The sequence below is a fragment of the Maribacter corallii genome, assembly GCF_047345415.1.
Taxonomy (GTDB): Bacteria; Bacteroidota; Bacteroidia; order Flavobacteriales; family Flavobacteriaceae; genus Maribacter_C.
Window position 1 is genome coordinate 517,882 of the sequence record NZ_JBLFEP010000002.1, and the last position, 57,671, is coordinate 575,552.

Here is a 57,671-nt window from a genome sequence, read left to right on the forward strand (position 1 = left end):
TACAGCGGCCATGAAAAGTGAGATTGAAAACGTAAAGGGTATGTATTTCGTTCAAGAGGAAGAGTACTTTAAACCCGAAAAATTGGCACCTTATATTTTATTCGAAAAAGGTCAAACATACAATGCGGAAATCGCGCGCTTGACCAGTAATCGATTATCGGCATTGGGGAGTTACAAATACGTAAATATCCGTTTTAATGAAAATGACACAACAGCACTTGATGGTAGCGGTTCCTTGAATGCGGATATTTTTCTTTCTCCGTTGACCAAAAGGTCAATTCGAACAGAACTACAGGCCGTAACAAAATCAAATGGTTTCGCAGGGCCGGGAATCGCAGTAACCTACAGTAATCGAAATCTTTTCAAGAGCGGCGAAACACTTAGTATCACAGGAAATTTTGCTTATGAGGCACAACTCGCTGGTGGAAAAGATTCTGGACTGAACAGTATCGCAGGCGGTTTAAAAGCCGATTTGATTATTCCGAGATTAGTGCCTTTTTCGCCCAGTCGTTTCAAATATGCCGTGCCCAAGACAAAAATCAGTTTAGGAGGTGATATTTTGAATAGAAGTAAACTGTATACGCTCACATCTTTCAATACATCTTTCGGATATACGTGGAACGCGAACCGTTTTGTATTCCATGAACTGAATCCGATAAGTGTGACCTATGTTAACTTATCAAATACAACTGAGGAATTTGATGCCATTTTAGATAATAATCCGTTTTTGAGCAGGAGTTTCGAACAGCAGTTCATCGCGGGGCTGAATTATACATTTACGTATAACGAGTTGGTAGATGAAAATAAAACACGGCCATTGTACTTTTCAACGAGCTTGGATATCGCCGGAAATACACTGAATCTTTTAAGCGGTGGAAAAAACACGGCCTTCGGATTGGAGTATGCCCAATACGCGAAGATCGATGGAGATTTACGGTACTATTTGAAATGGGGGAAAGAACAAGCGTTGGTCAGTCGTGTCTATGCGGGCTTAGGTATTCCTTACGGTAATTCAAGCACCTTACCTTTTGTAAAGCAATTTTTTTCAGGTGGGCCTTATAGCGTACGTGCTTTTCAAATACGGTCGTTGGGGCCAGGGAGCTTTCAATCAGGTGGAACTGCGACCTCCTCATTCTTTGACCAATCGGGAAACTTGCGATTGGAAGCAAATCTCGAATATCGTTTCCCCATTTGGGCATATCTCAAAGGTGCGCTTTTCGCGGATGCCGGAAATGTTTGGTTGACCGATGCAATTAAAATTCCGGAAGGTACATCAGAAGAGAATAGGGAATTTAATGAGCAATTATTGCAACAAGGCCAATTCGGTTCTGACTGGACGAAAGAACTGGGAATAGGTGTTGGGTTTGGCTTGCGGGTAGATATTCAAAGTTTTGTCATCCGTTTTGATTTAGCTTCTCCGCTACAAATACCCTATCTGCCAAAAGGGGAAAGAGTCAGAACGCCTTTTTTTGATGGAGGGAGCGATAATTTGATTTTTAATTTTGCGATTGGGTATCCTTTTTAAACCAATGAAATTTAGGAAATAAAAAAGGAAGCGTGTCCCAACGCTTCCTTTTTTGGTTTTCTCGTAGAAGAACGTCCCCACGATGTTCTTCTACACGTATGGTACATCTATTATAAAAAATACCAAACCTACTTATGAATTGTAAATTTCCAATAAAGTCATTAGTCTTATGGATTCAAAAAAGTAAATCATTGAACCAAAAGATTTTCATCAACCAAATACGTAACCAAGTAACCAATACAAAATGATAAACACCACGACAAATCCGATACAACCACATTTACCGCCGCCTAATTTTTTCGCGCCCCAGCCAGCGAGCAAGGCTCTTATCAGTTTTTTCATCTTATTATTTCTAGTTTAGACAAAGGTAGTATCAGTTCTTAATTTACGCGATAATCACGTAACAAGCCTTATTGCATCTCCATCTTCCGCTACATGCTTTTATGATTTCGACTTTGAATTCATACTATTATTTACGTTTTACACCAATTCCGATTTACGTGCTTTAGCTTCGTAATCAATATACCCTTCTTTACCAGGGGTGTAAAACGTATCAGTATTCCAGTCACTAGTCGGTACGTTTTGTTCAAAGCGCTCTACCAAATCAGGATTGGAAATGTACAATTTTCCAAAGGCTACTAAATCCGCATCGCCGCGTTCAATGACCGCATTTCCTTTTTCTTGGTCGAAACCTGCATTGATCATCAAAGTTCCTTTGTACATCGGGCGATATCTCTTGGCGATTTCTGTTTCCGCATACAGTACATCCGAAACATCGTTGAAAGGTTCCGAAAGGTGTAAATATGCCAATTCGTAATCGTTCAGTTTTTTGACGATATAATCAAAAGTTGGAATGCTGTCCTCATCGAGGGTCATACCGAAAATTCCGTGTAAGGACGGATTTAGTCGAACACCGATTTTATTTTCCGGTACCGCTTTTTTAACGGCATCGAGGATTTCAAATAAAATCCGCGCCTTGTTTTCATGGCTTCCACCGTATTCATCGGTACGGATGTTGGAAGTGCTGCTAAAAAACTGATGTAATAAATAGCCATTGGATGCATGAATCTCAATGCCATCGAATCCCGCTTCTATGGCATTCTCGGCAGCTTTTACATAATCGCTTATTGTCCGTTCGATATCTTCCTTCGACATTGCTTTGGGAATGCCTGTTTTCTTTTCTCCATCAGGTGTAAAAACTTCTGCTTCCGGATTTAGGGCGGACGGTGCAAGCGGTAAATCCCCATCATGAAAATCAGGGTGTGAGATACGACCAACGTGCCATAATTGGCAGAAAATGCGTCCACCTGCGGCATGCACTTTTTCGGTAACAATTTTCCAACCTTCAACCTGCGCTTTTGAATGAATTCCAGGGGTATTTATCGCTCCTACGGCTTCTTTGGAAATTTGAGAACCTTCGCTGATGATAAGTCCCGCCGATGCCCGTTGGGGGTAATATACCGCGTGAAGGTCTGTGGTCGGCTTGTTTTCGTCATTTGCCGCCCGGCTTCGTGTCAGCGGTGCCATCACTACTCGGTTCGGTAGTTCTAGAGTGCCCAATGTATAGGATTGTAATAAGGATTGTTCAGTATTCATAGTTTTCTTTTTTTAGATTATTATAAGATATTCATGGTGCTCGCCTTGGTTTTAATCAACCAAAAGCCGACTCTACAGCTCCACCGTCTATTCGGATGTTGCTGCCATTGATGTAGCTTGAATGTTCGGAACACAAAAAAGCGACTACCGCCGCAACTTCTTCCGGTTTTCCACGACGTTCCATGGCGATATGCGGACGTTTGTTCTTCACGAACCATTGTACCGCTTCTTCCACAGATATGTCTTTTTCCTCGGCTAGCTCTTCCATCATTGCATCGGTCATCGGGGTTTCTATGTAAGCAGGTGAGATGCAGTTAAAAAGTATCCCTTCTTTGGAATACGACCGAGACAAACATTTCGAGAAATTAATGACCGCCGCCTTACAGGCATTATACGGACTCTCTTCCACATAGGGTTGAAAGGCATTTTCCGAAGCCACCATAATCATCCGCCCCCATTTCAATTTTTGCATGTGCGGAACGAAGGCACGGGCAACCCGTACTGCACCCATCAAATCCACTTCAATGGTTTTCATCCAATCATCATCGCTCAGTTCCAAAAAGTCGCCTGCCGCACCTCTTGCACCAGCGGAGTGAAAGATGATGTGGGCACCACCAAATTCCTTTTCGATGTTGTCGGCCAAATGCAGTACCTCCTGATTTATTGAAATATCGGCGGCCATACTGACCACTTTTGCGCCTCTTTCGCAGTCCTTTTCAACTTGCTTCACGGCTTTTTTCAGTTCTTCGCCATTATCCTTGTCGGAGAGTACGACGTTGACACCTTCCCTGACCAAAAATTTCGCGGTCGCTATGCCCAATCCTGAATCGCCCCCAGTTATAAGAGCTGTCTTTCCTTTTATCTTTAAATCCATAATAATTCTTTTTTAATGTTATTCCAGCGAAGGCTGCAATCTGTTTCATTTATTTCTTTACTTCCTTTCTCAAATCTTAAATTCCAATAGTTATGGCAATGAAATCTATTTCACTTGATTTTCTACGCAACTGTTCCCCTTCGAGGATAAGTAGGCTTCTACCCATTCGTGGCAAACCCTGGATAGCAGGTCATGCCACCGTCCACGAAAATGGTCGTTCCATTGATGTATTCTGACTCATCGGAGGCCAACCAGCTTGCAACGCTGCCAATATCATCGGGTACGCCCATTCGTTTATAGGGAATCAATTTCAGAAGTTTCTCCAGTTCTTTTTCTGAACTCCAGACTTCTTTATTGATATCTGTTTTTATAGCTCCTGGGGCCAGGCTGTTACAGCGGACTTTATGTGGAGCATATTCTTGACAGATGCTCTCCATTAACATCAAAAGTGCGCCTTTTGACGCCGCATAATTAGCATGGCCTGCCCAGGGAATCTCTTCGTGAACCGAACTCATATGAATTATCTTTCCGAGCGATTTTGATACATCCTTGCGCATTCCTCTTTTGAGAAATTCGATGATTGCTTCTTTGGCGCATAAAAATTGTCCTGTAAGATTTACGTCGATAACTTTCTGCCAAGCATCTAAAGGCATTTCATGCAGTGGATGGTCAATCTGCATGCCCGCATTGGCCACGCACACATCGACCGTTCCAAAATAGTCAATCGTCTTGTTGAACATATTCTTCACGTCATCTTCCTTACTGACATCACATTTGATGACCAAAGCATTCCCACAACTGGAATTTTTCTCGATCCAATCAGCAACTTCTTCGGCTTTCTCTTTACTACTGTGGTAATTGACGACAATATTTGCGCCTTCCGAACCCATGGCTTTTGCCACGGCCTTACCGATGCCGGAACTAGATCCGGTTACGATACAGGTTTGATTTTCGAGCCTTTTGTTGGGTTTTTGCATAGTCTTCACTTAGTTTCTTTAATGTGCTCGAAATTACATGAATCCTCGACCGACGAATGACCCGAACCGTCAAATTTTGGCTCCAATTACGAAGACTGAAGCAGCTTCCAATGGCTGTGAATTTTAGGATTTACATAATTTTACCATTAATGAACAGACTGGCGAAGAAGAAAGAGAAGTAGCAATAGTTGACTATTGAACTAACATTATAGATTTTATTCTACCAGCGCAGAAAGATCGATGTACTCAAAATTTATCGTTCCGATATGGTCTACTTCGATATGGCTTTTTTTAAGTTGGTCCCATTCAAAATTTCCATTGCGTTCAGCTTGATGGTATTGTGACATTAAATTGTCGGAAATAAGAATATATTCATCTTCGGGAATATCATTTTTCAATAATCGATGGGCCGTAATAACATCTTCGCCCATCAATTTTATACGTTTGCCCACAGGTACCACGCCAACCTCCGCACCAAAATGCAGAACAATTTTTAATCCCAATATTTGCGGGATTTTGTTTGCTCCATTGGTTCTACCGTGTTTTTTACGCAGGACATTCAACTGTTGATAAAACTCCGTATAAAAATGTTTGCATTGGTTGATAAGATTCGTAAAATCGGGTAGTTCTCCATTTCGATAAAAAAGCACAGCATCCCCTTCGATTTCACTGATTTTGAGTCCGATTTCGTTGGAATAAATGACTTTGTTCAGCAAAGAGGGAATGACTTTGGAACTCAGTTCAAAATCGGTATCGCTCATAAATTGGGTAAATCCGCTGATATCGGGTATGCAAATAAGGGTGGGCTGTCCAGACATTTTTTTAGTTTGGTCAAAGAAAGGTCAACCTAGCTTTACTTTAAATCTCGTACAGTTAAATTATTAGCCCTAAAGCGAAAAAATCATAAAGTCAAAATAGTAGCATTTATGCCAGGGGATGTTAAAGATAGGTCTCCTTTATTAAATCTAATCTATATCCGCAGAAAAATTCGGATCATCGGATACGGCCTTGAAAAACTCCTTTAACTCCAAAGTCTCGAAGACTTTTTGGTCGATGACAAAAAGACCTTTCGTAAAATTTCGCGTGAGAAGGCCACAAGGGTAGTTTGATCCGACGGTTCTCCGTTCACTTCAAGCTTTTGCTCTTCTTCCACTTGAATGTTTTCAGGGTTGAAACGATTTTGGTTATTGGTGTCAACCGTTGCCAGTTGTCAAATTTAAAACGGTCTTTGTATGGCTTGTTCCTATATTTTTCTATTTGTGGTGTTATCCATTTTCTTTTCCATAATAAGTGGGCAATAGGTTAAAGGCTATCCAACAGATCGTAAAATATAAGAGGTGTCTTTTGGTACATCATGCTTTAAGAGCGGTGGACGATTGTTTTCAACTTCGCTATTCGTTTTCCCTTTAATTAGACTCATACGCCGTGGTGTTCGCATGGGAAAATCTAAATCTGTCTTTTCGTTATCGTTATACATTTTCTTTATGATTTGATGGTTCTGCTGAATCATCGTATTTACCCCTAAATTGTACCTTAATAGTAATCGATATGGACGCTAAAAAACTAAAAATTGATTCTAAACCTCTTTCCCGGCATTAGAGTTGCCGATTTATCATTGCAATTCTACCTTTTGTAGTTAGTTATATTCATTTAAATATAGTATTAAGAATAATTACTGGTCCTTCTGGAACTATATGAATGTCGATTGCAACTTGTATTAGTAGTTATTATAAATAAAATGACAATCAGGTTACCGAAAAAACTCCGATTGACCTAAGGATTTTGAGAAATGCAGCTTCCCAAAGTATTTCGGAGACTTATCCTTTTTTAGCTAGGTATGTTATTGGCTTTGACCGATCGGGTAAGTAGTAAGGTCGATTTCAATTTCTGCTTAGAGCTATGCGCTAAGCCTGAATAACAAAGCTATGTCTATCCAGCGCGGCACAAGGGTCTTTCCAGTCGGTTTCCAAGGTACGTTGCAGTACATTTAGCATTTCGACTTGGGTAAAGGGTTTTTGAATATACCCATCGGCACCGAGGTCGTACGATTTATCGACATCATAACGACCGTAGGAGGTGGAGAACATGATAACGCACAACTCCTTCAGGCGTTCGCTTGCCCTGATTTCCCGCAGACAATCGAAACCGTCCTTTAAGGGCATGTTAATATCCAAAAACAGGATATCGGGCAGCTTTGCGTTTTCGGCCGTGAGGTAGTCCATTAATCCCATACCGTCTTCTAAAATCATAATGCGCACTTCTGCATCGATTTCAGCGACCGCATCTCTAAACAGCTCGCGATCGTCCGGATCGTCATCAGCCAAAATAACCAGATGTTTGTTCGTTTTCATGGGTGTTGAACTAAAAAGTAAAAGTAGTTTTTTCAACCCATTTCTTAAAATAAAAGATTACATCGTTTAACACGGAGTCTTGAATGGCCGAGTGCAGGTATTACGAAATTGCGTTGGGTAACACAATAGTGAAGGTAGTACCTTTATTTGGCTTTGAAGTTACGGTAATGGTACCGTTGTAAAGTTCCACGATTTTCTTGCAATATGATAGGCCAATGCCCAAACCCTCATTAGGTCTCAGCTTTTGAAAAAGCTGAAATACTTTCGGTGCATGATTGTTAGAGAACCCGATTCCGTTATCCGAAAAGTTGATGCGAATAAAATTTTGGTACTTGTATTTGTCGTCGGTTTGCTTGTAAACGTTCTGTTGCAAACTCTGGCTGGCAATGGTTATTTCTAAAGGCTTTTCTGTTTGCCTGAACTTGATGGCATTATCGAAGAGTTCTTTGAAAAGGGCCTTTAAATGATGGGGTCTTCCGGCAAACTGGGTGGCCTTTAACTTTTTCAAATCGCATTCAATAGTGGCGGCGCTACTTTCTTTTCTCACTTCTTCAATGACCTCCAACAGGTCTGTCCTGTCCGCAGTATCAAATTTATAATCAAGGGAATAGAACCGCTGCAAGCTATCCGTAATCGTTCGCATGGAAAGGGCGGCATCTAAAATTTTAGAGCGATTTTGCTTCGTTTTTTCATCGTCTGTGGAGAGCGCATCGGTATAGAACAAAATCTTGCGCAACGGTTCGTGAAGGTCATGCGCTAGGACTTTGTTCAATTGGTTATGTTCGTCGTTCAACCGGTTGGTTTCTCGAAGTTTTTTTTCAAGGATCAATTGATTGGACTCTAGGTTCTTTCTCAGATCAGTCAAGGCATTGTTCTCGGAAAATTTTTTTTCGGAATTTTTGATGGTTTCCAGAAGGCCCTTTTCGTATTCGTTGCGTTTTGCCATGGGAAGTCCTGCTGCATGGAAAATTTTCCTTCCATCAATTTCTTCCACGGAAATATTGAATAACAAAGAAACCTCCAAACCTTTCTTGGTTTTCAAGGAAAGGATAACTTCTTCGACAATTCCCTTAAATTTCAAAAGTGGAAGAAAATGCGTCTGGAACAAAATTTTACATCCAGCGGTCAGCAATTGTTCAAACTTCTTTTTTCCGATAAGTTCATCTGTGGTATATCCCAAAGACTTTAGCGCATATAGGTTGATTTCACTTACGGGCTGCTGTTCCGAAAATGAAAAGACATAGCAGGGCATTTGAGCCAGTAGTCCATCGCTATCTTGTTGCGGGGTCGTGTCAAGGGCTTTTTCCTTCAATGGGATAAGTATTCTTTGATAAGGGCAACGGTCTCTTCAGGATGGCTCATGTGGGGGCAATGTCCTGTGGCCTGCATCTGTTTAAAGGTACTTTCTTCGATTTGATCACTGACATATTTCCCGATGTGATCCGGAGCCAAATCGTCTTCCGAACATTGCAAAACCAAAGTGGGAATGCTGACCTTGTTCAAATCATCGCGGTTGTCGCAGAAAAAAGTGAGTTCCGCAAACTTGCGCGTAATGGTTGGGTCGTTGGCGCAAAAGGTTTCTTCCAGTTCTTTGGTCAGATCCGGTAAATCGGGATTCTTCATGACTACTGGAGCCAAATATTCGGCCCATCCGGAGAAATTACTTTCCATGACACTTAGAAGTCCGCGTAGGTCTTCTTCTGCAAAGCCTCCGATATAGTCTTCATCGTTAACAAAACGTGGCGATGGACTTACCAAAATAAGGTGCTTAAAAAGTTCGGGTTTCTGAATGGATGCCAAAATAGCGATTAACGAACTTACGGAGTGGCCTATCAGAATAACATCATGTAAATCGTATTCCTCGCAGATATCGAGAATATCTTGCGCGTAGCCTTGTAACGATTCATAGCGCTCCGTATTGTATGCTGAAACATCAGATTTACCGCAGCCGATGTAATCGAACAACACCAATTTATAGTCTTGCTCAAAAGCCGGTACGATAAACCGCCACATGTTCTGGTCGCAACCAAAACCATGGGCGAAGAGAATGGTCTGTTTTCCTTCGCCCGAGACCTTGACGTTGTATTTTGAAGCTATTTCATTGACCATAGTTTTGTACTTTGAGATGCAAATCTACCGTCGTAAAGAGCCGATTAAGTTTGCACTAGCGCTAAGTGAGCCGTTATACGGTATGCTTTTTTGAGGGGGAGGTAAAGATAATGAAATTCAGGTATTCAAGAGGGTCTCTATTTGTTAGGAAAATGAATATAGTATTCTGATTCCTAGTCTGTTGTTATTTAATATCAAAAAGACCTCCCCAAGGGAAGGTCTCGGTATTTTATCGCAATATTGACTTTACTCCTTTAAAAACGAAATTAGCATCTCGTTCAATTGCGCTGCATGCGTAATGTTCAAACCATGCGGTGCGCCTTTGACGACTTCATATCGATTATCTGAAATACCGGTTGCCGCCTGTTTAGCCGAAGTTTCAATAGGTACCGTTTCATCGGCATCGCCGTGTACAATTAATGTAGGTACAGTTACATTTTTTAGTTCAGGGCGAAAATCGGTATCCATCCATGCTAAAGCAGTTTGAATGGTCGCTCTGGGCGAAGCAAATGAAGCTACGATAAAGTCATAGTCCAGCTGGGCTTGACTTACATTAGTGATAGTCTCCTGAAAATTGTAAAAGCCTTGACTGAATTTTTTCAAGAATGCGACCCTATCTTTTTGAAGCGACTCGATTATTTCGTTAAGTGCATCTTGCGGAACGCCATCAGGATTATCGTCTTTCTGCTTGACCAAAGGAACGATGGAACTAATGAGTGCCGCTTTTGCAATGCGCTCTGTACCAAAATCGGTCATATAGCGAACTACTTCGCCACCACCCATGGAAAAACCTACGAGTATGCAATCTTTTAAATCGAGTTCTTCAATAATGGCGTTCAAATCGCTTGCGAGTGTGGAATAGTCATAACCGTTCCAAGGCGAGGAAGATATTCCGAAGCCCCTGCGGTCGTAAGAAATACAGCGAAAACCTTCTTCGACGATTTTCCAGACCTGTTGTTCCCAAGACTTTCGGCTCAGTGGCCAGCCGTGGATAAGAATTACGGGCTGGCCTTCGCCATAATCTTCATAAAAGATATCGACCTGTTCTTTTGCTTTTTTATTCGTAATAAATGGCATTGTATATTTTTTAGGATGAATTGTGCTTTTTGGGGCGTTCCCAAAAGCTTCTCGAATATAGAAGTAGGCAGGAATTTTGATTGACCCAAAAGCATAAAAGGCTATCGTAATAATATGGCCTGTCAACTTTTCTAGAGCAATAGTCGATTTTTTAGGGGCAACGAAAATCTGTTTTTTGAAATAGATTTGATAATCGAGGTGCATCAATTCATTTAATAACGGTGCATACTCACCATCAAATTAATTTAAACAACTATTACTTAACATGAAAAAGGATATGGCGGTATTGGCACGTGACAAAATCAGCTTACATATATTTATAGTTCACTATCTCATTTGGGCAAACAGGTCTTGGGCTATGTGCAGGGCACTAAAAGAAAAGTACAGGTCATCGACATCGCCAACGAAACCATCGGCGACACCATTTGGGTCGAACTTGCGGACAATTTAAACTTGTCCGTAGGCGATTTGTTTTCAGAGGAACACCCCAATAAGACCAATATCGGAAACACCAAGGATTTTAGTACTGACGACTGGTTAAAGCTTATCAATAAAAATCCTGAATTATTGCAAAATCCCATTGCCGTAAACGGGGAACGCGCGATGCTCATCACGCGCCGTTCTGAAATACTTGAATTCTTTGGCGTAGATTCCGCCGGTCTCGAAAAAAAGATGGCCAACGAACCACCGACTACTTCCTCTACCACGGAGGATGAGGATTTTATTTAGCCACTCGATTTTCTATTTTACCATCACCATTAAACTTTTGAATATTCTGAAAGGTTGTCTCCATCATATTGGTCAATGCGGTGTCGGTCAAAAAGGCCTGATGCGCAGTTACTACCACATTGTCCATCTCGATAAGGGAAGTCAGTAAATCATCTTTGTCTGTGCTGTCTGAAAGGTCTTTGTAAAAGATACCTTTTTCATTTTCGTAGACATCCATACCGAAGCCGGCTATTTTGTTTTCGCGTAGTGCGTTGTAGATGTGTCCTGTGTTTACCAAACCGCCACGTCCGGTATTGATGAGTATGGCTGAGTCTTTCATTGCCTCCAGTTCCTCGAAGGATATAAAATCTCTGGTTTCATCGTTTAGCGGAAGGTTCAATGAAATGATATCGCTTTCGGCTAAAATTGTTTCCTTGTTGACATATTTCGTCCAAGAAGTATCCGTTAAATTCGGATTCTTTTTCACATCGAACAAAAGCACTTCTGCTCCAAAACCGTGAAAGAGATTCGCCAATACTTCCCCGATATCGCCGGTGCCGCAAATACCGACGGTTTTCGAATGGATTTCCATTCCCACCTGTCCTTCCAGAGAGAAATTGTAGTTTCCGATACGTTCAAAAGAAGGTTTCAGTTTCCGATACAATGCCAAGGTAAGAGCTATGCAATGCTCCGCAATCGCGTTGGGCGAATATTCCGGAACATTTGCAATTTTAATGTCAAACTCTTCTGCGGCCGCTAAATCAATATGGTCGGTTCCGGCGGAACGTGTGGCAATAAGTCCTACACCAAGCCCGTCTAACTTTTTCAAAATTTCTTTGTTGACTTTATCAGAAGAGAAAACACTTATGGCCGTGCAATCTTTTGACTTATCGATTGTATCGCTAGTCAAGGTTTCTTCTATAAAAATTAATTCGTGTTCTTCATTGTTCGCAGCTTTGATATATTTTTTTTCAAAAGCGTGGCAGCTATATAATGCAATTTTCATGATTCTAAAGTTTTCATTCAATAAACCTCTAACTAATCTCAAATGATAACCCAAAAAAGTATATTGTTGATGCAAAACCGTTTGGGTGTTCTTTCAGAGTTAACATTATGATAACTTGGTTTGAAAGAAGCCGATAGGCAAGTAGCGGATGAAAAAGTATATGTTATTTCAGTCGAAAAAGTATCCGTGTTGATAGGTTCAATGTTTACGGAGCCCCTAAAAAGCTACAAGAAAATTCAGGAAGAAATACCAATGAGAGATAAATAATGATATGAAAGAACAATACAATCCCCATTATCGAATCATCGGAAACGGAAAGAAAACAATCGTCTTTGTCCATTATTTCGGCGGCGATGCCGGTAGCTGGCAATGGTTGGCAAAGCGACTTCAAAAGAAGCACACTTGTATTCTGTTGAATCTTCCTGGATTCAATAAAACGGAGCCTTTAGATGAACCTTCAATATATGGTTTTGCGAAATACATAAACACCTGTATCGAAGAATTACAACTGATGGATTATATTTTATGCGGACATTCCATGGGTGCCAAGTTGGTGCTGTATGCGGCTAAATTAATGGCGGGAGTAAAGCCGAGCAGAATCATACTAATTGCACCTTCGCCCCCTACAATCGAAGAAATGCCAGAGGGTGAGAAAAAGCGAATGTTGAGGCATCCCAACGAGAAGGAGGCTAAAAATACAGTCCAGGGAGCAACTAGCAAAAAACTACAAAGGAAAAAATATGATTATGCCGTTGCCTCACAACTTCGCATCGATGAAAAAACTTGGGATTGGTGGATTAACGATGGAATGAAAAACAACATCGCCGAGCGCATCAAAGATTTGGAGATGCCCTCACATGTCATTTTCTCCAAGAACGACCCTGTGATAAAAACAGAATCAATATATGAAGAGGTACTGCCTTATTTGCAAAACCCTTCGGTCATCGCTTTGGGAAAAATCGGCCACCTACTTCCGATGGAGGCACCGCGAAAAATAGCCCGTCAAATCAAGCGCATATCTAAAATGCAGCCAGAAGAAGAAAATTATGATCATTAGAAAATCTGAAAAAGGCCTTCATATTGTATATCAGGCGAGCCATGGTCTACTTGCCGGGAAAATTGCCCAAGAACTCAAGAAGGAATACCGTCCGAAACTCTGGCTCGATACCTTGGTCGCCGTTGTCGAACATGACGACCACCAACTCGATTTCGATGAAAAAAACTATTTATCCGACCTCGGAATGCCATTGGATTTTACAGAAGATACGGTAAGTACGACAAAGGTTTTGAAAAGGGCAAAAAGGGTCATTGGTCAGGCCAAAAGCAAGTCTTTATGGATGGCATTGTTGGTATCCTTTCATTTGGAATTTCTGTATGGCCATCTTCGTGAAGAAAGCCAAGGGGCAAAAACCTTTCTCGACGATCAAACAAAGTTTCGCAACGATACTATGTCACATTTAGGCATGGGCAAAAAAGAGGCCGAAAATGCTTACGAACTGCTACGGTTCTGTGACCGCTGTTCATTGATTCTATGTAAAGATGAAATTCCCGATTCGGGACGGAAAATAGAGATCAATACCTCTATCGAGAATAAAACTTATTTTCTACTTCGTAAGGAAAATGCATGTTTGACAGTCGAACCATGGTGCTTCGAAACGAATGAATTCGAAGTATCCATCGAAGAAACCATTATCGAGCAAACAAAGTTCAAGAATCAAGAAGAATTTAAAAAAGTATTGGAAGCTACCGAGAGAAGTCGGCTTATTTGGAAATTTAAATTGTGACCTTAGTCTGGTCAAAATGATTTTCTTGAATACAGAATCGAATCGGTATATTTTTGAGGTTCAAAGCATCTGAAGTCATTTTGCAGGACAAAGTGAAGTATTCATTATTATAGATTAAATGAGTTCATTAAATAAAAAAAACCGTCTAAAATATTTTAAACGGTCTCTCACTGACCAATCATCAATCAATTTATTTTATTAGGCAGATAAAGCCATGTCTTGTTTTTCTTTATAGCGTTTTGGGCTGCAATGATATCTGTGTCTAAAAATTTTAGAAAAGTAGCTACGACTGGTAAAACCAACGCTATAAACGACTTCAGAAATGTTCAAATCCGAATTTTTAATCAAATCTGCTGCTTTTTGAACGCGTACCGAACGAATATAGTTTCCTATTGTCGTGCCATGCAATACTTTACATCCCTCTTGTAATTTACTGGGCGACAGTCCTGATTTGCGACTGAGTTCAGCAATCGAATGCTGTATTTCAGGGTAATTATGAATGAATTGTGAAATTTCATTTACCGATTTCATTTCTCGTGAGGTCAGGCTGCCCAAGTTTTTTTCTTGTTTTTTCAAATCGTCTTTATGTTGCTGAATTTCATGGGCTAGAATCATATGTACCAACCCCTCAATTAGAAGACTTCTAACAATGCCGTCTTGCTTAATGCTTTCCAATTGTTGCATTTTATCCGCAATCATCAAATTGTAAGACCCGATATAAATCGAATTTTTAGCGGGTTGCCCATTCAACAAAGATTCTTGCAGTTCGACATTCAAACTTTGTTTTTTCTCGACACTTGTTTTCGATGTCATTTTGACAATAATCAATGCGGTCTTCACTTGAATGTCTTTGGAAAAATACAGCACATTCTCCTCATGGGCAGCGTTAGTCAAAATACAAGTTTGAAAGTTTTCCAAAACCCGTTTTTGTGATTGTGAACCAAAGCTATGCATGATATGGCCACGAGAGCAGTACGCAAAACAAATGGGTGCTGGTTCGGGAGTTGAGGTACGCAGGGTAAAGTTTTCTGCAAAGACCATATCAAATTCTAAGAATGAAATATCACCTTTAAAAGTGATGCCACGAATACGGCCTTTACCGAATTCATTATCAAGTTCTAAGATGTGTTCCTTTGTGTTTATGCTTAGCTTTCCACCAAAATTTTCGTGTAGTTGCTCGAACATTCCTTGAATTGTTGCTGAAGAAAGTGCTATTGATTTCATAGTAGTGTTTTTAGGGTTGAACACGCTGACGTTTACGATGATTCAAAAGTCGGGAAGAGATGAGAGGAAGGCGTTACACAATTTTGGCTTTGTGTTACACAATTTTCGGTTGGGATAAAACTTACGTTAAAACCTTCTTAAAATGAGGTTTATGGAAGAGTAGGGAATTCTTGCCGAGTTACTGAAATTGCCCTAAATGCCTTTTTCAGTTTACCTTTGATTTTGTACAGTGTATGCTTAAACGGGCAAATAGAAAACGAATGTAGAACCCTTGCCCACTTTTCCGAAAGCGTAGATATGTCCGTGATGGTTTTCGACTATTTTCTTACAAATCGCAAGACCAATGCCCGTGCCAGAGTATTCACCCTTTCCATGAAGACGTTGAAAGACCTCGAAGATTTTCTCGGCATGCTCGTCTGAAAAGCCAATACCATTATCGGATAATGATATCTTTTGGTAGTAGTTGGCTGTTTTGAAAAAGTCGTCTGCAATTTCTTTTTGACGCACTTTTTCCGATTGTATCGTGATGATAGGTTTTACATCGGTAGCACGATACTTGATAGCGTTGGAAATCAAATTACTAAATAACTGCTCCAATTGATAGGAAACTCCTAACACAATTGGTAGTTTTTCTGCTTTTATTTCGGCTTGGGTTTCCTCAATTCTAGAAGAAAGGTTGTCGACAACTTCTTCAAGTACCTGCATCAAATCTATTTTTTCAAAATCCTCGTGGCTCCCATCGATACGTGAATAGGCGAGTAGGTTGACAATCAATGACTGCATGCGATTGGCAGCCTGTTCTATTTTATTGAAATACTCAAGGGTTCGTTTGGGAAATTTTTCCGTAGGACTTTCTGTAATACGGGAAATGAACAATTGTATCTTTCGAAGTGGTTCTTGCAAGTCGTGACTGGCCACGCGATTGAAAGCCTCTAGCTCGGCATTGCTTCGTTTTAAGTCTACGTTGCGTTTGCGAAGGTGTTCTGTCTTTTCTATTTGTTCCGTAATATCTTGAACGACTCCAACAGAAACAGGTCGTCCATCCCTTTCAAGGTTTTGGCCTTTTACATAAATATATTTGGCAACCCCTTTCTTTGTAATGATGCGGTAGGTGTCCACCTCTGTTTTTCCCTTCTCCGTGGTTTCACTAACGATTCGGTCATACAATTCAAGGTCATCAGGGTGGACAAAATTTCGTACTTTTTCGATAGTCACATCAAAAGAATTAGGTTCTTCTCCTAGAATTCGAAAAAAATTATCAGACAATTGTGCTTCGTTGGTATCCAAAAACCAAAGGTAACTACCTATTTTTGCGACGTTTTCGGCTTCGGTTAAAATCGAATTCTGTGTTTTTAATTCCTCGTTCAAAAGCGTAAGCCGATTGGATTTTTCCTTTTCCACGGTAATATCCCTTGTGGTTACAGTTACGCCATCGCCTAGTTTTATAGCAGTAGCCCTGAACCATTGCGTTGTTGCGTTGCCCTTGTATGGCACTTCATATTCAACAGGTTTTCCACTTTCGACCGCTGCGACTAAATGCTCAAAAACACCAGTTTTAAATATGGAAGGGTAGACCTCTGAGGCTTTTTTATGTTTCACTTCTGCGGGAATATCACCCGTCACAGCACTTATCTGTTCATTGATGAATTCAATCTTAAAATCGATAATTTTGCCATCCTTGTTTCGAATACTGGTAAAATGCATGACTACATGTGAAATACTTTTGAATATATTGCTCAAAAATGCTCGATTATCCAATAATTGAAGATTCTGTTTTTCTAGTTGAAACCCTGATCTTTTATCCAAGGTAGTGTCTGTGGAAGTGGTTAGTACGCCATTGTTTAATTTTACCGCTGTGGTTTTGAACCAGAATTTAGAGCCCTCAAATTCATATTCCTTTTCAAATCGAACTTTCTCGTTTTTCTGAAAACATGTTTTCAGCTCGTCAAAGACACCATTTTCGAAGTGCATGGGCAACACCTCGGACATTAATTTGTTCTCAAGTTCGTTAAGATCTTTTTGGAGTACGTTTTCAATATTTTCATTATTGAAGACCATCAAGAAATCTGATAATTCTTTTTCTTTGTTGTATACGGGTGTAAAATAGGAAATGACATTATCGGTATTGGCGAGCACATTTTTTAGAAACGATTCGGTCTCCTGTAATTTTGCATTGTCTTCGAGTGCTTGCTCTTTTAGTGCCGATTGTTCGGCTTTGGCCTGTTCTTCTACGGTAGCGTTTCTGGCAGTTACCAGCAGACCTTTGGCATGCGGTGTAATGACCGATTTGAACCACATGCGTCGCCCATCTATCGAAACTTGACGGTCAAAATTGATTTTTTTCTTGTTGATAAAGCAGTTGACCATTTCTTGGAATTCGCCGTTTAATTTTAAAAAGGGGAAAACTTGTGAAATATACTTTCCAATAATTTCATCGGGTTCTAGCCCAAGGTGGTCTTTATTGCCTTTATTGGCGAATACGATTTTAAAATCGCAGATATTTCTACCAGAATCGTAGACGGGTTCATAGTAATTGATAATATTGTCCGTCGTCTGAACGACACTTTCTAAAAAAGCTTCCGACACTTGAATACGCTTTTTGTTTTTATATATCCTTAGAAAAGAAAGCCCGAAAACGAGTAAGGCAAAGGCTCCCAGAACTAAAAGTAATATTGGGGCCAACGTTTTTCTAGTAGTATATATCGCTTTTCGCTCTTGCATCAAACGGTTTTCTTCGTTCCGCATTTCTTCGCTGATTGCCCGAATATTAAAAAGTATTTCTGAAATGCCGGTTGTTAAGGAAGTGTTGCTGCTAAACTTTTCGCTTGTCAATTTCGTATAAAGCGTTTCCTGTAAAATTTCAATACGCTGCAAACGCTCTTGCTGTGATGCGCTCTTGGATGTCAGGGTGTCTAGTCGCGCCCATGCTCTGTTTCCTTCAGCTATAAAGGAATCCAATGGGGAAGCAGAAAGGCTATCTTGTGAAAGTGAATTTCTGAACGCTGGAGATTCCAACCTGAAATAATGAGAAAAGAGCTGGCTGATACCATCTTTGACCTGATGGGTTTGCTCTACGATTTCAGCCGAAGTTTCCATCAGATTTATTTGACGATTGCCCATAATAGCTGTAAAAAGCAAAAGGGCGATGGCCAAAATCAAAAGGGCAACATAGGTTTTTGACGAAGTATAAATTCGTTTAAGAATCATCTAAATTTAAATGCGGTACAAAAAATTGTTTCTGTTCAGGTTCGAGGTATGGTATTGCCAATTCAACTGTAATACTTTCTCGATTACCTGACGCAATTTACTAAAGCTATTGGGCTTATTAATATAAATATTTGCCCCATTCACGAAAGTATCCTCAATATCTTGTTCCGATGATGAAGTAGAATAGATGGCAATGGCCAAGTTTTTTAGGGTAGGATTTTGACGAATCTCTCTCAGACATTGCATTCCGTTTTTGATGGGCATGTTCAAATCTAAAAATACAAGGTTGGGCAGCACAATGTCCGGAAGGTTGAGATAGTCCATCAATTCTTGACCATCTTTAAACAGTGCCAATTTCGTCTGCATTGCCAGTTCTTCTATGGCTTCTTCAAAAAGCATTCTATCGTCTTCATCGTCATCGGCAAGGGCTATGTTCAATAGGTTTAAGCTCATTTTCTTGGTTTGGGGTTCAAGCGTTCGAAAAATACTTTTCTTTTTTTCGCTTCATAATGCGTTGAAATGTACTAGGTGTCAATCCTGTTGTTTTTTTAAATTGACCCGATAAATGTGCTACGCTGCTATAATTCAAACGATAGGCGATTTCAGTTAGGGTAAGGTCGGTATCGCACATCAGTTCTTTGGCATAATCCACTTTACGCAATATCACATAATTTTCGATGGAGGTGTACGTGCTCTCTGAAAAAATAGTTGATAAATGGGAATACGTGTAGTTCAATTTATCCGATAAATAAGATGAGACTTTTGTTGATCTAGCATCTTCGTCTTTCAACATTTCGTCAATTACGTACTTGATTCGTTCCACAAGTGCGGTCTTTTGATCGTCTAAAATAGTGATACCATATTTGTGAAATGCCAAAATGAGTGCCTCTTTTTTCTCTTTTGACAGGTTGTCGGCGATATCTACTTCTCCCATAGCGGTAATTTTATGTGGAATCTGCAGCTTCTCCAATTGTTCGCGAACAAGGGTCTCATGGGTAATCTTGAAATCGTATCTCAGGTAAATTTTCATTCTTAAGCGAACTGATTAGGGCTTCTTTAGAGTAATAGCCAAGATAGCGAAAAATACTACGAAACAATAAACTGATTTTGATAAAAATTCGATTTTTTGGGTTACAAAATTCAGTTATTTGGTTTTGTGAAGGAAATGATTTTGAGTAGTTTGTGAAAATTAAATAAACCAGAACATGAAATTGAGTAAATACACAAGACGTGCCTTATTGGGTGGCGCCATTTCAATGATAATCATTTTATTGGGAACGATACTTTTGGGGCGATTGAGCGGTTACGAGGCAAAAATCTTGATTAAAAATTCTTTGGATGGTCTTAATACGTTATGCAATACGATTGCCTTGGCGTCCGCGACAATTTTGGCCTTGCTGTTGACCCTATTGGGTTTGAGCTCAAATGCAAAATCGAAATTGAAAAAAGACCACTATCGGCATGTCTTACAGATAGCCAAGTTGGATACGGTTATTTTCATTGCCTCGGTAATTACATTTTTGTTGTTCAATTTACCCATTACCGAGTCTGACAATATACCCGAAAACTGGTTCAATACCTTGTATTACATTTCGTTAGGGATTTCAAGCCTACTGAGTGCAGCCTTGATCGTGGTAGTATTGATGCTCTACAACACCGTGGTCAGTATCATCAAAATAGTAGGCTTAGGTATGACCGACCACCCATTGGCATTTTCAGAAGAGGATGAAGATGAATTAGAAAAGTGAGGACGGAAAATATATTTACTTAATCTACCCAAAAGATATTTACATACACATCATTTTAACTTGTTCCGAATGTCGCACAAAAAAAACGGATATCTCTTTTTAAGAGGTATCCGTTACATGTTAATAATCAACTAAACTATCAACACTAAAACAATCGTCAGGATTGTCTAAAAATTTAATTATCGTCAGTAGCATCATCGATTTCATCCTCGACCTCTTCAGCCCCTTCTTCGATGGCGTCGCCCGTGTCATCTACGGCTTCCTCAATTTTGTCGCCCGCATCTTTTTTGTCTTCCCTGCAACTCGTTAATGAAAGTGCCGTAGTTGATATAAATGCGAATAGTAATATGTAAAGTAATCTTTTCATAATTTTTAAATTTAAAAGTTCGTGTTCTCTAATGGGTATACTGGCTTAGTCTTAAGCTATACCCTTTTTCTTCCTGAAATCAACGAAATGACGAACAAAACGATGAATATGAAAAATAGTATCTTGGCGATTGATGCTGCTCCTGCGGCGACTCCACCAAATCCAAATATTGCGGCAATGATTGCCAAAATGATAAAAGTAACTGTCCAACGTAACATATATACTGTATTTAAGTTTGTAAAATAGTTATTGCCGTACTTATCCGACTGCATGATACAAATATGATGGTAATGCTTCGATTTCATTAGTCCAATAAAATCAATTATTGCCCCATTTCAGTAACTAAACCCTTTTTCATGGGGTAGCGTTAGTTTTTGAAATCAATGTTGTTTGATGTCAGTATGTGCTGTAAGCCACTCAAACCAAGACTTTCCGAAGTGTCACCTATACTTCCCATTTTTTCATTTTTTTTACTACCTAATCTTTTCGAAGAAATAGGATAAACAATAAGTTGCTCATCTGTTGACTTTGTAGGTTCCTCTAGAATTTGGGTTAGGGTTGTGTCGGAGTCAAGCCATAACTGCCGTTTTGAATCAGGGAGATAAACTGGTTTTTCATTGCCAATATTATGTATTTGAAGAAACTGTTTATCCGCCGGAGCAGTTAGTATAGAAGCAGTTAAAAAACCATCATCTAAGCGGTTGTAGATTCCAGCAAGACAAAATGGTTTACCAGACTTTCTACACATGTAAAAGGGGTACAATCGACCTTCAGACAGAAAATGAGTGTAATATCCACTCACGATGACCAAGCAGCGTCTTTTCTCATAGGCTTCTGTATACCATAGATTGCTTTTCAAATCATGTTCTGAAAAATGTAAGGTAGGCGTTGCCTTTTGAAAAACATCCCAATCATCCGTCCATGTTTCAGGTAATATGCCCCATATGGCGTAATCGATGGCTTCTATGTTTTCGTCACTCACTACCGTCAGTAAGCTCTCTTCTGCTCCATGAATTTCGAGTGTAGGGGTGTAAATGTTCGGAAACTTAGTAGTTGCGTTGAATTCATCTTCTATTTGAACTCTCTCTACATAACTTGCCAAGATAAAACTCATAGCTATTTTTTTGGTTTTTAGCACTTATTTTTAGCTCAAAATTAAAATGGGTACGTACCTTTTGGTATACCGCCATTTTCATACCAATTACCAACTGAGATAAGTATTCCAATATTTTGATAATCGACACTATCAAAACGGTATAAATTTATCCTTCTTCCTTCAAGGATACATATCTTATTGCAGCAATTATTGACGCAATCCGTACGGATGGGATTTCGACACGACATAATCAAGCGATAAAAAAAAAGTTGTGGATAGGTTGCCTCTAAAATAGCGGATTATACTTTCCGAATAGTTCCAGCATCGCTGCTTCCGAGGCGGAGAAATGTTCGGAGCCGTCACAAGCTTCTTCCGTCATTTTAAAAAATGTGTCGAGCGAACCATCTTCATAAGATGACACCAATAACGGGTGCACATAGTATTTTCTACAAACATTTCGTGTATTGCCCAAGGCCTTGGCAGCAGCATCGAATCCCTTCAAAATATTTCCATGATTTTCTTTGGGATCTTCTGTAGTTCCGATATCCAAGAGCGTATCAAAAAAAACGACCGATGCCGCCCAGGTTCGAAAATCTTTGGCGGTAAAGAACTCTCCACTATTTGCGTGAAGATATTCGTTGACATCCGTGCTATTCAAGGTTTGCTTTTGGCCGTCTTCATCGAAATATTTGAAAAGTTCCCAACCAGGAATTTCTTCACAACGACTTACCAAATGAATGAGTTTTTTATTGCGAACCGTAACGGAATGTTCTTTTCCTTTTTTTCCTATAAATTCAAATTTCATATTGTTCCTATGAATATCCACGTGTTTTTTCCGCATGGTGGAGAGTCCATAAGATTTGTTGCGCTTGGCGTACTGCTCGTTTCCGATGCGGATGTGGGTCTCTTCCATCAATTGTAGGACCAATGCAATTACTTTTGACTTGGGCCAACCGCTTTGTGCCAAATCCTTTTCGACCTTCTTACGTATTACAGGTAGCTTCTTTCCAAAAAATGACATTTTGTAGAACTTGGTCTGGTTTCTAACCTTTGTCCAAGTAGGGTGGTACCGGTACTGTTTTCGATTTTTGCTATCATTACCTACGGCTTGAAGATGCCCGTTGGGCAAGTGGGTAATCTTTACCTCGTCCCACGCCGGAGGAATGACAAGTCTTGAAATCCGCTCTAAATGACTTTGATTTTTTAGTAGCTTCTTGCCATTTTTATAAGTAAAGCCTTTCTCATTTCGGAATCGCGAAATGGAAAGTTTCGTATTATCCACATATTCTAAATCAAGATGTTCTACCGCGATTTCAGGAGATTTCATAAGTTGGTGCAGTAACTTTTCAGAAGTCATAACTAGAATTAGTAGTGTTGAACATTTTACATAATCAACTAATGAATACTTAATGAAGTAATGTCAAAAGCATCTATAAAGTAAACAACCTCGGTGCAAGCCCCGGAGCATTCAAACCTCGATTATCGAGTAAATTCAAGATGCCAACGGTAGGCCGTATCAAATAACAAATTAACCTCTTTCAACAGTTTTTGATTTGGAAATAAAAAAACAAAAAGTACTTCTGGCATTAGAAATACTAATTATTCAAATGCTATTTCTTGAGCCATAGCGGTTAGTTTTTGGTGGCCATGTGCAACGAACAAAGTCAGTTTTTTGCTTTGAGTTCTTGCTGTTTGTTGTTTTTCCTTTCTCTCGTTAACAGTTTATAGCCTAGATAAGCAAACTGAGCACCTATCAGAACTAATTTCAGTTTTTTGCTTCGTGCCAAAGCCGAAGCAATTCCTATTATTGAAGTGGTTTTCATAAACTCTGTTACTATCAACTAATTAGTAATTCTTCATCTTTTCTTTGACTTTGCGCAATTGGTCTTCCAAATCCCGAATCGTTTCGTTCATTGCCGCCTCAAAAGTATCGGCATTGGTCGAGGCGAAAATACGTGGCCCTGGCATGCTCAATCGTATATCACAAATCTGTTCTTCATTATCACTTCGGTTTTCCGATTTAAAGAAAACATCCGCCCTGTGTACAAAATCGTATTTTTCTTGTAACGTATTGAGCTTCTCAGTAGCCATTTGCTCCAAACGCTGGCTGCCACTTACGTGGTGGTATTCAAATATTATATTCATTCTTCTAGTTTTTTGATTAACGGATTCTTGTTGAATCAACAAGTTCTTTCAACGCTGTACGTTCCATAGATTTTCCATATATCGCCTGTTCGGGATCCATAATACGGGTATCGCTCAAACTACCAATGTAAAGGTTGTCGAAACCGATATCTTCGATAAGTTGTCTCGTTATGCTTTTGCTTTCCTCGTCTTGTGCCGCGAAGGGAATTGTCAGTTTTTCGCTGTTTCGGAAAGCCTGGTCGCGTAGATGCTTGGCCTTTATGGTGTTGAAAGCTTTTGCGGTCTTGGCGGTGCTAAATTTCATCGCCGTATACTCTGAGGCATTGTAATTTGCATCCCGCACTTCTTGTGCCATTTCGCCATCGCGCTGTGGATACGGATTGGTGGCATCGATAATTACCGTATTGCCGTATTCACCGGCATATAGTTCTGCAATCTTGTTTATGGCTTTAAAGGGCATGGCCAAAAGGTACACGTCGGCATCGGCCTCAAAAGCTTCGGTAACGCTTACCGCTTTCGTATTCTCGCCCGCTTCTTGTACCAAACTGCCTAATTCTTCAGGATGCCTAGAGCTGAACAGAACTTCATGTCCTGCCTTGGCCCAATGCTTTCCTAGATTGCCGCCTATATTTCCACTTCCTATTACTCCTATCTTCATGATTCTTAAATTTACAGGGTTTTACTTTCAACTATCCTTCTCGCTAAACACTTCATTGTTAAGTCGATGAAGGATTGATACATAATTAACTTTCTTATCTCCCGAAATTTACTACCCAATTACAATTGCTATTGACGTAAAGGCATTAATTCTTGATGCAATAAAATGGGTAGTGGTAATTAGTTGATACTGATTAAAGAACCGAGTAGTTTTCATCTTAAGCAAATAGCTCACTTTTTTCTTTTAGTTCACTTCCATTAGTAATATTGTCAATAAAAAGTGCTAAACGTCTTTTGAAGTTTCAATAGACTTGGCATTCATGCCTAGCCCGTATCGTTTGGAGTAAACATAGGTAAACTCCGCTCCGAAAAATAAAATCAAACAAGAGTAGGAGACCCATAGCAGAACCAACACTATCGTACCGGCCGCCCCATAGGTTGAACCTGGGTCTGCCTTGCCAAAATATAATCCCAATAAAGATTTGCCGAAGACAAAAAGAATAGCTGTGATCAATGCTCCTATCCAAACCGTTTTCCATCGTATTTTAGTGTCGGGTAGATACCTAAAAATAAGTGCGAAAAGTACCGAAATGATTCCAACTGAAACTACAAAATCAAGCATAAAAGCAATGTATACGATAGCATCAGGCAGTACGCTCCTTAAATAACCATTTAAAGCGGAAATTGCGGTCGTGACCAAAAAACTAACCAAAAGCAAAAATCCTATCGCCACTATAAATGCAAAACTACGTGCTCTGTCAATAAGCATCTTCAAAAAAGTCGATTTAGGGTCTGGCTCAACTTTCCAGATTTGATTCAATGAAAGTTGCAAATGATAAAATACGCCTGTCGCTCCGAAAATCAATGTGCCAATGCCCAAAATACTGGCAATTGTGCTTCTGTTCTCGTTTTGGGTCTCTATCATCATGCTCTGAATGGAGTCAGCCGCATCGCGGCCCAATGCTCCGGAAATTTCATCGGTCAACTGACCTTGTACGATTTCAACGCCCCAGACCGAGCCGACCAAGTTGATGATAATGACTAAAAGGCCAGGTAATGAAAGTACTGCATAATAGGCGACCACGGCACTTAGGCGAAATGGGTTATCCGCGTCCCATGCTTTGTAGGTGTCAACTATTAACGAGGGTAGATGTTTTATCTTGAATTTGTTCTTATCTCCTTGCAATGTCATACGCTAGACCATACTTTTGATGTCGTTCGCCCAAGAGGGATACGTAAAAATCATTGTTTTTATGTCTTCGGTAGTAAGCTGTTGGTTTATCGCCATAGCGAAAAGGTTTATGGTCTCGGCAGAATGAGGAGCTAACAGATGAGCACCGACGATTTGTCTTGTTCGTTTGTTGCTTATGATTTTATAAGCGTATGCAGACGTATTTATTCTTTTCGCATTATACCAATCTGGAACGGATTTATAATTGACTACAACGTTCTTGTACCTGCTTTTTGCCTCTTCCTCAGATAATCCTACCGATGCCAAATTAGGCAAGGTAAACACGGCAGAAGGAACCACGGGAACCTCTATTTTTTTCTTATTGCACTTCAATATGTTTTCGGCAACAATCGCTCCTTCAATTCCCGATAAGGGCGTCAAGGGTAAGCTATGTAACGACACATCTCCACAGGCATAAACATTCGGGTTGCCCGTATTTTGAAGAAAATCATTAACCAGGATACCCTTGTCCGAACAGGTAACATTGCCTTTATTCAGTTCAAGTGTGTCAATTGCGGGAACCCTACCGGCGGTATTGAACACCGACCGTACTTTAAATGATTTGTTTTGACCTCCCTTCGCGTAATGAACACGAAAATTCTTTCGGAGTTTTTCGATCTGTGATACCTCTGCACCAAGAATAAATCGTATTCCCAAATCTTCGGATGATTTTTTTAGATGCGAGACCAAATCGAGGTCAAACGCCTTTAGTATTCTATCTCCCCGTTCGATAACGGTTACTTTGCTTCCCGCCCTAGCGGCCATATGGGCAAATTCCATACCTATATATCCACCTCCGATAAAGGCCATACTTTTAGGCAGCTTTTTCAAGCTAAGGAAATCGTCGCTAGTTTTGAGAAAGGTATTCCCTTCAAATTTGAGTTTTCTTGGAATCTGACCCGTCGCAATTACTACTTTCTTCACTGTACTGTTTTTTCCCTCAACGGATAAGGTCTGTGGGTCTAAAAATTTGGGCGACTGATGGAATAGGTCAATACCCAATTTCGTCAAATCTTTTTCAGTAGCCTTCGGTACGCCGATAGTAAATTTTCGTTTGTTCTTTTGAAGTGCTTTCCAATCCAATTTTGGGGCTGAGAAAATGCCTCTACCAATAAGGTTAGTAGCCGTTTCATAAGCTTCTGTCGGTGCCAAAAGAATTTTTTTCGGGTCGCATCCCCTATTGGGACATGTGCCGCCATATTCGCGATTATCAGCAATTGCAACTTTTAATCCATTTTGAGCGCATGTTTCAGCAACTACTTGGCCTGCACTACCGCTACCGATAACGAAGACATCGTATTCTTTTTGTTCCATGGATTAAAAGTAACTGGTATAATTATCTCGAATTGACCGTAAAGCATTCATCTTTGATGTTATGAATCAAATAAGTAGGTAGTTAAAAATGAAAGCTTTGACAGAATGGCGCGGTACTAATGAATTTTTAAAAAGATAAGTCGCTATTTGAATCGTCATAGTAAGGTTCCGGTTAGATTATTTCAAAATCAGAGGCGTCAGAATTATACCCGAATCAATTTGCGGCAATAGTTGTCCCAAGATGATACTTGGGAGTAAGACATCTCCACAAAATGCAAAAATCTCAGGAAATCGAGAAGAACCGAAAACTTTAATTCCATAATCATATTTAGTGGAAGTTCGCCAACTATATCCGCTATCTGAAGCAATATATAGAGACGCCGGTTTTTTACCTTCTTTATTATCATCGACTCCAATCCAAGATATTATTAAGGTCATTTTTTAAATGTTTGTAAGTCCATTTTATTGTAAACCAAAATAGTCATTTATGAGTTGTTTTATTCAGAAAAAGACATCGGTATTATCAGATTTGAAATAGCCTATAGAATAATACGTATTTATTATAGTAAGCTGTAAATCTGCACATGTCATTTTTATATAAGATTCACAAAAACTTATACTCTTTACAAATTGCACCTTTTGTAAAGAGTTTATTGTATGGAATGATTAGTAAACCCCAACGCCAAGAGATTAAACATTGAGCACGTAATTATAGTCCCATGCCCCTGCGGAAGTTGAAAACCCTCCGCCTACAATCCTGACCGAGCGGGCGCGCTTCGCTGGCCCGCACTCGGTCGTATTTCCGGCTACGGTTTTTCAACCCCCTCGGAGCCGCGCAAAAGAAAAAGCGGCGAAAAAACCGCTTGTCCTTTTCTCCCTACCCACAAAAAACTTGGATATTTTCATATTTCACTAATTTTTTAAACACCATATTAGACCAGATATAATTGTGGATTGGTTCCATATAATCCTATATGGTTCGATATGATTTTACGATTTAAAATATTGATAATAAGATAGTTATAATTAATAATGATTATATATATTTATCCACGAAGGTGGATAGCAAGTGATGTTTTGCGCATCGCAAAACGCCTACTTCTGACGAAGTGAAAACCCCGCCTTGCCAGTACGGGCAGGCGATAAAATCGAACTTAAAAATGGCTAGCAACAAAGGCGGTAGAAAACGATTGGGAGACAGGAAAAGGGAACATGCCATAACGCTTAGGTTCAATGGCACGGAACTGGAAAAAGTGAAGACCATCCTGCAATCCTACAACCTTGATTTCAGGAAAAGGGGAACGGTCGGCCCTTTCCTAAGAAAGCTTATTTTGAACAAGGAAACGGTAAAGGAGAAGCGGATTCCCGATGGCATTTCGAACATCAGTTATCAGATTAACAAGATAGGCACCAACATCAACCAACTGGTCAAGGTGGCCAATTATAAGAACATGCGAAGTCCAAATTCACAGCTCGAACGAGAGGTGCAAAAGGCCAATGAACTGATGCTCGAACTCATTGAAACCATCAACATCAAAAACCAGGAATGATAGCAAGGGTACTTTATCGGAACAATGTACAGGGCGTACTGAACTATGTATCGGGCAAACCTAAAAATATCATACTAGGTTTCCAGAACACCTATTCCGATACCGATACCGACATGAAGTTTTTCGGTAGGGTATTGTACCATCTTGGCAATCGCCACGATTCTGAAAAACGGTATGCACATATCTCTTTGAACCTTCCCCGTGGCGAACATTTGAACGACAAGGAATTCTTCGAACTCTCCAAAAAATTTATGGAGCACATGGGTTATGGCGAACAGCCCTATGTCGTCATTCGTCATCACGATACCAAACACGAGCATGTGCATATCGTCTCGTCCACAATCAAGGAAGATTGTTTACAGATCAACCTTTCAAATGATATTAGAAGGAGCATAGCGACCCAGAAGTACCTCGAAAAAGAGTTCGGACTTTCCCCATCGCCCGATACAAAACAGACCAGGGAACTCCCGAAATACGAAATGCCCGAATTCCTAAACGGCGACATCAACGGGGTCAAGTTCTATATACAGGACATCGTTAATATCGCCCTGCAAAAGTACAAGGTGCGCAGTTTCAACGAACTTTCACAGCACCTCAAGAAACATCACATTGAATTGAGGACGGTAGAGCGAAATGGAAGGGTAGGCGTATCGTATGGTGTGGCTGTAAAAGATGGCTATAAGTCAAGGTTCATCAACGGCTATACCGTCCATCCACAATTAAGCGGCCCAAAACTGCAAAAGGTCTTTGAACAGAACCAAAGTTCCAAGCTATTGCCGATGGTCAAAAAACGCTTGGAGAAACAGCTGAAAACTACTTACGAACTATTCAGGACGATAAACCCCGAACATCTTTCCGATATCCTGGAATCCTATCAAAAACTGGATTGCACAATAGAATATGAAGAGGAAGACAACGCAGTCGATTTTACCATTTATGACAAATCGGGCTATGTCCTCAAAAGTGAGGAAATAGCACCCAATATCGGATTCAGCCGAAACGCCGAATTGTTCAAAAGCGAATATACCCAGATGAACGGGGAAAGTGAACAGCTAAAACTGGAACTACAAAAGTGCATCAAGGAAGCCTATAAAAGTACTTATCAAAATTCGGGGAGGCAGTTACTTTTCTCCGAACATATCGAAAGGATACCTATAAAGGACATAGTAAGGGAAATGACCAAATCGGAACGTTTTCTGTTTCTTAAAAAATACTTGCATACCGACAACCGAAACCTAAGCAATAGGATACAAGAGCAATTCAATATTGTAAAGGACAAGCTATGTATTTCGGAATCGGTCAAAGAAGACCGGCAATTAAAAGGCATGGCCGAGCTTATAAGACAGGCAAGCGAAAAACGATTGTTCGATGCACCAAGGCAAAAGGGAATCCTTTTCGAGCTTTTACATAGCTTGGGAACCAAGTACCAAGGTGGCCAATTGACCTATGCAAATTCTCGTCGTTATCAAGTCAAACTGAATTTGGGCCACGTAGCATTGCCGAACCAAATCGATTTTTATGCATCTCCGGGCTTTATCAAGGAAAACGAAAAAGTATTGGACGGACTTATGAACGACAAGACGGAAAAAGAAATTGACTTACGCCCGACGGCGATATTCCTTCCATTGATGTTCCCGAACATTTATGCGGCCATGACCCAAAAGTATAGGCAACGATTCGAACGTTTGAGCCTGAAGTCCTATTATAAATACGCCGAACGCATGCAGGTTTCCTTCGAAAAATCCCCAAGGGATTATGTGGAATTTTTCAATGCCAAAGGTTTTTATTTCGAGAGAAAGGAAGAGAAACTGTGCATCGCTTCTATATATTCCAAGTATCCGGTACACGTTCCGCTTACTCCAAAAACACAGGCCTATCTGGAATCATCAAGAGACTTAAATATAGTTTTGAACAAGCAAACAGATAGTTTAGAAGACATCAAAACATCTGGGCGGGATAATTTAAAAAGTCTTTGGGCCGGTCATTTGGTAGAGACCGGGCAATATAAGAAGGCGGCCTATCTCTTCGTGTTGGATGGGGTACGGCCAAATCTTCCGTTGCCGCAATTGGAACACCATATGCGGAACGGGTTGAAAGATGCCCTAATTGTTGTTTCCAAAAGGCAAGTGGATAAAAAACAGGCGCGTCTACTTCGAAAGGGTGTTTATACCCTTGGCAATATGTTGGGAGGTACTAATTTTAGAGAAGAAGAACTGTACAACGGCTTTAAGGATGAGTTTACGGATTTTACGAAATATAAGAGTAGGGGTATTTGGATGTAAATATGATTGAATATTTAAAGGTCGTCCTTGGCGACCATAAAATGTTCCTTAAACAAAACCATTAAATACAAAGTGCGATAGTAATAGAATCCACCTTTTAGTCCTATAATCTTCTTTTAATCCATCATTTTAATCCCGACCTTTACTGTGAAAAGTATACAGTCAAATAAGAATGAACTCGGTAGAAGCCAAGCTAAAGGAGCGGGTCAAGGAGCTTACCTGTCTCTATGAAGTAACATCCATAATCGTCAATTCCGACTATGACCAGTTGGACGCTTCTTTGGAAGCCATTACCTATTGCCTAAAAAGGGGATGGCAATTCGTCGAAGATACCGAGGCGCACGTTAAGGTCAATGGATACGAAGCCCAGACTGATGGTTACGGTTCCGATAGGGTATGCCTGACAGCCGATATTAAAATTTTCAATAAGGTGGAAGGTCATGTGAAGGTCGGGTATCCGTCATCAAAATATACGCTGGAAGATTTTTTGGAAGAGGAACAGACATTGTTGGACAATGTAAGCCTAGCTGTGGGTAACCTCATGGAACGCAAACAGATTCGTGACAACGAGATTGCCACCCGAAAGCAAATGGAACGGGCCGACCGCCTGCATATACTCGGGGAAATAACCGCAGGTATTGCCCATGAACTCAACACCCCCTTGGCCAACATTCTGGGCTTTGCAGAGCTGTTACAAGAAAGTATTAAAGACCCCGATACTTCCCGCGACCTTCAAAAAATCATGGACAACGCTATCTTTAGCCGTGAAATCGTGAAAAAACTGATGTTCTTTGCCTGTGAGATGCCTCGCGAGATGGATGCGGTCGAACTGGTTCCCGCCATAGAAAACGTACTGAAATTATTGAAGCCCCAACTACGGGCCAAACAAATCGACCTTCGCACATCCTTTGAGGACAGAACCCTGAAGTTAAAAGCGGATACGGTACAGTTGACACAGGTATTGTTCAATCTGATAATGAACGCCGTTTTTTATTCTCCGGAGAAAGGGAGCATCGATGTTATTGTCCACGGAATCGAAGATAAAATTCGAATACATATTGCCGATGAGGGAACGGGAATACCGCCCGAGAATGCCGAAAAGGTATTCGAACCTTTTTTTACGACCAAGCCCGTAGGTGAGGGTTCAGGTTTGGGACTTAGCGTGGTCCATGGCATCATCACCAGTCACAAAGGAACCATTTCGCATAGCCCCAATACACCCAAGGGAACTGTTTTCACCATCGATTTTCCTAAATTGTAAGTTATGGCTCTTCGAAAGGAAAACATACTGATCGTAGACGATGATATTGATATCCTAGAATTATTGCAACGGCATTTGAAGTCAATGGACTTCCATACCTACAAGGCCATTTCGGTCAAGGAGGCATTGTTCATCTTAAAGGATACGGAAATCGATTTGTTGATTACCGACATCCAAATGCCCGAAGTGGACGGACTTCAACTTCTTAGATACGCCAACGAGCATTTTCCCAATATGCCCAAACTGGTCGTGACGGGCTATCCTTCCGTAGACGGCGCATTGGAGGTCATCAAATCAGGGGCCATAGACTATTTGACCAAACCCTTTACCAAAGAAGAGTTGAAGACCAGTATTGCAAAGGCGTTTTCGCATAAGCCAAAAACGGCAAGCCCTCAATCAAAAAAAGAAAACCACGCTAACAATCGGTATGCCGATATGGTCGGTGAATCCGAGGCCTTTCATAAAGTGACCAACATCATCGAGCGGGTAAAGCACAACAAGGCCACGGTACTGATCAAGGGAGAGAGCGGTACGGGAAAGGAACTGGTCGCAAGGGCCATACATTATTCGGGCAAATATTCCCGCGCGCCCTTTATAGCGGTAAACTGCGGGGCCATTCCCGAAAACCTTCAGGAAGCGGAACTTTTCGGTTACAAGAAAGGAGCCTTCACGGGGGCCAATGAAAACCGTAACGGTTTCTTTCAGGCCGCGGTGGGCGGAACACTCTTTTTGGATGAAATCGGCACGGCCTCGCTTGCCGTACAGACGAAACTATTAAGGGCGTTACAGGAAAAGGAAATCACGAAGGTCGGCTCCCAAAAAACGGAAAAAGTGGATATACGCATCATCGCGGCCACCAACGCAGACCTTCAGGATGATATAAAGAAAAACACCTTTCGGGAAGACCTCTATTATCGCCTTACCGTTGTCGAAGTCAATGTACCTCCGTTGCGTGAGCGCAAATCCGATATTCCGCTTTTGGTGGAGAAATTCCTACGGAAATACGGTGTTGAGTACAAAGACCGCTTGTTGCGTATCGCACCCGAAGCATTACAGGTATTGGAACGCTATCACTGGCCCGGGAATATCAGGGAATTGGAGAACATCGTACAACGGGCCGTTATTATGTCGGATGGTATCATTGGGGTAAAAGACCTTCCCGATTTCCTGAAATTCCAGATTGAGTTCCCCGAAAGGGGGTTCGTGCCATTACGTGAAATGGAAAAGGAATACGTACAACGGGTATTGGCCTATACCCAGGGCAATAAGACCAAGGCTGCCGAAATACTTCAAATAGACCGCAAAACGTTACGCGATAAGCTTGGTCAATAATGGCCGTTTTCTCCCCAACTAGGGAAAATCTCCCCACTACTAAATAATCCTTTAGAAAAAACATAATTTTTTTATTGCTGATTATCAGCTAATTATATTTTTTGGCACGACTAGTTCTATGTAAAGGCATGGGATTTGCCCTTTACTGGGTGAATTTAAACAGTAACCCTTAAAATAGAATAGTTATGATAAAGTATGTATTTGCCCTCATGTTTTCAGTAAGTATGTTGAACGCTCAGGTAAGCAACGCACAGACAAGCACGGACGTACAGATCGGTGATGTATTTGAAATCGGGAAACCCGAAGCGAACAAGTACAAGCACATTGAATTCCCTAGAGCGAATTTCATCATTAAGAGAGGTGGTATCGCTAATTACAAGAGTGTTCTAGGAGAGAAAGTAGTGGTATCCTCTATCAAGGAGAAAAAGAACGGCACCACCGAAGTAAGGATAAAAAGGGCCAACGGCAATCGTTTCTTTGGAAGTCACCCTTCTGTTAAGGTCGATATTGATGAAGCCCTGAATTCTGGCGAGTTGACTGCCAGATAATCATATTGGTTGGTTGATTAAGATTCACCTGTACGGGTTATCCAAGTCGGAAAGCCGACAGGTGGATTTTTTATCTCCACAAGACCTTACCCTGAATGTAAATTGATGTACGACCCTTAAAATAGAGAACCATGTTCGCAAAACTTTCCATTCCGCAACGCTTACAAGCTGGACTTATCCTGGCCATGGCATTCCTTTTGGTGCTCGGGTCGAACCGATTGGACAAAAGACATTTCGAAACGGTACAGAACACGGTCAACTCGGTATATCAAGATCGTGTGGTGGTACAGGATTTCATTTATCAACTGAACAAAATCTTTCATGCTAAAGAACTTGAATTGGCCAGAACAGGGCAGTTTACCTTGGATGACAGTCGAAATGAAAAGATAAGACAGTTGTTGAACGATTTTGCAACGACCGAGCTTACGCCCAAAGAGTCCGATCTGTTGAACGACCTTGACCGAGCCTTCGAAACTCTGGTAAAAGTGGAAGGGCCCAACGGTGATGTGTCAAAGGACAAAACGATACGGGTCGGTCAGCAATTGGATGAAATTCAAAAGAAATTGGACGGACTGGCAAAAATCCAATTGAACGAAAGCGGTCAACTGACCCAACTTTCCAATAAATCTTTGGGAATGAACACGCTGATGTCCAATTTGGAAATCGCCTTTTTGATATTGATCGGGCTATTGATGCTGGCACTTATTTTTTATCCTAGTAAAAGCCCTGGAATCTTAAATTGAATTGTCAATTATAAAATAAAGCTACGATGAATAAGGATGTTCTGATTGTCGAAAAAAAGGAGTATGTTCTGATAAAGCGCGCGATAAACCTTTCAACCTTTATTCAAGATAGCGTATTGAAAGAAATTTTAAAAAGATTCTCGGACGCATTGGAAAATGCTCGAATTTGCTCCGAGGGCGATATACCGAAGAACATAGTACGGATCAACTCAAAGGTCACCATCGAATACCGGGATGGCGAATTGGAAACTTTCCAGTTGGCATTACCTTCCGAATTGAGCACTGACCAAAACAAGTTATCCATCTTTACGGAAAAAGGAGCTTCGGTCTTTGGACGAACGGAGGGCGAAAACATCAATATCAACTCCCCGGTTATTTCAAAAGGATTTACCATAAAAGAGGTTAGGCAACAGAACAAGAATATCGGGTTGGATATGGTGCTTTAAAACGGCCATTTTAAGACATCATTAATTTTTCTACTGAACATATCTGTTTCCAGTTCCATTTTCCGTCTTTTTTAATAGTTTCGTTAATTGGCCTTTTACTAGACTGAAATTATTACAAAATCAATGTGAGCTTTGCAATGGAATCGAGCACCCTAAAGGGTGCTTTTTGTGGATAGGGAGAGAAAAGGTACAGTGTGTTAAGCCGAGGTTTGGTCTGCGCCCTACAGAGTTTCTTCTTAACGCTTATCTACCGGAACGCTAAAGAAACTCCGCAGGATCCACGCGCAGGTTAGTTATGGAAAGATTTGGGGATGATGTAACAATAATGCTCGATTGGCTTGACAATTGGGTCAAAACTTTAAAAAGTGAACGTTGATTAAGAACTTTCTATTTGTGTAATCTTAGCATTAATCTCGTCCAATATTTTCTCCGACACACTTTTGCCATAATGCTTTTCGGTTACCCGAACACTGGAATGCCCAAGCCCCGAGGATATTTTTCTGATGTCGATGCCCATATCCAAGCCGATATTTGTCCATGTATCCCTTAGCGTATAGGTAGTAATCTTTTTTTCGATTCCCGCTAATTTTGCAATGCGCTTAGCGTACTTATTGAATGTTTTAACCTTTCCATTGTTCACTATATGCAACCTCTCGGGCGTAGTGCCTTCTGGAATTATAGGAAACAGGTACTCATCATCGTTTTGGCCGTTCAGATAATATCCAATGATTCTGAGGGATTCTTCATTTTGCAGAACGCTAAAGTAATCCCCTTCATAATGAGTTTTTTTCCGGAAGTACTTAATACGGTTATCCTCGAATTGAAAGCACTTTAAAATAGCCATATCAAAATGGTTCATACCCATATTGTTGAACATGAACAATAAAAAATTGCGGGTGTCCCATATTGGAGTACGAGCTTCCAGTTTTAGTTTTCTAATGGCGTTAATATCTTCTAAGTTGAGAGGAGCAGGCGCGTTCTCATGACTTTGTTTTTTTATGCTCGATAACGGCTTATGGTCTTTTAAATCTTGATAGGTCTTCCCTGCATCGTTCATTATAGCCTGTAAGCTTCTAAGGTGTATGGCAGGGGTGTTTTTTGATTTATAACGGTTGCTCATATAGGCCTTAAAATCTTTTGAAAAGGCATAGTCCATTGCTTTTATTTCCATATCCAAATGTTTGTAATCATCAAGGACTTTTAATTTGCCGTCTTTTACTGCGAAAAGTGTTTTGATTAAAACTCTATCATCTTCCCCTTTGAGGCTCATGCGAAATTTAATGAGGGCTTTTAGAGCATCTTCGTAAGAACTTGCTGTGGAAAAACGTTCTTCTAGGCGAAGTCGATTTAGATATACTGCACCATGATTGAGTATGGAATGTGATGGAGATTTCTTGAAGAATATTCGTTCGATTTCGGATTTCAATTTTTTTATCTCCCAGTTCTTGATTTCGCCCGCATGCTCATCCATCCACAAATCGACATCCGAATAAATTTTACGGGTGCGCTTGGTATGTCTTGTAGCATTCATGATTCCAGTAATCTTTCCGGTCGAAAAATCATACTGATTTTCTTTCAAATGTAAATTGAAAGGTATATCACGCGTTTTTCTGGCGTGCCCAACACGCAGAACCAACGGGAATTTTTTATCTTTAGTTTTGTGATCTGCCCGTTTATCGAAGGTTATCTTGATTGTGGCCATAATTTAGTGTTTAAAAAGTGGCGTGCTTTTGGCGTGCTTTTTTTGATTTTAAATGGTTTTTATTGAAATTAAAGATAAGCAAAATCCCCATAAAATGGGCATTTCAAGATATATAAAACCATATGGAACCATAACTGAACCGACTGTTAATCAGAGGGTCCTTGGTTCGAGCCCAAGAGGGGGAGCAAAAAGCCGCACATACGTGTGGCTTTTTTGTTTTATTTTGTTGGCATGCACACCGTCTACATCCTACATTCCAAAAGGCATCGGCCAATGCTACACTGGATAGACTTTGGACTTTGACATCCGTATAACACACCTCTCTTGTCTACAAGGAGAACTTTGATTTCCCCATGTCTGAAGAGTATCGTGAAATGGGGAATGATATACTAAAACCAAAAATTCTAGAATTTAATATCGAGACAACTGCGGTTGAAGTACGCCTTGGTATGCAAAATGATATATATTTGTCTTGTGAATTAATAACATGACAAATAAATGAAGTCGTTTTTAGATCATTCAGCCGGATATCTTATTAATATGACCGCGCTTTTATTAAAGAGGGAAATGACCGGTGCTTTGAACAAAAACAAAATAAATGTTACTCCCGAGCAATGGGCCATTTTGAATAGATTGAGTGAAAATTCGGGGTTGTCGCAGAAGGAAGTCGCAAAACGAACTTTCAAAGACAACGCTAACATTACCCGCATATTAGACAAATTGGAAAAGAAAGGATTGATAAAACGTCAAACGGATGCCAACGACCGAAGGGTATGGAAAATCCATATAACCAAAGACGGTAAAAAAGTTCGTAACCAAATAGAGCCCTTGGCAAAAGAAATTTTGAAAAAGGCAACCGAGGGAATTGACCCCGAGGATGTTCAAACATTTAATACTACGGCCAAAAAAATGCTCCAAAATTTGGGGCAATAATTTTTTCCTATATATTTGTCATAACAATTATTGTATATTACTATAATTGTTCTAGCAATTTATAGTATTGAGACTACTAACCAAAAATTTAGCAGTTATGTTTTTGAAAAAAGCTATTACACTAATATTCACCCTGACGGTAATACTTTCATGCAAAGAGAAGGCCAAGGAGAGTTCAAAACCAGATGAAGTTATAGAACATCAAGAAGTTGAATCAACTGCTCCGAAAATTGGAAGACAATATTATGCCATCGCATGGAAATGGGCAACTGATAATAAACAACTCGTGGAGGAGAACCTTGTCGTTATAGCAGATGAGGTAAACCAACTTTGGAAAGAGGATATTGTTGTTGATGCTTATTACGATTCTAATGCAACAATCGACAAGTTCGAATACTTTCCTAATGTCTTTTTCTTTCTAAAAGCAAAATCAGAGGAAGAAGCTTCAACTATCCTGAATAAACTAACTCTGGTAAAAAAAGGAATAGCATCTTATAAAATATACCCTGTCGGACTCAAATGGATGGGGCGTGATCATGATCAAATTCGAGAAAGAGGAATAACCAACTCGTACGCAGCGGTCTGGACATCCGATAATTGGGAAAATACTACCGATAGTGTGACTAAATCACAAGCAGATGCCATTTTAGACCTATGGAATGATGGAAGCATTGAGAATATTTATTTTGACATAGAAGGTACTCAAAAGGCCAATGATAAGACTGACTTTGTGTTTTTTATCAACGTTAATACCGAAAAAGAAGCACAGGAATTATGTGAGAACTTACCCTTTGCCAAGAAAAACATTGCCTCTTTTGAATTATACCCGGTCGGGGTTTTTTGGTTGGGCAATTATGAAGAGTTCAATCAGAATTTGGAATAAACATATGAAGAGAAAAATCCATAACGATCTGAATCAAAAGTATAGCAAGGAGATCATTGCCATTCATTGGATAACTGCGTTGCTTATAATTACGTTGTTCCCTTTGGGGAAATATATGTCAGGACTTGAACCTTCTGAAAAAATGGGGCTGTTGAAGATTCATGCTGCCCTTGGAGCCGTTGTATTTTTCCTTACACTTCTGAGAAGCTATTTCTTTTTTAAATCTAAACGACCTGATGACCTGAAGACCGGTTCTAAGTTCAACGATAAATTAGCTATTTGGATACATAATATATTTTATTTTTTATTGATCGGAATTTCTCTGGCCGGATTTGCAGTGATGTTTCTTGGTGGTCATCTCGATGCCCTGAAATCAGGAAACTTTGATTTAATGTTATTAAAAGAAGATTTAGTTCCGCTTAAGGCCCATAGATTATTGGCTACTGTTATGATGATATTGTTAGTCTTGCATGTTTTTGGTGTGATAAAGCATTATCTCTTTACAAAAGAAAATACGTTAAAAAGAATCTTCTAAAGAAACTGAATCATGAATGCAACAACAAAAATTTCAAGAATAGCTTTTGTTACACTTTTGCTAATTGTGGTAGCTTCCTGCAAAAGCGAAGCCGAGCAACAGGGCAAATCGACTGCGGGAAAAGATAAATCCAAGCATATTATTCTTATTAACCCATTTGAAGTACCTGACGGAAAGTTGGAGGAATCTGTTATATATTGGGAAGCTTGTAGAGATTTTCTCAAAGAGCAACCTGGTTATATTTCAACAGAATTGCATGAGACAATAAAGGACAATGCCAAGTTCGAGTTGGTAAATGTGGCGGTTTGGGAGAATCCCCAAGTCTTTACCGAAGCGAGTAAGAAAATGGCAAAAGAGTTAGGTGTTTCACCTCCGGAAGGACTTAAAGCCAATCCATCACTTTACACTATAATTAGGGAATAAACAATCCACTGACATCAAACAACTGTGTAATAAGCTGCAAAGTACCTTGTAAATCTTCAGATTCTTTGGAGAAAAATCAACAAAGTTTTTGTAACCCAAATTCTCAAATTCAACTGCTCAAGATAGTACTAAATTATATCGTCCATTTAAATTTTGTTATTGCTATATCTGCAGGAGTTCTCGCCTCTGGAATTGCGAATGTCTTGATTCTTGAAAATTATTTGGAATATGGCTTGTTCTCTTTTTTTTCGACTTTAAGTGTATATAATGGTCAACGAGTAGTCAAAACAAATAGCGAAATAAAATCGCCATGGCTGAAGTGGGTAGCTGAACGTATAAAATTTCTAAGCGCTCTGAGTATCATTAGCGGACTAATAGGGGGACATTTTTTTATCCGATTATTAAATGATGTAACATCGATAATTATTTTGCCAATAGGGGCAGCTGCAATAATATCATTGTATTATGTAGTTGGAATAAAAGGAAGAAATCTACGGGAGTTACCACATCTTAAAATTCATTCGATTGCATTTACGTGGACAGTGATAGTGGTTGTGTTCCCAATATTGAATGAAAAGCTCTGCAATTGGCAAATATTCAAGTTTTTTATCCCAGCACACTACATCTATTTTGTCGCGGTGGCGATTCCTTTTGATATTAGAGACTTGAAATATGATTCACCCTCACAACGAACTATTCCACAAGTAGTGGGTGTGCGCGGCGCTAAAATGATTTCAATTGTGCTATTGATTCTTGTATGTTTAGTCATAGGTTCAATTCCCTCTTTATCGTTGTTGACTCCGTTGTTTATACTTGCGATTTTAACGCAAATTATCTTTATTGCTTTTTCGGCAAGCAAACAAGATTTTTATTACTCTATCTTGATAGATGGTGCTATTGCAATGTTAGGAATGAGTTATTTACTCAGATAAAAGTGAAAACAGGAAATTTTAATAACTCTCCGTGCTTTCTAATTACTACAATTTTAAAACTGAAATTGATGAAGCCAAAGCTTCCTATTATATTTCGGGAACAATTAATCGGAAGAATGACGATTGAAGAAAACGAATGAAAATAAAATATTGTGTAATCACTTGTATTTAAAAATGATTGAAAAGCTATGGAAATAAGTGAATTTTTTTAATCGTGTGTTAATCAAAGACTCGATTGCATTTGAGATTGGCTTGGCCCCATTTCTAATAACTGTCGCTGGCGGAAAGGGAAGGTCTCAAGAAAACCGTTCAAGAAATCAAACGAGCTTTGTTTGTAATACCATGGTGATAGCACCGTTCTTTGTGATGGTATACCTATTAATTTGATATTTTTGAGCGTATTCCCAATCCTTAATTCGTAAAAGAGAGTTTTGACCTTTAAAAACCGAAGACGCCTAAGAGTTATCCGTACCTTTTGTATTGGATGGACCTTGTCGTTACTATTTTTGACAATTATCAGAGGTGTCGGGGCCACGGAAGATGGGGCAATAGATTTTGATATTTCAACCAGCTTTTTATATGCACTTACCATAGGACCGCTTTTTGGCGGTATTTCCGGATATGCACAAATCGTAACCGATGAACGGTTTTATAAGCGTACATCGGCCCGAAAACTTTTGGCAATTCGCATTTCGATGTCGCTGGCGTTCTTAATTACATTGATACTGGTTTCTTATCTGATCGTGCCTCCGCTTTTGGATGTCGATATTAGTCTGATGGACTTTGCTTCCGATAAAGGGAGTTCCGCAATTTACTTTTATATCTTGTCCACCGATATTTTTATGGCGGCCCTATGGCAGGTCAATTTGATGTTCGGCGAAAACAAGTTATGGAAAATACTCATGGGAGCGTTTTACGAACCTCATGAAGAAGATCGGATCTTTATGTTTCTTGACCTGAAAGATTCCACACAGCATGCCGAAAGATTGGGCCATATTAAATATAGCAGGCTTATTCAAGATTGTTTCAATGATTTAGGTGTCGTTATAGAAAACGAAGCGGAGATTTACCAATATGTGGGCGATGAGGCGGTCCTGACGTGGCGCTTGCAAGATGGACTTCGAAATCAAAACTGCATCAATGCCTTTTATACGTTCAAAAGTAAACTACTCAAAAAGCAGCCATACTATTCCAAGAAGTATGATTGTGTTCCCCATTTCAAGGCCAGTTTGAATGAGGGTGTTATTACCGCCACGGAAGTAGGGAAATACAAAAAGGAAATCGCCTATCACGGCGATACGATAAACACGGCAGCAAGAATTCAAAAGAAGTGCAATGAATTCAATCAGGAACTACTGATTTCCGAAAACCTGAAAAATAAAATAACAGGTAGTACCCATGAGTTTATACCATTGGGTGATATACCCTTGAAAGGTAAAGCCCAAAAGGTGGCGATTTTTGCAATACAACGGTAATTGTGTTTTGCAAATTATTTTCGTTTTGTTTCCGACCGAAATCGTAAGGAAATGAAATACCCAAACGAACAAAGGGGATACATTGATGAAGTGTATCCCCTTTGTTGGTGTGTTTTGGCAGAATTGATTAGAGACTGCACTTGGGTTGTGACCAGCGGATCCGTATGCGGTCTTCCCGATTGAAAGGAAGGGCAAACTTTCGCGATTCCGTTGGATATTGATTGATGTTTGTGCTCATGACGTTGTTAGGGATTGATGTGTCGCCGTGACTAACGATTAAAGTTTCTATACTGGGCCCACTGGGCTCTTTTGGTACCTCTAAAGGTTGAGAAGTACTGTCCTGTTTTTGATTCTGTTGCTGTTTTTGTGATTGATGCTTTCATGATGTTTTTGTTTTTAGTCCCGATTGCTATCGGTATTTGATTGATGTCTTCTTGATTAACGATTAAAGTTTCTGTACTGGGCCCACTGGGCTCTTTTGGTACCTCTAAAGTTTGAGAAGTACTGTCCTGTTTTTGATTCTGTTGCTGTTCTGTTGCTAGTTGCTTTCATGATGTTTTTGTTTTTAGTCCCGATTGCTATCGGTATTTGATTGATGTCTTCTTGATTAACGATTAAAGTTTCTGTACTGGGCCCACTGGGCTCTTTTGGTACCTCTAAAGTTTGAGAAGTACTGTCCTGTTTTTGATTCTGTTGCTGTTCTGTTGCTAGTTGCTTTCATGATGTTTTATTTTTAATATTGTTTATTCGTTTATGATGGTACAAATATGCTTCAGTTAGTTTAGGAGCCGAAACTGTTGTTGCCGAATTGTCGTTTTATTGGTTTCAACTGTTCCTTTTCAGCTCCCAAGAAATCTTAACGATTAAAATTTCTGTACTGGGCCCATTGTGCTCTCTTGGTACCTCTAAAAGTTGAGAAGTACTGTCCTGTCTTTGATTCTGTAGCTGTTTTTGTGATTGATGCTTTCATAATATGTTGTTTTTAGATGTTGTTATACGAGTTGTTATACGAATTGTTTTTTAAACTTGCTTGCCGTTCTGCGGCTTGCAATATGTCTAATAGACGACGCGGATTTTATTTTGTTACAGTACTATGCATAAAAAGGTACTATATTATATAAAATTTAACATTTGTTAGGTTTCAAGGGAACTACATGATTTATAAATAGCTAATAATCAATAAATTATGATGAAGCCCAATTTTTGATGATTTTACATTAAAGACTCCGCTTATCTTAAAGCGTTACAGCTACGGGCTACTTTTGTAGGTATTTGGGATCCGAATAGTGGAAAGACCGACCCGGTTCATTGCTCGTTAGGTTTCGTCATCAGGTATTCGTTCGGGGACATTTATTCCTTACATTTATAAGACTATGCTACGCTCGAGATACCAACAGTACTTTAGACAGATGTTTCTGAGACTCCTTTGTCTTCGGAAAATACGCACCAAAGTGGTATCAAGTGGTCTCTTCTTGATACTCATTTTCGTGTGGGGTTGCCAACAAAGTACGCCTGAAGGTTCTTGGGACTATCAAATTGATTTTGGAGACTGGCAGTCTCAGGGAACGATGAAGCTCCAGAACGGCAATGATGGGGCGACCCTTGTTTTGGTGTCTTTAGAGGATGGAACGTTCAATTTCGAAAACCTGAAGGTCACCCGTACGAATTTATCGGGCGAGGCGGTTATGTTCGGAAATGAAGCGGTTTTGGAGGGTGTTTTTGACCAAGAAACTTTTGTGGGTACCCTCCGTACTGAAGACGAACAATTTCCTTTTACGGCCAAGAGACAATCGGAGGAGTTGGTTAGCATTGACCGCTCCAATATTACCTATGTTCTTTCCGTAGAAGATTTAGGCGAATTGGAACGGGATATTGACCATGCCGGAATCATCGCAACTATGGATCGCGAGGGGTACAAGCGTGGTGAACGTATTTATAGTTCCAATTGCATCAATTGCCATGGCAATGAGGAAGTGGAAGGCTCCATTCCCCTTTCGACCAAGTTCTGGAACCAGGAATTGAAATCAGGTAGCGATGCCTATTCCATGTACCAGACCATAAGCCGAGGCTATGGTACCATGCCCCCGCAGCCCGTCTTGACGCCACAAGAAAAGTACGATGTCATTGGGTATATCCGTCAAAAATATATCAAGCCAAGGGAAGGGGAGGCTTTCATAGCCAATACTCGGGGCTATCTTTCCGGTTTGCCCAAGGGAACTTCCCAAGGTCCTGCGGCAAAGCCCTACCAGCCTTGGGCCGATATGGACTACGGCAACTTTTTCATTAATACCTATGAACTCGTCGACGAAGAGACCGGCATTGAGCGTTATCATTCCCCCCGCCCAGTACCTTATCCTGATGAGGATTACCGCAAAAATAACTTTGCATATAAAGGCATTGCTGTCCGTTTGGATAAAGGCGAAGGCGGAGTTTCGAAGGGAAAAGCATGGATGATCTTTGATCACGACCTGATGCGGGTCGCCGGTGGGTGGACAGGTCAAGGTTTTATCGATTGGAACGGGATTCTGTTAAACGACCAGCATGAAACCTATCCACGGACTATAGGGAAGCTTCATTTTGAAACTCCCGTCGGCCCCGGATGGGCCAATCCTAAAACAGGCTCTTTTGAAGACCCACGATTCAGGGCTAGAGATGGGCGTGCCTTTGGTCCCTTACCGAAGTCTTGGGCAAATTATAAAGGAGTATACCATCACAATGACGAAATCGTGATTTCCTATTCCGTAGGAACCGCCGATATCTTGGAGAAATTCGGGATGGAAGGCCATGGGAACGACACGATATTTACCAGAACACTCAATATTTCCCCCTCGACTTCTTTATTGAAAATGCGGGTGGCTCCCGAGAATATTGGGGTTGAAATGGTGGGTGAAGGTGCGAGTTTGTCCAGAGAAGAAGGGTATACGATATTGAATGTAAAAGGTGTCAAGGGAGCGAAGATCAAATTGTTTATAGCCGATACAGATCGACAAGACTTTGCGAACCTTTCCACAAGTAAGATCGCACCTCAAGATTTACGCGAATATACCTTAGGTAAGAGTGAACCACACTATCCCGAAATTCTGAAAAGCACGATCACAAAAGGTTCGGATGACGGTTCTTTTGCCGTTGATCAACTGACACCGCCATTTGATAACCCATGGGCTTCCAGAATGAAGTTGAGTGGTATTGATTTCCTGAAAGACGCCAACCAAGCAGTAGTATGCACAACGGACGGTGACATTTGGCATATCACAGGTCTCACGGACGATACGGGCGAATTGAGTTGGCAACGCATTGGTTCGGGACTTTTTCAGCCTCTGGGGATCAAAGTTTTGAACGATAATATCTATGTCATCTGTCGAGATCAGTTGGTGCTATTGCGCGATTTGAACGGCGATATGGAAACCGATTTTTATGAGAGTTTTAACCATGACCACCAAGTGACCGATCACTTTCACGAGTTTGCCATGGGGCTGCAGGCCGATAAAGAGGGCAATCTGTATTACGCCAAAAGTGGTCGTCATGCCCGTGAAGCTCTAGTGCCCCAACACGGCACCTTGCTCAAAGTGAGCAAAGATGGGGCCAAGACAGAAATCATCGCGAAAGGGTTCAGGGCCGCCAACGGTGTTTGTATCAATCCCGATGGAAGTTTTTTGGTCACCGACCAACAGGGGTTTTGGAACCCGATGAATCGAATCAATTGGGTTGATGGTAAGGGGAAGTTTTATGGCAATATGTGGGGATATGATCCGCCTAAAGACAGCACTCGGATCGCTATGGAGCAGCCTATGGTCTGGTTGGATATGGAGTTCGACCGATCTCCTTCAGAGTTGTTGTGGGTAGCTAGCAAACAGTGGGGGCCCTTAAATGGTAGCTTATTGAGTTTTTCCTATGGTTTCGGAAAAATACAGCTGGTTCTGAATGAGCAAGTAAATGGGCAGATGCAAGGCGGGGTTGTCGACCTGCCCGGAATCAAGTTCTTGACCGGGGTCATGCGCGGAAGATTTAATCCGGTTGATGGACAGTTGTACGCTTGCGGTATGTCGGCCTGGGGAACAAATCAAATGTTACGTGGTGGCGGACTTTACCGCATTCGGTATACGGGAAAACCAATAACAACTCCCATCGCCCTAAAAACGACAACCTCCGGAATCATTTTGGAATTTGATGCTCCGCTGGACCTGAAAACGGCAACGGACACGGATAACTATGTAATCCAAACTTGGAATTTAAAGCGAAGCAGCAAGTATGGTTCCGATCGTTATGATCGACTGACACTGCCAGTTGCTCAAGCGGTCGTTCAACCGGATGGAAAATCGATTCAGCTGTTCCTAAAGGATATAAAACCCGTAGATGTGATGACGATTTCCTACGACCTGTTAAGCACGGACAAGCTTGTTCTCGAGGGTACGGTACAAAGCACGGTTCATCATCTGGGTGGTTCCAATGATTCCATGTAAATCGCCGATACCTTCCCACCGGAAAGAAGATATAATTCTAGGGTTCGAATCCTGTAATTTCTTCCCTTTTGTCTATTTTTATACCTTAACCGGAACAATCACATGCAATTAGAGGCTTTAGTAGAACGCTTTCGTCAGAAGGACGTCTCGGCATTCGAGAAGTTGTATGATATGTATGCGGTGAATATCAGCGGTGCAATCAACACCATAGTGCGAGATGAAGACCTGGCTCAAGAGATCTGTCAAGATGTTTTTTTGAAGGTTTGGAACAAAGCAGAGCACTATAATAGTTCAAAGGGGCGGTTTTTTACCTGGGTATTGAACATTGCCCGTAATGCGGCCATCGATAAAGTGCGCTCTAAATCCCATAAAAACTCAAAAAAGAACCTTTCCGCGGATTACTTCGTAGGTATTTTAGCCTATGAGGAATCATCGGAGGGGACAATCGATACGGACCGTCTGAAGCGTCTGGTTAAAGGACTAAAGGCCAAGTGCATTGAAATTATCGAAATGCTTTATTTTAGGGGATACACCCAAAAAGAGGCCGCAGAGGAACTCGAAATCCCCGTGGGTACGGTAAAGACACGAAATAGAAGTTGTATTTCGCAATTGCGGGAAAACCTGAACTTATAATATGGATGTAAACGAGTACATAGCATCGGGTATTCTGGAACTATATGTTGCAGGACAGCTCTCCGAAAAAGAAAATTCGGAAGTGTACACGCTTGCTATGGAACATACGGAAATCGCCGCAGAAATCGAATCCATCGAAGCGGCTGTGCTGGACCTGGCCAGAACTGCGGCTCCTTCCCAAAAACCTGAATTCGAGTCGCTTAAAAATCGCTTGCCACTACAGGATGACACCAAGGTGGTCACCATAGCTAAAAAGGACACCAATTGGACAGCTTATTTGGGTTGGGCAGCTTCACTTCTATTGGCCCTTGGATTGTTTTGGGTTTACAATCAGAATAGTGAACTGAAGTCGCGAATTGAAGTTGCCAATCAAGAAAATAGGAAATTGGAACAGCAAATCGCCGAGTCGGATACTTCATTGGAAAAATCACGGACCCTGTTACAGACCATCCGGGATAAAGACATCACCGTCGTTCCTTTGGGGGGGCAGAAGGTATCCCCAGAATCCTATGCCAAGGCCTACTGGAACAAAAAAGAACAAAAGGTGTTTATTGATGCACAGGGCCTACCCGATCCCCCTGATGGTATGGTCTATCAAGTGTGGTCTTTAAAAGTGGATCCGTTGACCCCGACGAGCATGGGAATTTTAGAGGATTTTGTCTCGGATGATAACAAGGTATTCGCACTGGCCAACCCAAATGATTCAGAGGCATTTGGCATCACCTTGGAGCCCGCGGGCGGTAGTGTGTCCCCTAATCTAGAGCAGTTGTATGCCTTGGGCGCTGTTTCTTCTTAATTAAGATTTGGGTAGCTTCCGAATCGGAATAACCAATTTGATTTCCATGGGAATACCCGCATTAGCCTGAAGTTCCATAGACTTTTGAATCAGCTCGATTTTAATGCTTTTATTTTTCCTTTCAGCATTGTTGCCGCCTTGGTGTAGCCGCCAGCACCACCATCCACAAAATGGATATGGTCGGCTTTTCTATTGCGTACATAACATGAAATAATACTTTCCTCACTGACATGTACGCCAAAAATCAGTCTCCCGTTTTTTTCTTCTTCCTCCAAATAATCGACCAAGAGTTTCCTGTTCTCGGATCGCCCTGAAATGACCATATTGATACGACCGTCCAACACAAAAATATCGGAAAGTTGAACGAGCTCGGCCAAGTATTCCTGTCCTGATTTATGAGGAAGATACCCCACTTTTCCGATGAGCGTGTACATCCATTCCTTAAGTAATTCCATAAAACCGTACCGAAGCTTTCGTGTACGTAGTTCCGTTCTGATTTTCTGTAGGCTGGTATTCAATTTTAATTTCGGTATTGAGATCGGGTTCCGGTTTTGATGCGGACCATAAATCGCATCTATCTTGTCGAGCACCCCCTTGAATACCATGGCCTGTTCCGAACCGTGAATCGCATCGATCAATAAACAAATGACCTCATCGGAATGGGTGGGTGGCGGAATTTTGTTCCAGCGACATTCCATGCCCTCGAGACGTAACGCCATCTCGTTTTTGGTCGTCGTTTGAGGAGAACGGTACTTCGATTTAATATGACGCTCCGCCAGCTGTAGTCCATTGCCCAATACAACTGGAATCGAAAACAGGGCATTGACGCGTACTTTTGCGATTTTTAATTCGTTCGCCGCTTGGTATATGGCCGAGATCGGAAAGCTGCCCACTCGAAGCTCAATATCAAATTCGTCCTGTACGTTGGCCTGATGTGCTTCCAAGGCGGTCATGGTCTCTTCCAATAGGGTCGAAGGAATGATTAGGGTAGCGCCATCTCCACCGAAGAAAAAGGGAATATCGACCTTTACTTCGGAAGCAATATTCAAAGCGGCAATAATACTGCCGGTAGCGATGAGATTGACTACTTGAGATAGGCCACTATCGATGGCTTTTGTAGAATCCTTGATGTCCGTAATAAGTATGTGCCAATCCGAAGGGATACATGTAAAAACTTCGGGTTGGCCCAGTAGGTCACTGACCGAGCCATCATAAACCGGCAATTGATTATAGAATAAAGTGTTTTCCATGTACTATTGCTTTATAGCGGCGCCATTCCTTTGGTAGTTTGTGGCCACAAAAGCCAACTGAGTTCAAAAACCAGGACACTAAGGTTCCTAAACTAGGGAAAAGGATTGACTTAGCGTGCCCTTGTTTCGAACAAAAAATGCCACAATCCGAAAATCATGGCATCGCTTTCAACCTAAAAACTGGAAATAGCATACATCAGAGTTGTGTAATTTCATGATGCAGTATCGGTCCCAATTCGTATGCTGCTTCCGAAAGCTCTTTTTTTAAGGCCAACACCTTATTTTTTAATCCGTTCGCCTTGTATATTTCAGCAGCACGATATAGTATGGCGGGCTCAAAGGTCTTATCGGCGATATGGTTCTGAACGAGGTCCAAGGCTTTCTCCTTGTCCCCTAGATGCAAGTAGGCTGTCGCTAACATGCCATAACTTTCAGGTGTCGGTCTATTGATTACTTCTTTCTTTGCTAATGCCAATGCCATCGGGTATTGTGCTGTCTCCTCCAAATAAAGATCCACATGGTAGGCGTTATACATATCACCATAATTTGGGTTTGCCGTGGCCTTGATATAGGCATCAAGATTCATGGCATATGCAAGGTCATCGCCCATATACCTGGCAATCTCCGCTTTTAAAATGTAGTAATCCGGTGCTTGGTAGTCTTTTGTTACCGAATCGAGAATACGCATCGCTTCTTCAGGGTTTTTTTCATGGGAGAAAACGATCCAAGCAATACCTTTTTTAGCATAGGCGTTTTGTGGGTCTATATCGAGCGCTTTCAAATAGTGTTGATATGAGTCTTCCAATCTTCCCGCATGACCGTAATAATCAGCAAGATTGGTGTATGACCAAAGGATAAGGTTTTCGTTTTGCATTCCCTGGGCCTTGTATTTGGCCTGCTCCATCAAGACAATAGTGTCCTCTAAATATCCTTGATGATCTTGCCATTTTGCTTTGCGTATGAGGTACCCGAAATCGGTATCGTTCGCTATGCTATCGAGATACTGTTTGGCCGTTCCATAATTGCCAAGCTCCATATGAACATCGAATAGCAGACTTTGGGTTTCTTTCAATCCGTTGCTTTTAACATAGGAGTCTTGCGCCAATTGCAAGGCTTCCTTAAAGCGGTGCTGTGAAATATAATTTCTGGCGAGCGCTCTACGCAAGGTAGGTTTTCCGACGGCAGCGATTTCCACGGCTTTTTTTAGGGCCTGCTCTGATTTTTTGAGGTAATCGATGTTTCCGGTCTGTTGAAAGTATCTATTGTATTCGCCCCCGACTACACTAAAACTGGTCAGTTGAATGCTATCAGGTTTGATTTTTGAGTTCCAGAGCTCGAAGTATTTTGAGGTCGTCTTTGCGGGCTTTGATGCGAGATAATGCTCATAATCCGAAGCTGAGGTGATTTGTTGTTCTGTTTTTTGGCTACAGGAAAGTAGTGCCAAAGACATTATTAGGATACTGAAGTATTTCATGGGTTCTGTTTTTTAGGTTGAACAATGTGATAAAAGAGGAGCGCGAGTCGCCGCGCTCCCTATCATCCTTTTTCATAGATCCAATCACTTATTCAGGAGCTCCGATATAAGGAAAGGTATCCGTAAAAGTGGCCGTAAGACCGACACCATCGGAAGTCAATCGAGGTAGGTCAGCGGTACCATCCATATCCGTATCCTGACCACTGAAACGATCTCCGGTGGTTCCACCAAAAAGGAGGATCAAGGAAACATCGATAATGTCGTCATCCAGTCTTCGTCCGGTCAGCGCTACCTCATCACCGTCAGGTACGAGCAGACTACCATCCATATCGGCATCCGTTCCAGGGTTGAAATAGGTGGTCGGCAGGTTGGGCGCGACTTCTAAAACATCAGCAGCCAGGTAGCCTGTCAAGGTAGGGGCATCCAAGCCCAAAATATTATTCTCGTAGTTGACAGCTGTGGGATCTAAGCCTAACAGACCGGCATACACGTCGTGATATGCCTCAAGCCGGGCCTCATAGGCCGGTTGAAATGCAGCTGCCATTTCAGAAGGTATCGCAACGTTCTGGGCGTCCTTGTTGTCATCCGTTCCGAAGACGGTATTAATGCCTGGCCTGCCCATGAAATCGATTTGGCTATAGGTGCCGGCAAAATCGATTGTCATCATGCCGTCATCACAAGGTTCACAAGTGGTACCACCACAATCGATACCTGTTTCGTCACCGTTCATGATGCCGTCCGTACAGGTCGGCAATATGACAATGGGTGTATTATCATCATCACTACAGGAGGTTACAAGACCCATAGTGAGCAGCGAGAACATTATATATTTTGCACTAATTTTCATAATCTTTACGTTTTAAATTTTTTAGAATTATTGTTTTACGTTCGTTGTCACCCAGGTTTTATATACTTCCAGGCCTAGGGCATTCGTGCCAGAGGTACTACCGAGCATGCTATTCGGAAGCTCGACGACAATGGAGAGTGTATTGGCGCCATCGAAAGTGTCTTCCGCCTCACCCGCTGGTTTGAATCCCCCTGGGGCCATTCCTCCTATTACCGCATTGAACTGAAAGAAATCGAAAAAGAAGGGATCTTGCCTTGGCCCCGCGAAGAGCTTTACGCCATCAGCGGTAGTTTCGGTCACCGCAGTGGCTCCCGAAATAGTGACATCCCCTAAAGGTAAATCGGTCATCACCGTGCTGTTCAGTCCGGTTTGTGCCGGGGCAACAGGACCGAAGAAATACATTCTTCCATCCCTCGGAATAGCTTGGATGACGAGATCCTCCACCAAATCGTTATTGGTGTCGATATTGATCTCGGTCAGTACATTTTCATCGAATTCGCCATAGGCCAAATCCGGCAAAACGTTGGTCTGTAGGTCTACGACGAATACGGTGTTGTCCGAGCCTTCAGTAGGTTCGAAGGCGAAAAAGTCGGTTACATCGGCTGTTTGTCCGGTGGTGGTGGGAGCATCGATATGATCCGCTGCTATCAATACGATACCTGCCACGACCAAAGCGGGCAGCCCTAAATACATTTTTGTTTTCTTCATTTTACATTGTTTTTAGATTATTATTCGGGGGTATCTACGCGGTTTGGTTTTGCAGGTTTGGTTTTAAACGTTAAAAATTTGTTAAGTAAGGATGTGTCGAGAGTCGTCCAGATTTTGGAACGATACATGTGGAATAGTTAGGGCCAAAATCCCGAGTTGACCAAATCGAGAAACCGGGACATCTTCACCAAAATGATCGCAAAACCCAATTATGCCTCGATCGATCATCTTGATCTTGGAAGTAAGGAGGCAACCGAGATTAGTGCAAAAAAATTAGGGTGACATGGTAGTGTAACAAGGCCCCGCGTCACTGCCTGAAAGTAGAGTGTTGTGGTTTGGAAGGGGAGCGTTTTAGTGCCCTTTGCAGGGCATCTAAGGTTAAACTGGCTTTCTTCATGGAGTGGTCCTCACGGGCGTATTGCAATACCTTTGCCGGTGTTATAAAAAAACACGAATGTGGCTTCGGAGTACAACGCTATTCGTTGTCCGGTCGGAAGCGTCTAGAAGAACCATTTTAATCGTACAAGCGATTACAGCTACTATAGGCCGGATGAGTTTCATCCGTCACAGGCTGGAAGCCGAGAAGCGGCCCGAGTGAGTGATCACCACTCAGGGATAAAATGAAGTGTCGCCCTTCTTTAGGGTCGAACGCATCGGTTTTCGGCCAAGAGAAGAATCTCAGTCCCTACTTTAAGCTCTCAATGGTCAGGTGCTTGTCGACCCAATAGCTGTCATCTTTGAACCCGTACGCGGAGGGTTGGTAATCGCCAACAAGATCTACTTTGGCCGATTCGGGAACGGGTGAGCCCATGGCCCAGAAAACACCATTTACAAGCAGACGACGCACCCCTTCATTCAACATATCAGTTGCGGCACCAATTGTTGAGGCGAACGCTTTTCCTTCTTTTCCACCAGGAATTTGATAGCTTTTTGTCCAAGCGATGGGCATCAAAATAGTATTGACCTTTAGGCCCTCGTTGTTTTCAGTAGCCAGTTTGGAATCGGTCGGTTTCAGTCCGAAGAACAAGTCGTTTTCATCAAAGTCACCTTCTCGATCGATGACCTGACCTAAAATGATCGGTTGGCTATCTCCTGGAAGCGGGAGGCGAACCCCATAGACATCGGTTGGTCCCCAAATACTGCCACTTTCTATTCCGGAAGCTATCGGATGTTTTTCAGCTCCATCCGCAATGATTCCCCGCGTACTTTGGTGCTTGTGGTGTCCGTGATGTGTATGCCATTTTTCACCCAAGACCAATCTGCCGAAACCGTCTGTCCATTCTTCCATCGCTCCAGAATAGGCATTACTATAATGCCCAAAGTTGGTTTCATCATCCGCTGCGAAATTAAAGGCGTGGGTGGCCGTTCGAATTCCGACTATCGGTTTTCCCGCCTTAAGATAGTCCTCAAAGTGCTGCATCTGAGCATCCGGTAAGGCCCGAAAACGCGTAAGTAGTACCATCATATCAGCGGAGTCGAGCACTTCAAGTCCAGGGATGTTCTTCACGTAATTCGCATCAACAATTCCGGGTTTCTCTGGGTTTTGCGCGAACAGCACGGTGCATTTGAAGCCATGATGGGTCGATAGAATTTTGGCCAATTGTGGAAGCGCTTCTTCCGAGCGGTATTCTTCATCCCCTGAGACCAATACAATATGCTTGGCATTCGGTGTGGCGCCTTCAAAAACGAGCCATTCTTCAGGAGCATCTACAACGGCTTGTTCGATAACTTCCTCTTTTTTTTGTTCTTTACAGGTGATAAAGGCCAAACAGACAAACACATAAATCAAGTTTTTCATTTTCGAATCGTTAACTGGTTAAAGGGGCTATTGAATGCCATTTTTGATAAATTCAAGTCCTTGGGTATAGATTTCGGTGGAAGGGGAATAGTCGCGCCAGACATTGATGGCGTTGGCAAATTCGGGAATAAGGGTGCTGAATGCTTCAATGGTCAGCCAACCATCATAGCCGATCTCCTTCAGTGTAGGGAATACATCATCCCATTGCACCTGACCACTTCCGGGCGTGCCACGATCGTTCTCGCTGATATGAACGTGCCTTAAAACGGGCGCAATTGTACGCAGTGCGTCAGACTGACTTTTTTCCTCAATATTGCTATGATGTGTATCATACATAGCTCCCAAATTCGGATGGTCAACGGCTTCGACCAAGGTCTTTAGGTCTGCCATGGTGTTATAGAGATAGCACTCAAAGCGGTTCAATGCCTCAGGGCATAGTATGATATTGGCGGTTGCGGCATATTCTGCAGCTTTGCGAAGCATTTCGGCGCTTCTTTTTCGTTCATCTTGGGTAGGGGGCTGTCTGGTGAAGTATGCAAAACTGGAGTGTAACGGCCCGCATATATTATCGGCACCTAATGCTTGGGCATTATCTATGGCCCATTTTAGACGATCAAGACCCGCCTGTTGAACTTGGGCATCGGCACTTGAAATATTCTCTTCTGGGGCCAGTCCGGTGACGGTGGTCACGCCGAGGCCCAAATCGGCAAAATGATTTCCGAGTAGGGTATAATGCGATACATCGCCCTCGCCCATATACAGCTCGATACCATCGTAACCTGTGGCTTTGAGTTCGTCTATAATGGGATAGTGTTCTTCAGTAACGTGATTCGTCCAAAGGAGCATGTTCATTCCTATTTTCATAGCAATTGCGTTTAATGTTCGTTCTTGTAAGAGGGGGAAGCTTACCCCCTAAATAAACAACCCCCTCCTGAGGCAGGCAGGGGATTGTTCAATATTTCAATCTTAATTAGTGAGCCGCTGCGGGTACGGCATCATCCGATTTTCTGTTCTTCAGCCAAAAATAGAGTATGGTAAAAAGTATGATTAGAATTCCAGGAAATAATACCATTGTTCCTAATGTGGCTTGCCCCGAGACGAGTTCTAATTCATCACCGGTTAATCCATTCGCTTCGGCGACCGCTCGATCAGCATCGATCCATCCACCAATGATGGGTTGAAAAATGGTATTCGCGAACATCCCCACGGCGCCGATAATCGACATTCCCAGCGCTCCACTTTTTGGAACCTTAGTAGCGACCAAACCAATCATATTCGGCCAGAAATAGGCAATTCCTAAGGCAAATATGATAGCTGCCACGTAGGCCATGGCCCCGGTTTGCGTACTAAAAAGATAGACGCCGATGGTCGCCAATACCGCCGAGCCTAGAAGCACACCGGTCTGGTCGAATTTAGCCACCATGTCCCCGCCAAAATAACGAGCCACGGCCATGAGTCCGGCCGTTAATGCAAGAATGATCATGGGGTGGGCCCCACTTTTTGATAGAATCAGACTTACCCATTGGTTCGGACCAAATTCCGAAATGGCGGTTAAGGACATACATACGGCGATAAATAGAAATAAGGGGGTGATCATGGCTTTGACATTGCCCGTTAGTGTTGCGGCCTCTTGCACTTTTGCCCTTGGCCATGACTGTCCGAAAAACAAATAGGCATAGATAAATGTGGGAATCAACAATAACCAAACTTGGTTACGGCCCAATATTTCAAGATTATCGGTCATGAACCCTGATAGTAGACTACCTATGGCAATACCTCCTGGAAACCACATGTGAAACCGATTTAGCATCTTACTCATCTTATTCCCCTCATAAGCATCCGCAATCATAGGGTTACAGGCCGCTTCGGTACATCCGTTTCCAAGCCCAATGAGTAAATTAGCAATCAACAGCCCTACATAACTTCCAGAGAAGATGAGCATTAAAATACCAATAGCATGGGCAAAAAAGGCGAATTGCATAATTACCTTTCCGCCGACTTTATGATAGATCAATCCACCGATAACCATGGATATCGGAAACCCTAAAAACCACATTGATGTTGCAATACCGGCCTGACTTGCGGTCAAACCAAGTTCTATTTTGAGTTGATCTAATATGCCCGCAGCAATAGCAAAGGAAAAAGCAGTTGTGATCAAGGCAAAACAACTACCATAAAAGAGTCTGTTGGCATTCGTTGAAGTATTCGTTTCCATAATTTGAAAAAGTTTGTATAAACTGTTAGATTAATTGGTTGTAGTGCTTTTTGAGTCTATAAGTTTACTTACTTTTTTGTTATTATCATAATTAATTTGCCCAAGTCTTGTCGGTTTATCACAAAATAAGCGTCCCTTTTACAAAACCAACAGTTTTATCGGCCATAATAGTCGAATTTTAATTAAATTAGTTGTCTTTGTGCACGTACACGTTACAAACAAATACCACTAAATCACATTCACAATGCAAAAAAACAACTACCCTAAATTACACAATGCCTCCTGGCCCGGAGTGGTAGGTAAAGGTCCCGATTCCGAACCGCCGATCGATATCGACACTATGATCGAACTCACAGCAAATGCCGAGGTAAACGGAGTCAAATTCGACGGATTCGATCTTTTTGTGGCCGACCCTCATCTGGATATCGATTCATCGGATGATGCTATCAAGATCATGGCCGATAAGGCACAGGCCAAAAACCTGGAAATCGGAAGCCTTGTGGCACCCATTTGGGCCGGCACCGGTGGAGGTTCCGCAATGGGCTCCGTCGAGGAGCGAAAGCAATTCGTCTCTCAAGTGCGAAAGGCCTGCGAGATCGGCAAGAAGTTGCGTGATATCGGGGTAAGGCCAAATGGCATTGTGCGCATCGACTCTTCCATAGACCCCGAAAGTTGGGCCAAAGATGAAGTCGGAAATACGAAATTGATAGCCCAAACCTTTCGCGAAGCTTGTGATGTAGCTGCGGATTATGGGGAGTCACTCGCTGCCGAAGGTGAAATCTGCTGGGGGGGTATGCACGGGTGGAAAACCATGCTCAAGACCCTTGAGGCCGTTGACCGACCCAATATCGGATTTCAAGCAGACATGGCGCATACCTTATTATATCTCCTAGGATACAATAAGGAAGATGAGCGTATACTGCCGAAAGACTTTGATTGGAATGATAGAGCGACTTTGTCAGAAGGTCTTAAAACGTTAACCGCTGCCCTTCGACCGTGGACTATCGACTTTCACGTGGCTCAAAATGATGGCACCGTTTTTGGCTCGGGTTCCCACGATAAAACAGGAAGGCATTGTCAGGCCTCAGATCCCAACGGAAAATTGGATATTGCCGTAGATGCCGGTCACTGGTTACGTGACGAAAACGGGGTGCTCACCAAAAAGTTCAGACATATCTGTTGGGATGGCTGTATGTTTCCCAATGATGTCATGATGCAACCCAAGACCTGGAATGATATTTTGGGTGCTATGATCCAAGTGCGCGACCTGCATGGCTGGTATGAATAGATTAATAGAACTTCCGTGCTCTTGTAAAGGCCTTAGGGGACGAATTCTTCACGATAACACTTTTGAAAAATGAGTAGTAAAAAAGAAATAAGAATAGGCTTGGTAGGATACGGATTTATGGGCCGTACACATTCCAATGCTTATAGACGCGTAGGGAACTT

54 protein-coding genes (2 of these 54 only partly in view) are annotated in these 57,671 nt (G+C 41.5%); 23 read left to right on the top strand and 31 right to left on the bottom strand.

The annotated features are described in order from the left end of the window. Window positions 1-1,525, top strand: partial view of a translocation and assembly module lipoprotein TamL gene (tamL, locus tag ACKWCA_RS07560; protein ID WP_462045718.1) — the 3' portion only. It extends 746 nt beyond the left edge of the window; only the last 1,525 of its 2,271 coding nucleotides appear in the window; its start codon lies beyond the left edge, outside the window; its stop codon occupies window positions 1,523-1,525. A gap of 210 nt (window positions 1,526-1,735) precedes the next feature. Here tamL and ACKWCA_RS07565 read toward each other — a convergent pair whose 3' ends face one another. The 9 genes from ACKWCA_RS07565 to ACKWCA_RS07605 form a co-directional block, all read right to left on the bottom strand. Further along, entirely contained in the window at window positions 1,736-1,867 is a 132-nt protein-coding gene (locus ACKWCA_RS07565; RefSeq protein WP_413977565.1) for a hypothetical protein, read from the bottom strand. Between the two features lie 138 nt (window positions 1,868-2,005). Further along, entirely contained in the window at window positions 2,006-3,121 is a 1,116-nt protein-coding gene (locus ACKWCA_RS07570) for an alkene reductase (protein WP_413977566.1), read from the bottom strand. Between the two features lie 55 nt (window positions 3,122-3,176). Further along, entirely contained in the window at window positions 3,177-3,995 is an 819-nt protein-coding gene (locus ACKWCA_RS07575; RefSeq protein ID WP_413977567.1) for an SDR family NAD(P)-dependent oxidoreductase, read from the bottom strand. Between the two features lie 158 nt (window positions 3,996-4,153). Continuing rightward, window positions 4,154-4,972, bottom strand: a complete 819-nt coding sequence (locus ACKWCA_RS07580; RefSeq protein ID WP_413977568.1) for a glucose 1-dehydrogenase — start codon at window positions 4,970-4,972, stop codon at window positions 4,154-4,156. Between the two features lie 215 nt (window positions 4,973-5,187). Then, a complete protein-coding gene (locus tag ACKWCA_RS07585; protein ID WP_413977569.1) occupies window positions 5,188-5,790 on the bottom strand; it encodes a DUF2652 domain-containing protein in 603 nt (200 codons plus the stop codon). Between the two features lie 1,086 nt (window positions 5,791-6,876). Beyond that, window positions 6,877-7,323, bottom strand: a complete 447-nt coding sequence (locus tag ACKWCA_RS07590) for a response regulator (RefSeq protein WP_413977570.1) — start codon at window positions 7,321-7,323, stop codon at window positions 6,877-6,879. Between the two features lie 100 nt (window positions 7,324-7,423). Beyond that, a complete protein-coding gene (locus ACKWCA_RS07595; RefSeq protein WP_413977571.1) occupies window positions 7,424-8,635 on the bottom strand; it encodes a sensor histidine kinase in 1,212 nt (403 codons plus the stop codon). Continuing rightward, entirely contained in the window at window positions 8,632-9,432 is an 801-nt protein-coding gene (locus ACKWCA_RS07600; protein ID WP_413977572.1) for an alpha/beta fold hydrolase, read from the bottom strand. Before ACKWCA_RS07600 ends, ACKWCA_RS07595 begins: the two co-directional genes overlap by 4 nt. A 246-nt stretch (window positions 9,433-9,678) precedes the next feature. Beyond that, a complete protein-coding gene (locus ACKWCA_RS07605; protein ID WP_413977573.1) occupies window positions 9,679-10,713 on the bottom strand; it encodes an alpha/beta fold hydrolase in 1,035 nt (344 codons plus the stop codon). A 132-nt stretch (window positions 10,714-10,845) separates the two neighbouring features. Here ACKWCA_RS07605 and ACKWCA_RS07610 point away from each other — a divergent pair, with 132 nt between their 5' ends. After that, window positions 10,846-11,238, top strand: a complete 393-nt coding sequence (locus ACKWCA_RS07610) for an arsenate reductase family protein (RefSeq protein ID WP_413977574.1) — start codon at window positions 10,846-10,848, stop codon at window positions 11,236-11,238. On the opposite strand, the gene ACKWCA_RS07615 is transcribed toward ACKWCA_RS07610, so the two are convergent. Beyond that, window positions 11,231-12,223: an NAD(P)-dependent oxidoreductase gene (locus ACKWCA_RS07615; RefSeq protein ID WP_413977575.1), complete on the bottom strand. Its 993-nt coding sequence runs from the start codon at window positions 12,221-12,223 to the stop codon at window positions 11,231-11,233. The two genes, ACKWCA_RS07610 and ACKWCA_RS07615, sit on opposite strands and share 8 nt — an antisense overlap. Window positions 12,224-12,494: 271 nt before the next feature. Between ACKWCA_RS07615 and ACKWCA_RS07620 the strand changes: the two genes are divergently transcribed. Further along, window positions 12,495-13,280, top strand: coding sequence for an alpha/beta fold hydrolase (locus ACKWCA_RS07620; RefSeq protein WP_413977576.1), 786 nt, complete (start codon window positions 12,495-12,497; stop codon window positions 13,278-13,280). Next, the gene (locus tag ACKWCA_RS07625; RefSeq protein ID WP_413977577.1) at window positions 13,270-14,007 is read left to right on the top strand and encodes a DUF3891 family protein; all 738 of its coding nucleotides are present in this window, start codon (window positions 13,270-13,272) and stop codon (window positions 14,005-14,007) included. Before ACKWCA_RS07620 ends, ACKWCA_RS07625 begins: the two co-directional genes overlap by 11 nt. Before the next feature lie 198 nt (window positions 14,008-14,205). On the opposite strand, the gene ACKWCA_RS07630 is transcribed toward ACKWCA_RS07625, so the two are convergent. The 4 genes from ACKWCA_RS07630 to ACKWCA_RS07645 form a co-directional block, all read right to left on the bottom strand. Beyond that, window positions 14,206-15,231 (bottom strand): helix-turn-helix domain-containing protein, encoded by a 1,026-nt coding sequence (locus ACKWCA_RS07630; protein ID WP_413977578.1) that lies wholly within the window; start codon window positions 15,229-15,231, stop codon window positions 14,206-14,208. Between the two features lie 237 nt (window positions 15,232-15,468). Continuing rightward, a complete protein-coding gene (locus ACKWCA_RS07635) occupies window positions 15,469-18,438 on the bottom strand; it encodes an ATP-binding protein (protein ID WP_413977579.1) in 2,970 nt (989 codons plus the stop codon). A 6-nt stretch (window positions 18,439-18,444) separates the two neighbouring features. Beyond that, entirely contained in the window at window positions 18,445-18,891 is a 447-nt protein-coding gene (locus ACKWCA_RS07640; RefSeq protein WP_413977580.1) for a response regulator, read from the bottom strand. A 16-nt stretch (window positions 18,892-18,907) separates the two neighbouring features. Then, window positions 18,908-19,468 carry a helix-turn-helix domain-containing protein gene (locus ACKWCA_RS07645; protein WP_413977581.1) on the bottom strand — a complete coding sequence of 187 codons (561 nt, stop codon included), beginning with the start codon at window positions 19,466-19,468 and terminating at the stop codon, window positions 18,908-18,910. Window positions 19,469-19,643: 175 nt separating this feature from the next. Here ACKWCA_RS07645 and ACKWCA_RS07650 point away from each other — a divergent pair, with 175 nt between their 5' ends. Continuing rightward, window positions 19,644-20,186: a hypothetical protein gene (locus tag ACKWCA_RS07650; RefSeq protein ID WP_413977582.1), complete on the top strand. Its 543-nt coding sequence runs from the start codon at window positions 19,644-19,646 to the stop codon at window positions 20,184-20,186. 175 nt (window positions 20,187-20,361) lie between these two features. Here the strand turns inward: ACKWCA_RS07650 and ACKWCA_RS07655 are convergent, their stop codons facing one another. The 9 genes from ACKWCA_RS07655 to ACKWCA_RS07695 all read right to left on the bottom strand — a co-directional run bounded on the left by ACKWCA_RS07655 (window position 20,362) and on the right by ACKWCA_RS07695 (window position 27,434). Continuing rightward, a complete protein-coding gene (locus ACKWCA_RS07655; protein WP_413977583.1) occupies window positions 20,362-20,553 on the bottom strand; it encodes a hypothetical protein in 192 nt (63 codons plus the stop codon). A gap of 56 nt (window positions 20,554-20,609) precedes the next feature. After that, on the bottom strand, window positions 20,610-20,771 hold the full coding sequence (locus ACKWCA_RS07660) for a DUF1328 family protein (RefSeq protein ID WP_413977584.1): 162 nt from the start codon (window positions 20,769-20,771) through the stop codon (window positions 20,610-20,612). Between the two features lie 149 nt (window positions 20,772-20,920). Continuing rightward, entirely contained in the window at window positions 20,921-21,667 is a 747-nt protein-coding gene (locus tag ACKWCA_RS07665) for an SOS response-associated peptidase family protein (protein WP_413977585.1), read from the bottom strand. 268 nt (window positions 21,668-21,935) lie between these two features. Then, a complete protein-coding gene (locus tag ACKWCA_RS07670) occupies window positions 21,936-23,006 on the bottom strand; it encodes a DNA topoisomerase IB (protein ID WP_413977586.1) in 1,071 nt (356 codons plus the stop codon). A 488-nt stretch (window positions 23,007-23,494) separates the two neighbouring features. Continuing rightward, window positions 23,495-23,794, bottom strand: a complete 300-nt coding sequence (hpf, locus tag ACKWCA_RS07675) for a ribosome hibernation-promoting factor, HPF/YfiA family (RefSeq protein ID WP_413977587.1) — start codon at window positions 23,792-23,794, stop codon at window positions 23,495-23,497. A gap of 16 nt (window positions 23,795-23,810) precedes the next feature. Then, the gene (locus ACKWCA_RS07680) at window positions 23,811-24,452 is read right to left on the bottom strand and encodes an NADPH-dependent F420 reductase (protein WP_413977588.1); all 642 of its coding nucleotides are present in this window, start codon (window positions 24,450-24,452) and stop codon (window positions 23,811-23,813) included. Window positions 24,453-24,734: 282 nt separating this feature from the next. Next, window positions 24,735-25,643 (bottom strand): YihY/virulence factor BrkB family protein, encoded by a 909-nt coding sequence (locus ACKWCA_RS07685; RefSeq protein WP_413977589.1) that lies wholly within the window; start codon window positions 25,641-25,643, stop codon window positions 24,735-24,737. 3 nt (window positions 25,644-25,646) lie between these two features. Beyond that, window positions 25,647-26,996: a dihydrolipoyl dehydrogenase family protein gene (locus ACKWCA_RS07690; protein WP_413977590.1), complete on the bottom strand. Its 1,350-nt coding sequence runs from the start codon at window positions 26,994-26,996 to the stop codon at window positions 25,647-25,649. 177 nt (window positions 26,997-27,173) lie between these two features. Then, entirely contained in the window at window positions 27,174-27,434 is a 261-nt protein-coding gene (locus ACKWCA_RS07695; protein ID WP_413977591.1) for a hypothetical protein, read from the bottom strand. A gap of 722 nt (window positions 27,435-28,156) precedes the next feature. On the opposite strand from ACKWCA_RS07695, the gene mobC reads away from it, so the two are divergent. The 7 genes from mobC (at window position 28,157) to ACKWCA_RS07730 (ending at window position 35,158) form a co-directional block, all read left to right on the top strand. Continuing rightward, window positions 28,157-28,546: a plasmid mobilization relaxosome protein MobC gene (gene mobC, locus ACKWCA_RS07700; protein ID WP_413977592.1), complete on the top strand. Its 390-nt coding sequence runs from the start codon at window positions 28,157-28,159 to the stop codon at window positions 28,544-28,546. Continuing rightward, the gene (locus tag ACKWCA_RS07705; protein ID WP_413977593.1) at window positions 28,543-30,828 is read left to right on the top strand and encodes a relaxase/mobilization nuclease domain-containing protein; all 2,286 of its coding nucleotides are present in this window, start codon (window positions 28,543-28,545) and stop codon (window positions 30,826-30,828) included. The genes mobC and ACKWCA_RS07705 overlap by 4 nt, the downstream gene beginning before the upstream one ends. A gap of 172 nt (window positions 30,829-31,000) precedes the next feature. Further along, on the top strand, window positions 31,001-32,089 hold the full coding sequence (locus ACKWCA_RS07710; protein WP_413977594.1) for a sensor histidine kinase: 1,089 nt from the start codon (window positions 31,001-31,003) through the stop codon (window positions 32,087-32,089). Window positions 32,090-32,092: 3 nt separating this feature from the next. Continuing rightward, window positions 32,093-33,421, top strand: coding sequence for a sigma-54-dependent transcriptional regulator (locus tag ACKWCA_RS07715; protein ID WP_413977595.1), 1,329 nt, complete (start codon window positions 32,093-32,095; stop codon window positions 33,419-33,421). 185 nt (window positions 33,422-33,606) lie between these two features. After that, the gene (locus ACKWCA_RS07720) at window positions 33,607-33,969 is read left to right on the top strand and encodes a hypothetical protein (RefSeq protein ID WP_413977596.1); all 363 of its coding nucleotides are present in this window, start codon (window positions 33,607-33,609) and stop codon (window positions 33,967-33,969) included. Window positions 33,970-34,100: 131 nt separating this feature from the next. After that, window positions 34,101-34,712: an MCP four helix bundle domain-containing protein gene (locus tag ACKWCA_RS07725; RefSeq protein ID WP_413977597.1), complete on the top strand. Its 612-nt coding sequence runs from the start codon at window positions 34,101-34,103 to the stop codon at window positions 34,710-34,712. A gap of 26 nt (window positions 34,713-34,738) precedes the next feature. Then, window positions 34,739-35,158 (top strand): GreA/GreB family elongation factor, encoded by a 420-nt coding sequence (locus tag ACKWCA_RS07730; RefSeq protein ID WP_413977598.1) that lies wholly within the window; start codon window positions 34,739-34,741, stop codon window positions 35,156-35,158. Between the two features lie 376 nt (window positions 35,159-35,534). Here the strand turns inward: ACKWCA_RS07730 and ACKWCA_RS07735 are convergent, their stop codons facing one another. Continuing rightward, window positions 35,535-36,860, bottom strand: coding sequence for a tyrosine-type recombinase/integrase (locus ACKWCA_RS07735; RefSeq protein ID WP_413977599.1), 1,326 nt, complete (start codon window positions 36,858-36,860; stop codon window positions 35,535-35,537). Between the two features lie 498 nt (window positions 36,861-37,358). Here ACKWCA_RS07735 and ACKWCA_RS07740 point away from each other — a divergent pair, with 498 nt between their 5' ends. The 9 genes from ACKWCA_RS07740 to ACKWCA_RS07780 all read left to right on the top strand — a co-directional run bounded on the left by ACKWCA_RS07740 (window position 37,359) and on the right by ACKWCA_RS07780 (window position 47,930). Further along, window positions 37,359-37,793 carry a MarR family winged helix-turn-helix transcriptional regulator gene (locus tag ACKWCA_RS07740; protein WP_413977600.1) on the top strand — a complete coding sequence of 145 codons (435 nt, stop codon included), beginning with the start codon at window positions 37,359-37,361 and terminating at the stop codon, window positions 37,791-37,793. A 97-nt stretch (window positions 37,794-37,890) separates the two neighbouring features. Continuing rightward, window positions 37,891-38,676 carry a hypothetical protein gene (locus ACKWCA_RS07745; RefSeq protein WP_413977601.1) on the top strand — a complete coding sequence of 262 codons (786 nt, stop codon included), beginning with the start codon at window positions 37,891-37,893 and terminating at the stop codon, window positions 38,674-38,676. 4 nt (window positions 38,677-38,680) lie between these two features. Continuing rightward, window positions 38,681-39,211, top strand: a complete 531-nt coding sequence (locus ACKWCA_RS07750) for a cytochrome b (protein ID WP_413977602.1) — start codon at window positions 38,681-38,683, stop codon at window positions 39,209-39,211. Window positions 39,212-39,223: 12 nt separating this feature from the next. Beyond that, window positions 39,224-39,634: an antibiotic biosynthesis monooxygenase family protein gene (locus ACKWCA_RS07755; protein WP_413977603.1), complete on the top strand. Its 411-nt coding sequence runs from the start codon at window positions 39,224-39,226 to the stop codon at window positions 39,632-39,634. A 65-nt stretch (window positions 39,635-39,699) separates the two neighbouring features. Continuing rightward, complete coding sequence (locus ACKWCA_RS07760) at window positions 39,700-40,566, top strand: UbiA prenyltransferase family protein (RefSeq protein WP_413977604.1); 867 nt, start codon at window positions 39,700-39,702, stop codon at window positions 40,564-40,566. 431 nt (window positions 40,567-40,997) lie between these two features. Continuing rightward, complete coding sequence (locus ACKWCA_RS07765; protein WP_413977605.1) at window positions 40,998-42,041, top strand: adenylate/guanylate cyclase domain-containing protein; 1,044 nt, start codon at window positions 40,998-41,000, stop codon at window positions 42,039-42,041. A 1,409-nt stretch (window positions 42,042-43,450) separates the two neighbouring features. Continuing rightward, window positions 43,451-46,501: a DUF6797 domain-containing protein gene (locus ACKWCA_RS07770; protein WP_413977606.1), complete on the top strand. Its 3,051-nt coding sequence runs from the start codon at window positions 43,451-43,453 to the stop codon at window positions 46,499-46,501. Window positions 46,502-46,603: 102 nt separating this feature from the next. Next, on the top strand, window positions 46,604-47,134 hold the full coding sequence (locus tag ACKWCA_RS07775) for an RNA polymerase sigma factor (RefSeq protein WP_413977607.1): 531 nt from the start codon (window positions 46,604-46,606) through the stop codon (window positions 47,132-47,134). Window position 47,135: 1 nt separating this feature from the next. Beyond that, entirely contained in the window at window positions 47,136-47,930 is a 795-nt protein-coding gene (locus tag ACKWCA_RS07780; RefSeq protein ID WP_413977608.1) for an anti-sigma factor, read from the top strand. Between the two features lie 89 nt (window positions 47,931-48,019). Here the strand turns inward: ACKWCA_RS07780 and ACKWCA_RS07785 are convergent, their stop codons facing one another. The 7 genes from ACKWCA_RS07785 to ACKWCA_RS07815 form a co-directional block, all read right to left on the bottom strand. Then, complete coding sequence (locus tag ACKWCA_RS07785) at window positions 48,020-49,180, bottom strand: DUF3095 family protein (protein WP_413977609.1); 1,161 nt, start codon at window positions 49,178-49,180, stop codon at window positions 48,020-48,022. Window positions 49,181-49,376: 196 nt separating this feature from the next. Continuing rightward, window positions 49,377-50,654 (bottom strand): tetratricopeptide repeat protein, encoded by a 1,278-nt coding sequence (locus ACKWCA_RS07790; RefSeq protein WP_413977610.1) that lies wholly within the window; start codon window positions 50,652-50,654, stop codon window positions 49,377-49,379. An 88-nt stretch (window positions 50,655-50,742) separates the two neighbouring features. Then, window positions 50,743-51,501, bottom strand: coding sequence for a DUF4331 family protein (locus tag ACKWCA_RS07795; protein WP_413977611.1), 759 nt, complete (start codon window positions 51,499-51,501; stop codon window positions 50,743-50,745). A 27-nt stretch (window positions 51,502-51,528) separates the two neighbouring features. Next, the gene (locus tag ACKWCA_RS07800) at window positions 51,529-52,209 is read right to left on the bottom strand and encodes a DUF4331 family protein (protein WP_413977612.1); all 681 of its coding nucleotides are present in this window, start codon (window positions 52,207-52,209) and stop codon (window positions 51,529-51,531) included. Between the two features lie 685 nt (window positions 52,210-52,894). Further along, complete coding sequence (locus ACKWCA_RS07805) at window positions 52,895-54,007, bottom strand: ThuA domain-containing protein (protein ID WP_413977613.1); 1,113 nt, start codon at window positions 54,005-54,007, stop codon at window positions 52,895-52,897. A 27-nt stretch (window positions 54,008-54,034) separates the two neighbouring features. Next, window positions 54,035-54,871: a sugar phosphate isomerase/epimerase family protein gene (locus ACKWCA_RS07810; RefSeq protein WP_413977614.1), complete on the bottom strand. Its 837-nt coding sequence runs from the start codon at window positions 54,869-54,871 to the stop codon at window positions 54,035-54,037. Between the two features lie 106 nt (window positions 54,872-54,977). Further along, on the bottom strand, window positions 54,978-56,222 hold the full coding sequence (locus ACKWCA_RS07815; protein WP_413977615.1) for an MFS transporter: 1,245 nt from the start codon (window positions 56,220-56,222) through the stop codon (window positions 54,978-54,980). A gap of 244 nt (window positions 56,223-56,466) precedes the next feature. On the opposite strand from ACKWCA_RS07815, the gene ACKWCA_RS07820 reads away from it, so the two are divergent. Further along, window positions 56,467-57,510, top strand: coding sequence for a sugar phosphate isomerase/epimerase family protein (locus ACKWCA_RS07820; protein ID WP_413977616.1), 1,044 nt, complete (start codon window positions 56,467-56,469; stop codon window positions 57,508-57,510). 69 nt (window positions 57,511-57,579) lie between these two features. Further along, window positions 57,580-57,671: the 5' end (the start) of a Gfo/Idh/MocA family protein gene (locus tag ACKWCA_RS07825; RefSeq protein ID WP_413977617.1), read on the top strand. It continues 1,066 nt past the right edge of the window; the window shows 92 of its 1,158 coding nt (coding positions 1-92); it begins with the start codon at window positions 57,580-57,582; the stop codon falls past the right edge of the window.

Bases quoted from the DNA above. Each gene is read 5' to 3' on its own strand.
- ACKWCA_RS07740 (WP_413977600.1), top strand. From the start codon at position 37,359: ATGAAGTCGTTTTTAGATCATTCAGCCGGATATCTTATTAATATGACC.
- ACKWCA_RS07800 (WP_413977612.1), bottom strand. From the start codon at position 52,209: ATGAAGAAAACAAAAATGTATTTAGGGCTGCCCGCTTTGGTCGTGGCA.
- mobC (WP_413977592.1), top strand. From the start codon at position 28,157: ATGGCTAGCAACAAAGGCGGTAGAAAACGATTGGGAGACAGGAAAAGG.
- ACKWCA_RS07725 (WP_413977597.1), top strand. From the start codon at position 34,101: ATGTTCGCAAAACTTTCCATTCCGCAACGCTTACAAGCTGGACTTATC.
- ACKWCA_RS07710 (WP_413977594.1), top strand. From the start codon at position 31,001: ATGAACTCGGTAGAAGCCAAGCTAAAGGAGCGGGTCAAGGAGCTTACC.
- ACKWCA_RS07565 (WP_413977565.1), bottom strand. From the start codon at position 1,867: ATGAAAAAACTGATAAGAGCCTTGCTCGCTGGCTGGGGCGCGAAAAAA.
- ACKWCA_RS07660 (WP_413977584.1), bottom strand. From the start codon at position 20,771: ATGTTACGTTGGACAGTTACTTTTATCATTTTGGCAATCATTGCCGCA.
- ACKWCA_RS07575 (WP_413977567.1), bottom strand. From the start codon at position 3,995: ATGGATTTAAAGATAAAAGGAAAGACAGCTCTTATAACTGGGGGCGAT.
- ACKWCA_RS07775 (WP_413977607.1), top strand. From the start codon at position 46,604: ATGCAATTAGAGGCTTTAGTAGAACGCTTTCGTCAGAAGGACGTCTCG.
- ACKWCA_RS07655 (WP_413977583.1), bottom strand. From the start codon at position 20,553: ATGAAAAGATTACTTTACATATTACTATTCGCATTTATATCAACTACG.
- ACKWCA_RS07645 (WP_413977581.1), bottom strand. From the start codon at position 19,468: ATGAAAATTTACCTGAGATACGATTTCAAGATTACCCATGAGACCCTT.
- ACKWCA_RS07650 (WP_413977582.1), top strand. From the start codon at position 19,644: ATGAAATTGAGTAAATACACAAGACGTGCCTTATTGGGTGGCGCCATT.
- hpf (WP_413977587.1), bottom strand. From the start codon at position 23,794: ATGAATATAATATTTGAATACCACCACGTAAGTGGCAGCCAGCGTTTG.
- ACKWCA_RS07635 (WP_413977579.1), bottom strand. From the start codon at position 18,438: ATGATTCTTAAACGAATTTATACTTCGTCAAAAACCTATGTTGCCCTT.
- ACKWCA_RS07755 (WP_413977603.1), top strand. From the start codon at position 39,224: ATGAATGCAACAACAAAAATTTCAAGAATAGCTTTTGTTACACTTTTG.
- ACKWCA_RS07790 (WP_413977610.1), bottom strand. From the start codon at position 50,654: ATGAAATACTTCAGTATCCTAATAATGTCTTTGGCACTACTTTCCTGT.
- ACKWCA_RS07590 (WP_413977570.1), bottom strand. From the start codon at position 7,323: ATGAAAACGAACAAACATCTGGTTATTTTGGCTGATGACGATCCGGAC.
- ACKWCA_RS07615 (WP_413977575.1), bottom strand. From the start codon at position 12,223: ATGAAAATTGCATTATATAGCTGCCACGCTTTTGAAAAAAAATATATC.
- ACKWCA_RS07795 (WP_413977611.1), bottom strand. From the start codon at position 51,501: ATGAAAATTAGTGCAAAATATATAATGTTCTCGCTGCTCACTATGGGT.
- ACKWCA_RS07625 (WP_413977577.1), top strand. From the start codon at position 13,270: ATGATCATTAGAAAATCTGAAAAAGGCCTTCATATTGTATATCAGGCG.
- ACKWCA_RS07620 (WP_413977576.1), top strand. From the start codon at position 12,495: ATGAAAGAACAATACAATCCCCATTATCGAATCATCGGAAACGGAAAG.
- ACKWCA_RS07715 (WP_413977595.1), top strand. From the start codon at position 32,093: ATGGCTCTTCGAAAGGAAAACATACTGATCGTAGACGATGATATTGAT.
- ACKWCA_RS07720 (WP_413977596.1), top strand. From the start codon at position 33,607: ATGATAAAGTATGTATTTGCCCTCATGTTTTCAGTAAGTATGTTGAAC.
- ACKWCA_RS07630 (WP_413977578.1), bottom strand. From the start codon at position 15,231: ATGAAATCAATAGCACTTTCTTCAGCAACAATTCAAGGAATGTTCGAG.
- ACKWCA_RS07680 (WP_413977588.1), bottom strand. From the start codon at position 24,452: ATGAAGATAGGAGTAATAGGAAGTGGAAATATAGGCGGCAATCTAGGA.
- ACKWCA_RS07670 (WP_413977586.1), bottom strand. From the start codon at position 23,006: ATGACTTCTGAAAAGTTACTGCACCAACTTATGAAATCTCCTGAAATC.
- ACKWCA_RS07685 (WP_413977589.1), bottom strand. From the start codon at position 25,643: ATGACATTGCAAGGAGATAAGAACAAATTCAAGATAAAACATCTACCC.
- ACKWCA_RS07735 (WP_413977599.1), bottom strand. From the start codon at position 36,860: ATGGCCACAATCAAGATAACCTTCGATAAACGGGCAGATCACAAAACT.
- ACKWCA_RS07815 (WP_413977615.1), bottom strand. From the start codon at position 56,222: ATGGAAACGAATACTTCAACGAATGCCAACAGACTCTTTTATGGTAGT.
- ACKWCA_RS07805 (WP_413977613.1), bottom strand. From the start codon at position 54,007: ATGAAAAACTTGATTTATGTGTTTGTCTGTTTGGCCTTTATCACCTGT.
- ACKWCA_RS07770 (WP_413977606.1), top strand. From the start codon at position 43,451: ATGTTTCTGAGACTCCTTTGTCTTCGGAAAATACGCACCAAAGTGGTA.
- ACKWCA_RS07705 (WP_413977593.1), top strand. From the start codon at position 28,543: ATGATAGCAAGGGTACTTTATCGGAACAATGTACAGGGCGTACTGAAC.
- ACKWCA_RS07750 (WP_413977602.1), top strand. From the start codon at position 38,681: ATGAAGAGAAAAATCCATAACGATCTGAATCAAAAGTATAGCAAGGAG.
- ACKWCA_RS07640 (WP_413977580.1), bottom strand. From the start codon at position 18,891: ATGAGCTTAAACCTATTGAACATAGCCCTTGCCGATGACGATGAAGAC.
- ACKWCA_RS07585 (WP_413977569.1), bottom strand. From the start codon at position 5,790: ATGTCTGGACAGCCCACCCTTATTTGCATACCCGATATCAGCGGATTT.
- ACKWCA_RS07695 (WP_413977591.1), bottom strand. From the start codon at position 27,434: ATGACCTTAATAATATCTTGGATTGGAGTCGATGATAATAAAGAAGGT.
- ACKWCA_RS07785 (WP_413977609.1), bottom strand. From the start codon at position 49,180: ATGGAAAACACTTTATTCTATAATCAATTGCCGGTTTATGATGGCTCG.
- ACKWCA_RS07810 (WP_413977614.1), bottom strand. From the start codon at position 54,871: ATGAAAATAGGAATGAACATGCTCCTTTGGACGAATCACGTTACTGAA.
- ACKWCA_RS07780 (WP_413977608.1), top strand. From the start codon at position 47,136: ATGGATGTAAACGAGTACATAGCATCGGGTATTCTGGAACTATATGTT.
- ACKWCA_RS07600 (WP_413977572.1), bottom strand. From the start codon at position 9,432: ATGGTCAATGAAATAGCTTCAAAATACAACGTCAAGGTCTCGGGCGAA.
- ACKWCA_RS07730 (WP_413977598.1), top strand. From the start codon at position 34,739: ATGAATAAGGATGTTCTGATTGTCGAAAAAAAGGAGTATGTTCTGATA.
- ACKWCA_RS07665 (WP_413977585.1), bottom strand. From the start codon at position 21,667: ATGAGTTTTATCTTGGCAAGTTATGTAGAGAGAGTTCAAATAGAAGAT.
- ACKWCA_RS07605 (WP_413977573.1), bottom strand. From the start codon at position 10,713: ATGCACCTCGATTATCAAATCTATTTCAAAAAACAGATTTTCGTTGCC.
- ACKWCA_RS07580 (WP_413977568.1), bottom strand. From the start codon at position 4,972: ATGCAAAAACCCAACAAAAGGCTCGAAAATCAAACCTGTATCGTAACC.
- ACKWCA_RS07745 (WP_413977601.1), top strand. From the start codon at position 37,891: ATGTTTTTGAAAAAAGCTATTACACTAATATTCACCCTGACGGTAATA.
- ACKWCA_RS07820 (WP_413977616.1), top strand. From the start codon at position 56,467: ATGCAAAAAAACAACTACCCTAAATTACACAATGCCTCCTGGCCCGGA.
- ACKWCA_RS07570 (WP_413977566.1), bottom strand. From the start codon at position 3,121: ATGAATACTGAACAATCCTTATTACAATCCTATACATTGGGCACTCTA.
- ACKWCA_RS07690 (WP_413977590.1), bottom strand. From the start codon at position 26,996: ATGGAACAAAAAGAATACGATGTCTTCGTTATCGGTAGCGGTAGTGCA.